The organism is Xanthomonas euvesicatoria pv. euvesicatoria (assembly GCF_020880415.1).
Classification (GTDB): domain Bacteria; phylum Pseudomonadota; class Gammaproteobacteria; order Xanthomonadales; family Xanthomonadaceae; genus Xanthomonas; species Xanthomonas euvesicatoria.
In genome coordinates this window covers 56,571-103,122 of record NZ_JAJIUJ010000068.1, presented here as the reverse complement: position 1 = coordinate 103,122, position 46,552 = coordinate 56,571, and the positions used below count along the sequence as shown (strand labels likewise).

General features: G+C 64.5%; 49 protein-coding genes, 1 tRNA gene and 2 pseudogenes (1 of these 52 running past the window's edge). 23 read left to right on the top strand and 29 right to left on the bottom strand.

Going from position 1 to position 46,552, the window contains the following annotated elements:
- The first annotated feature begins 127 nt into the window (after nt 1-127).
- Nucleotides 128-904: an SDR family oxidoreductase gene (locus LN450_RS11470; protein WP_011348791.1), complete on the top strand. Its 777-nt coding sequence runs from the start codon at nt 128-130 to the stop codon at nt 902-904.
- Between the two features lie 168 nt (nt 905-1,072).
- Here the strand turns inward: LN450_RS11470 and LN450_RS11465 are convergent, their stop codons facing one another.
- The 9 genes from LN450_RS11465 to LN450_RS11425 all read right to left on the bottom strand — a co-directional run bounded on the left by LN450_RS11465 (nt 1,073) and on the right by LN450_RS11425 (nt 10,950).
- Nucleotides 1,073-1,723, bottom strand: a complete 651-nt coding sequence (locus LN450_RS11465; RefSeq protein ID WP_005911401.1) for a DUF4124 domain-containing protein — start codon at nt 1,721-1,723, stop codon at nt 1,073-1,075.
- A gap of 23 nt (nt 1,724-1,746) precedes the next feature.
- A complete protein-coding gene (locus tag LN450_RS11460; RefSeq protein ID WP_039418756.1) occupies nt 1,747-2,523 on the bottom strand; it encodes a hypothetical protein in 777 nt (258 codons plus the stop codon).
- Between the two features lie 229 nt (nt 2,524-2,752).
- Nucleotides 2,753-3,316: an L-threonylcarbamoyladenylate synthase type 1 TsaC gene (gene tsaC / locus LN450_RS11455; protein WP_008572029.1), complete on the bottom strand. Its 564-nt coding sequence runs from the start codon at nt 3,314-3,316 to the stop codon at nt 2,753-2,755.
- Nucleotides 3,317-3,326: 10 nt separating this feature from the next.
- A complete protein-coding gene (locus LN450_RS11450; RefSeq protein WP_011348788.1) occupies nt 3,327-5,819 on the bottom strand; it encodes a DNA topoisomerase I in 2,493 nt (830 codons plus the stop codon).
- A gap of 182 nt (nt 5,820-6,001) precedes the next feature.
- Nucleotides 6,002-7,273, bottom strand: a complete 1,272-nt coding sequence (locus LN450_RS11445; protein WP_011348787.1) for an RDD family protein — start codon at nt 7,271-7,273, stop codon at nt 6,002-6,004.
- Between the two features lie 41 nt (nt 7,274-7,314).
- Nucleotides 7,315-8,040, bottom strand: a complete 726-nt coding sequence (locus LN450_RS11440; protein WP_011348786.1) for a pilin — start codon at nt 8,038-8,040, stop codon at nt 7,315-7,317.
- Between the two features lie 40 nt (nt 8,041-8,080).
- The gene (locus LN450_RS11435; protein ID WP_011348785.1) at nt 8,081-8,554 is read right to left on the bottom strand and encodes a DUF494 family protein; all 474 of its coding nucleotides are present in this window, start codon (nt 8,552-8,554) and stop codon (nt 8,081-8,083) included.
- 42 nt (nt 8,555-8,596) lie between these two features.
- Entirely contained in the window at nt 8,597-9,742 is a 1,146-nt protein-coding gene (gene dprA / locus LN450_RS11430; RefSeq protein WP_039418754.1) for a DNA-processing protein DprA, read from the bottom strand.
- 71 nt (nt 9,743-9,813) lie between these two features.
- The gene (locus tag LN450_RS11425; RefSeq protein WP_011348783.1) at nt 9,814-10,950 is read right to left on the bottom strand and encodes a LysM peptidoglycan-binding domain-containing protein; all 1,137 of its coding nucleotides are present in this window, start codon (nt 10,948-10,950) and stop codon (nt 9,814-9,816) included.
- A gap of 131 nt (nt 10,951-11,081) precedes the next feature.
- Between LN450_RS11425 and def the strand changes: the two genes are divergently transcribed.
- The 5 genes from def to LN450_RS11400 all read left to right on the top strand — a co-directional run bounded on the left by def (nt 11,082) and on the right by LN450_RS11400 (nt 17,421).
- On the top strand, nt 11,082-11,594 hold the full coding sequence (gene def / locus LN450_RS11420; protein ID WP_008572823.1) for a peptide deformylase: 513 nt from the start codon (nt 11,082-11,084) through the stop codon (nt 11,592-11,594).
- Nucleotides 11,595-11,974: 380 nt separating this feature from the next.
- Complete coding sequence (gene fmt, locus LN450_RS11415) at nt 11,975-12,898, top strand: methionyl-tRNA formyltransferase (protein WP_011348782.1); 924 nt, start codon at nt 11,975-11,977, stop codon at nt 12,896-12,898.
- Entirely contained in the window at nt 12,898-14,208 is a 1,311-nt protein-coding gene (rsmB, locus tag LN450_RS11410; RefSeq protein WP_011348781.1) for a 16S rRNA (cytosine(967)-C(5))-methyltransferase RsmB, read from the top strand. Before fmt ends, rsmB begins: the two co-directional genes overlap by 1 nt.
- A 48-nt stretch (nt 14,209-14,256) precedes the next feature.
- Nucleotides 14,257-15,978, top strand: coding sequence for an ArnT family glycosyltransferase (locus tag LN450_RS11405; RefSeq protein ID WP_011348780.1), 1,722 nt, complete (start codon nt 14,257-14,259; stop codon nt 15,976-15,978).
- A gap of 165 nt (nt 15,979-16,143) precedes the next feature.
- The gene (locus tag LN450_RS11400; protein ID WP_011348779.1) at nt 16,144-17,421 is read left to right on the top strand and encodes an O-antigen ligase family protein; all 1,278 of its coding nucleotides are present in this window, start codon (nt 16,144-16,146) and stop codon (nt 17,419-17,421) included.
- A 195-nt stretch (nt 17,422-17,616) separates the two neighbouring features.
- On the opposite strand, the gene LN450_RS11395 is transcribed toward LN450_RS11400, so the two are convergent.
- Nucleotides 17,617-18,441 carry a glycosyltransferase family 2 protein gene (locus LN450_RS11395; protein ID WP_011348778.1) on the bottom strand — a complete coding sequence of 275 codons (825 nt, stop codon included), beginning with the start codon at nt 18,439-18,441 and terminating at the stop codon, nt 17,617-17,619.
- On the opposite strand from LN450_RS11395, the gene LN450_RS11390 reads away from it, so the two are divergent.
- On the top strand, nt 18,442-19,500 hold the full coding sequence (locus tag LN450_RS11390; RefSeq protein ID WP_074038444.1) for a CDP-glycerol glycerophosphotransferase family protein: 1,059 nt from the start codon (nt 18,442-18,444) through the stop codon (nt 19,498-19,500).
- Between the two features lie 160 nt (nt 19,501-19,660).
- Here the strand turns inward: LN450_RS11390 and LN450_RS11385 are convergent, their stop codons facing one another.
- The 3 genes from LN450_RS11385 to ribA form a co-directional block, all read right to left on the bottom strand.
- Nucleotides 19,661-21,166 (bottom strand): PH domain-containing protein, encoded by a 1,506-nt coding sequence (locus LN450_RS11385; protein ID WP_011348775.1) that lies wholly within the window; start codon nt 21,164-21,166, stop codon nt 19,661-19,663.
- Nucleotides 21,163-21,639: a PH domain-containing protein gene (locus tag LN450_RS11380; RefSeq protein WP_011348774.1), complete on the bottom strand. Its 477-nt coding sequence runs from the start codon at nt 21,637-21,639 to the stop codon at nt 21,163-21,165. The genes LN450_RS11385 and LN450_RS11380 overlap by 4 nt, the downstream gene beginning before the upstream one ends.
- Before the next feature lie 138 nt (nt 21,640-21,777).
- Complete coding sequence (ribA, locus tag LN450_RS11375; protein WP_011348773.1) at nt 21,778-22,911, bottom strand: GTP cyclohydrolase II RibA; 1,134 nt, start codon at nt 22,909-22,911, stop codon at nt 21,778-21,780.
- A 245-nt stretch (nt 22,912-23,156) separates the two neighbouring features.
- On the opposite strand from ribA, the gene LN450_RS11370 reads away from it, so the two are divergent.
- Nucleotides 23,157-23,678, top strand: a complete 522-nt coding sequence (locus LN450_RS11370) for a GNAT family N-acetyltransferase (protein WP_011348772.1) — start codon at nt 23,157-23,159, stop codon at nt 23,676-23,678.
- Nucleotides 23,679-23,687: 9 nt separating this feature from the next.
- On the opposite strand, the gene LN450_RS11365 is transcribed toward LN450_RS11370, so the two are convergent.
- The gene (locus tag LN450_RS11365; protein WP_011348771.1) at nt 23,688-24,704 is read right to left on the bottom strand and encodes a lauroyl acyltransferase; all 1,017 of its coding nucleotides are present in this window, start codon (nt 24,702-24,704) and stop codon (nt 23,688-23,690) included.
- Here LN450_RS11365 and dtd point away from each other — a divergent pair.
- The 4 genes from dtd to LN450_RS11345 all read left to right on the top strand — a co-directional run bounded on the left by dtd (nt 24,703) and on the right by LN450_RS11345 (nt 27,991).
- Nucleotides 24,703-25,143 carry a D-aminoacyl-tRNA deacylase gene (gene dtd / locus LN450_RS11360; protein ID WP_011348770.1) on the top strand — a complete coding sequence of 147 codons (441 nt, stop codon included), beginning with the start codon at nt 24,703-24,705 and terminating at the stop codon, nt 25,141-25,143. The two genes, LN450_RS11365 and dtd, sit on opposite strands and share 2 nt — an antisense overlap.
- A 108-nt stretch (nt 25,144-25,251) precedes the next feature.
- Nucleotides 25,252-27,129, top strand: a complete 1,878-nt coding sequence (gene rpoD / locus LN450_RS11355) for an RNA polymerase sigma factor RpoD (RefSeq protein ID WP_008572798.1) — start codon at nt 25,252-25,254, stop codon at nt 27,127-27,129.
- A gap of 193 nt (nt 27,130-27,322) precedes the next feature.
- Entirely contained in the window at nt 27,323-27,643 is a 321-nt protein-coding gene (locus tag LN450_RS11350; RefSeq protein ID WP_011348769.1) for a hypothetical protein, read from the top strand.
- Between the two features lie 272 nt (nt 27,644-27,915).
- A tRNA-Ile gene (locus LN450_RS11345) sits at nt 27,916-27,991 on the top strand.
- A 65-nt stretch (nt 27,992-28,056) separates the two neighbouring features.
- On the opposite strand, the gene LN450_RS11340 is transcribed toward LN450_RS11345, so the two are convergent.
- From LN450_RS11340 to LN450_RS11310, 7 genes and pseudogenes are all read right to left on the bottom strand, one after another.
- On the bottom strand, nt 28,057-28,656 hold the full coding sequence (locus LN450_RS11340; protein WP_228735453.1) for a site-specific integrase: 600 nt from the start codon (nt 28,654-28,656) through the stop codon (nt 28,057-28,059).
- A 222-nt stretch (nt 28,657-28,878) separates the two neighbouring features.
- Nucleotides 28,879-29,067 carry a hypothetical protein gene (locus LN450_RS11335; protein WP_011348767.1) on the bottom strand — a complete coding sequence of 63 codons (189 nt, stop codon included), beginning with the start codon at nt 29,065-29,067 and terminating at the stop codon, nt 28,879-28,881.
- Nucleotides 29,068-29,730: 663 nt separating this feature from the next.
- A complete protein-coding gene (locus tag LN450_RS11330; RefSeq protein ID WP_011348766.1) occupies nt 29,731-30,555 on the bottom strand; it encodes a hypothetical protein in 825 nt (274 codons plus the stop codon).
- A 171-nt stretch (nt 30,556-30,726) separates the two neighbouring features.
- Nucleotides 30,727-31,182: a phage virion morphogenesis protein gene (locus LN450_RS11325; protein ID WP_011348765.1), complete on the bottom strand. Its 456-nt coding sequence runs from the start codon at nt 31,180-31,182 to the stop codon at nt 30,727-30,729.
- Nucleotides 31,170-31,337 (bottom strand): annotated as a pseudogene (locus LN450_RS11320) (phage tail protein); the annotation flags it as partial. The gene LN450_RS11325 and the pseudogene LN450_RS11320, both read right to left, overlap by 13 nt.
- Before the next feature lie 172 nt (nt 31,338-31,509).
- Nucleotides 31,510-31,885 (bottom strand): annotated as a pseudogene (locus LN450_RS11315) (Y-family DNA polymerase); the annotation flags it as partial.
- Nucleotides 31,885-32,364 (bottom strand): LexA family protein, encoded by a 480-nt coding sequence (locus tag LN450_RS11310; RefSeq protein WP_011348762.1) that lies wholly within the window; start codon nt 32,362-32,364, stop codon nt 31,885-31,887. The pseudogene LN450_RS11315 and the gene LN450_RS11310, both read right to left, overlap by 1 nt.
- Nucleotides 32,365-32,874: 510 nt before the next feature.
- On the opposite strand from LN450_RS11310, the gene LN450_RS11305 reads away from it, so the two are divergent.
- On the top strand, nt 32,875-33,123 hold the full coding sequence (locus tag LN450_RS11305; protein WP_228885076.1) for a hypothetical protein: 249 nt from the start codon (nt 32,875-32,877) through the stop codon (nt 33,121-33,123).
- 32 nt (nt 33,124-33,155) lie between these two features.
- Nucleotides 33,156-33,317: a hypothetical protein gene (locus LN450_RS11300; protein ID WP_011348760.1), complete on the top strand. Its 162-nt coding sequence runs from the start codon at nt 33,156-33,158 to the stop codon at nt 33,315-33,317.
- 446 nt (nt 33,318-33,763) lie between these two features.
- On the opposite strand, the gene LN450_RS23275 is transcribed toward LN450_RS11300, so the two are convergent.
- From LN450_RS23275 to LN450_RS11280, 4 genes are all read right to left on the bottom strand, one after another.
- Nucleotides 33,764-34,291, bottom strand: coding sequence for an FAD-dependent oxidoreductase (locus LN450_RS23275; RefSeq protein WP_269466019.1), 528 nt, complete (start codon nt 34,289-34,291; stop codon nt 33,764-33,766).
- The gene (locus LN450_RS11290) at nt 34,291-34,926 is read right to left on the bottom strand and encodes an FAD-dependent oxidoreductase (RefSeq protein ID WP_011348757.1); all 636 of its coding nucleotides are present in this window, start codon (nt 34,924-34,926) and stop codon (nt 34,291-34,293) included. Before LN450_RS11290 ends, LN450_RS23275 begins: the two co-directional genes overlap by 1 nt.
- Nucleotides 34,927-35,172: 246 nt before the next feature.
- On the bottom strand, nt 35,173-35,580 hold the full coding sequence (locus tag LN450_RS11285; protein ID WP_008577626.1) for a nuclear transport factor 2 family protein: 408 nt from the start codon (nt 35,578-35,580) through the stop codon (nt 35,173-35,175).
- A gap of 56 nt (nt 35,581-35,636) precedes the next feature.
- Nucleotides 35,637-36,419, bottom strand: coding sequence for an SDR family oxidoreductase (locus tag LN450_RS11280; RefSeq protein ID WP_011348755.1), 783 nt, complete (start codon nt 36,417-36,419; stop codon nt 35,637-35,639).
- A 130-nt stretch (nt 36,420-36,549) separates the two neighbouring features.
- Between LN450_RS11280 and LN450_RS11275 the strand changes: the two genes are divergently transcribed.
- From LN450_RS11275 to map, 3 genes are all read left to right on the top strand, one after another.
- Nucleotides 36,550-37,473 (top strand): LysR family transcriptional regulator, encoded by a 924-nt coding sequence (locus LN450_RS11275; protein WP_011348754.1) that lies wholly within the window; start codon nt 36,550-36,552, stop codon nt 37,471-37,473.
- 248 nt (nt 37,474-37,721) lie between these two features.
- Nucleotides 37,722-37,934: a ParD-like family protein gene (locus LN450_RS11270; protein WP_014091192.1), complete on the top strand. Its 213-nt coding sequence runs from the start codon at nt 37,722-37,724 to the stop codon at nt 37,932-37,934.
- Nucleotides 37,931-38,707, top strand: coding sequence for a type I methionyl aminopeptidase (gene map, locus LN450_RS11265; protein WP_039416838.1), 777 nt, complete (start codon nt 37,931-37,933; stop codon nt 38,705-38,707). Before LN450_RS11270 ends, map begins: the two co-directional genes overlap by 4 nt.
- Before the next feature lie 30 nt (nt 38,708-38,737).
- Here map and LN450_RS11260 read toward each other — a convergent pair whose 3' ends face one another.
- Nucleotides 38,738-39,283, bottom strand: a complete 546-nt coding sequence (locus LN450_RS11260; RefSeq protein WP_011348751.1) for a hypothetical protein — start codon at nt 39,281-39,283, stop codon at nt 38,738-38,740.
- Nucleotides 39,284-39,542: 259 nt separating this feature from the next.
- On the opposite strand from LN450_RS11260, the gene LN450_RS11255 reads away from it, so the two are divergent.
- Entirely contained in the window at nt 39,543-41,300 is a 1,758-nt protein-coding gene (locus tag LN450_RS11255; protein ID WP_031425045.1) for a chloride channel protein, read from the top strand.
- A gap of 262 nt (nt 41,301-41,562) precedes the next feature.
- Nucleotides 41,563-43,041: a SulP family inorganic anion transporter gene (locus tag LN450_RS11250; protein WP_011348749.1), complete on the top strand. Its 1,479-nt coding sequence runs from the start codon at nt 41,563-41,565 to the stop codon at nt 43,039-43,041.
- On the opposite strand, the gene LN450_RS11245 is transcribed toward LN450_RS11250, so the two are convergent.
- A complete protein-coding gene (locus LN450_RS11245; protein ID WP_011348748.1) occupies nt 42,994-43,239 on the bottom strand; it encodes a hypothetical protein in 246 nt (81 codons plus the stop codon). The genes LN450_RS11250 and LN450_RS11245 overlap by 48 nt on opposite strands.
- Before the next feature lie 197 nt (nt 43,240-43,436).
- On the opposite strand from LN450_RS11245, the gene LN450_RS11240 reads away from it, so the two are divergent.
- The 3 genes from LN450_RS11240 to LN450_RS11230 all read left to right on the top strand — a co-directional run bounded on the left by LN450_RS11240 (nt 43,437) and on the right by LN450_RS11230 (nt 44,558).
- A complete protein-coding gene (locus LN450_RS11240; protein ID WP_039416841.1) occupies nt 43,437-43,619 on the top strand; it encodes a hypothetical protein in 183 nt (60 codons plus the stop codon).
- 282 nt (nt 43,620-43,901) lie between these two features.
- Nucleotides 43,902-44,132, top strand: a complete 231-nt coding sequence (locus LN450_RS11235) for a DUF1653 domain-containing protein (RefSeq protein ID WP_008577645.1) — start codon at nt 43,902-43,904, stop codon at nt 44,130-44,132.
- 54 nt (nt 44,133-44,186) lie between these two features.
- Nucleotides 44,187-44,558, top strand: a complete 372-nt coding sequence (locus LN450_RS11230) for a hypothetical protein (RefSeq protein ID WP_011348746.1) — start codon at nt 44,187-44,189, stop codon at nt 44,556-44,558.
- A 67-nt stretch (nt 44,559-44,625) separates the two neighbouring features.
- Here LN450_RS11230 and LN450_RS11225 read toward each other — a convergent pair whose 3' ends face one another.
- Together LN450_RS11225 and LN450_RS11220 are read right to left on the bottom strand one after the other, a co-directional pair.
- Nucleotides 44,626-44,910, bottom strand: coding sequence for a YciI family protein (locus LN450_RS11225; RefSeq protein ID WP_011348745.1), 285 nt, complete (start codon nt 44,908-44,910; stop codon nt 44,626-44,628).
- 3 nt (nt 44,911-44,913) lie between these two features.
- On the bottom strand, nt 44,914-45,564 hold the full coding sequence (locus tag LN450_RS11220; protein ID WP_029820407.1) for an FMN-dependent NADH-azoreductase: 651 nt from the start codon (nt 45,562-45,564) through the stop codon (nt 44,914-44,916).
- A gap of 132 nt (nt 45,565-45,696) precedes the next feature.
- Between LN450_RS11220 and LN450_RS11215 the strand changes: the two genes are divergently transcribed.
- On the top strand, nt 45,697-46,552 hold the 5' portion of the coding sequence (locus tag LN450_RS11215; protein WP_011348743.1) for a LysR family transcriptional regulator. 71 nt of this gene lie beyond the right edge of the window; only the first 856 of its 927 coding nucleotides appear in the window; its start codon is at nt 45,697-45,699; its stop codon lies beyond the right edge, outside the window.

Genomic DNA, 46,552 nt, shown 5'->3' with positions numbered 1-46,552 from the left:
CGCTCCGCACCGCTGGCGGCCAACGCATCTCATCTCAACGTGCATACCACGCTCTAACGCCCGGGCCACGCATGCGCGTCAACTGCGTTGCAGCGGCCGTTTCCTGCGCTTTGAAGAGGATTACCACGTGACAACGCACCGTTGGCGGCTGGATGGACAGACCGCCCTCATCACCGGCGCCAGTGCCGGGATTGGTCTTGCCATCGCGCGCGAGCTGCTCGGCTTCGGTGCCGACCTGCTGATGGTGGCGCGCGATGCCGATGCCCTGGCGCAGGCGCGCGATGAGCTTGCCGACGAGTTTCCCGAGCGCGAACTGCACGGGCTGGCCGCCGATGTCTCCGACGATGAAGAGCGCCGCGCGATCCTGGATTGGGTGGAAGACCACGCCGACGGTCTGCATCTGCTGATCAACAACGCCGGCGGCAACGTGACCCGCGCCGCGATCGATTACACCGAAGACGAGTGGCGCGGCATCTTCGAAACCAACGTGTTTTCCGCATTCGAACTGTCGCGTTATGCGCACCCGTTGCTGACGCAACACGCAGCCTCGGCCATCGTCAACGTCGGCAGCGTCTCGGGCATCACCCATGTGCGCAGCGGCGCGCCGTACGGCATGACCAAGGCGGCGTTGCAGCAAATGACGCGCAACCTGGCGGTGGAGTGGGCCGAAGACGGCATCCGCGTCAACGCGGTGGCGCCGTGGTACATCCGTACCCGCCGCACCTCCGGTCCGTTGTCGGATCCGGACTACTACGAACAGGTCATCGAACGCACGCCGATGCGCCGCATTGGCGAACCGGAAGAAGTTGCCGCGGCGGTGGGTTTTTTATGTCTGCCGGCTGCCAGTTACATCACCGGCGAATGCATCGCCGTGGACGGCGGCTTCTTGCGCTACGGGTTCTAGCGCAGGCGACACATACTGCCTGGTTCCGAGTGGATGCGCATGGACGCAGAGCCGGCATGTTCATGCACCATGTTCATGCACCCGCCCATGCTGCGCGTCGTCTTTCAGCCAAATGGCGATTGCCCGCCGACCGTCCAGACCCGTTGGCTCATCGCGCGACAGGCGTGCTCAGGGCGTGGCGGCCGGATTGGCGCAACGGCTCTCGTCGAGAACCCGGCGCATCTGCTCATAGCGTTGTTTGCGTTCGGCCGACTGCGCGTCATCGGAGAAGCGCCAGGTGGATTCGGCCTGCTCGGCGCGTTTGCGCCAGGCCTCGCACAGGCTCTGGTCCGGCACCGGCGCGCAGCGGTCGGTGACCACCTCGCAGGCGCTGCCGCCCCCGGTGGCCGGGCCGCCGGCCAGATTGGTGGTCTGCATCGGCAGGCAGCGCGTGGCCGGTTCGCGGTCTTCGGTAAAGTAACGCCCGTTGTCGTGTGCGGTGCACTCGAACAGCGGCGGCGGTGGCAGGGTCGATGTCGAGGTAACCGTCGGTGCTGGCGGTGCGGCGGGCGTGGCCGGTGCGGCGGGTGCCGATGCAGCCGCCTGCGCAGCAGCCCTTGGTTGCGCCGCTGGCATCGCAGGTGCAGGCGCTGGGTTGGTAGCGCCGCCGGGCGCGAATGGCACCGCCGCCGGTGCGGTCATCAGCTTCTTCTGTTGTTGCATGCCCTTCGGGCACGGCATGTTCTGCACCGTCAGTGCGCCAGTCGGATCGGTACAGCGATAGATGGCCACTTCCTGCGCGCCGGCCAGCGAACCGAGCGCCATCATGCTGAGCGTCATTGCGCCCAATAACGGCCAGCGCCTCATGCGCCGCCGCAGTCGCGTTGCTGGCGTGCCTCGATGCCGCGCTGTTCGCGGCTGAGATCCTCGCGCTCGCTCTGCAGCGCGCTGTTGTAGCGGCGGATCAGCTCCCAACGGCGGTCGGCCAGCCGCGCGCAGACTTCCTGTGCGGGCAGGGCGTGGCATTCGTCGCGGATCTGCACGTTGCCGTACGGCACGATGACCGTGCCGCCGTATCCGCCGCCGTTGTAACCGCCCTGATAGCCGCTTTGGTAGCTATCTACGCCGAAGCTTGCGCTGCCGCGGACGCTTCCTCGTCCGGAGCCACCCTGCACCGAGATCGCCGGACGCGGGCTCACCGAGATCGGTGGACGCTGGATGCCGCCACCGCCGCGGACCGGGGGAGCAATGGTGTTGCCCACATAGGCGGGCCCCCAGGTCGGCACCCAGCGCGGATTGCCTTCCGGGCTGTCGCTTGTGTAGCGGTTGCCGTCTTCGGTGGTGCACTCGTACATCGGCTGTGGCGGTTGCACGGTAACGATGCGGACCTCATGCGTGGGCGCTGCGGCGACCGGTGCCGGCGGCTCCACGCGCGCTGGACGCGGCGGCGGGTCTTGCGGCCGTTGCAGATCCAGCACCTGCTGGCGACCGCTGCTGCAGGGTGCATCCTGCAGGGCGACGGTGCCGGTGCTGCTCACGCAGCGATAGACCCGCACATTCGGGTCGGGTTTGCTCGCGGTGGTGGCGGCCGACGCCGGCAGCGCCGCGGCGAGCAGCAGAAGAGTCAGGACGGTACGCATGGCTGCAGTGTGCGCGTCCGTGCGGCCGCCGCAAAGGGGGTGCGGCTGAACGAACGCTGTGCAGGGGCGAGGCGACAACGCGCCGGATGGCTGCGGCCTGCTTCCGGAATGCCAGCAGTGGCCGGGTAGGCCGCCAAGGGCGACGGCCCGGAACATTCGGCGTGGGGATAGACGACCAATGGACCCGCCGCGCGCGCCTCATGGCTGCGCGGCCGTTTCTCGGCCGCACTCAGTCGCGCAGGATCTGCCCGCTGCGTGCGTCGCGGATCTGGGTCGGCTGCGCCAGGGCGCCGGTTTCGCCATCCACCACGCCGTCGATTGTCGCCAGCAATGCCGGATCCAGGGCGGCACGGCTGCGCGCTGGCGGCTCGCCGGCCAGGTTGGCGCTGGTCGACACCAGCGGCGCCCCCCAGGCCGCGCACAGCGCTGCCACCACGGGATGCGCGCTGATGCGTACCGCCAGCCCATCATGCTCGCCGGTGACCCATCGCGGCGCCCGAGCGGTGACCGGCAGGATCCAGGTGTGCGGGCCGGGCCAGCTGGCCAGCACGTCCTGCCGGCGTGCCGGCTCCAGTGCGTCGATGTCGACCCAGTCGCGCAGCAGGTCCACGCTCGACGCCACCACGATCACGCCTTTCTCCACCGGGCGCCGCTTGATCTCCAGCAGCCGCAGTACGGCCGCCTCCTGGCGCGGGTCGCATCCCAGTCCCCACACCGCTTCGGTCGGGTAGGCGATCACGCCGCCCTGCGTCAGTGTGGCGACGGCGCGATCCAGGTCGAGTGTGTCGGTCATGCTGCGCCTCTCAGCCTGCGGCCTTGCTCACGGTTTTCTTGACCACGCGCTTGGCGGCCGTTTTGGCAGCGGTCTTCTTGGCCGGCGCCTTCTTGACGGCGGTCTTGCTGGCTGCGGTCTTGGTCGCGGTCTTCTTGACGGCAGGCTTCTTCGGCGCCGAATCCTTGACCGTATTCTTCTTCAGGGTGGCCTTCTTGGCGCCAAAGCCCTTGCGCACCGGCTTGCCGGTGTCGGCCAGCAGCTGCTGCACTTCTTCGAACGTCAACGACGCCGGCTCACGATCCTTGGGGATCTTGCCATTGAGCTTGCCGTCGCTGATATACGGGCCGAAGCGTCCGTTGAGCACCTGGATGTCGCTGCCGTCGAATTCCTTGATCACCCGGTTGCGTGCGATCTCTTCCTTCTCTTCGATCAGGAAGACCGCGCGCGCCAGGTCGATGGTGTAGGGGTCGTCTTCCTTCTTCAGCGAGGCATAGGTGCTGCCGCGGCGCGCGAACGGGCCGAAACGGCCGATGCCCACGCTGACGTCCTGGTCCTGGTCCTGGCCGAGCAGGCGCGGCATCTTGAACAGTTCCAGCGCGTCTTCCAGCGAGATCGAATAGATGCTCTGGCCAGGACGCAGCGACGCGAAGGTGGGCTTGTCCTCGTCTTCGACCGTGCCGATCTGCACCATCGGGCCGAAGCGGCCGATGCGCGCGCTGACTTCCTTGCCGCTTTTCGGGTCGGTGCCGAGCACGCGCACGCTGCCGGCATCGGTCTTGTCCAGCGAGTCTTTCTTATCTTCGACCAATTCCTTGAACGGGCCCCAGAACTTCTCCATCAACGGGATCCACTCGGCTTCGCCGCGCGACACCGCATCCAGATCGTCTTCCAGATTGGCGGTGAAGTCGTAATCGACATAGCGGGTGAAATGCCCGGACAGGAACTTGGACACCGCGCGGCCGACGTCGGTGGGGCGGAAGCTGCGGCCTTCCATCTCGACGTATTTGCGGAACTGCAGGGTCTGGATGATCGAGGCATAGGTGGAAGGACGGCCGATGCCGTATTCCTCCAGCGCCTTGACCAGCGCCGCTTCGGTGAAGCGCGGCGGCGGCTGGGTGAAGTGCTGATCGGTGACGATGCGGTCCAGCGGGACGTTGTCGCCGGCCTTCATCAGCGGCAGCTTGCGGCCCTCATCTTCGTCCTCGCTGCTCTTGGTGTCCTTGCCTTCTTCGTACACGGCCAGAAAGCCCGGGACCACCACGGTGGTGCCGCTGGCGCGGAACACGTGCTCGCTGCCGGCCGACAGGTCCACGCTGACCGTATTGAGCGTGGCCGGAATCATCTGGCAGGCCACTGCGCGGCGCCAGATCAGCTCGTACAGGCGGCGCTCGTCCTCGGACAGGAAGCGCGCCACTTGCGCAGGCGTGCGCAGCGCGGAGGTCGGGCGCACCGCTTCGTGGGCTTCCTGCGCGTTCTTGGACTTGGTGGTGTAGGCGTTGGGCTGGTCGGGCAGCGAAGCGGTGCCGAAATCGCGCGCGATCACATCGCGGATTTCCGCCAGCGCGTCCTGCGACAGGTTCACCGAGTCGGTACGCATGTAGCTGATCAGACCGACCGAGCCTTCGTCGCCGAGTGCCACGCCTTCGTACAACTTCTGCGCCACCTGCATGGTCTTGCGGGTGGTGAAGCCGAGCTTGCGCGAGGCTTCCTGCTGCAGCGTGGAGGTGGTGAACGGCGGGGCGGGGCGGCGCTTACGCTCCTTGCTGGCCACGTCGGTGACATGCAGCACGCCTTGCGCGGCCTGCTGGATGCGCAGGCGCGCCGCCTCGGCGGTGTCGCCGTCGGTCACGGTGAACTGCTCGAACTTCTGCCCGTCCAGCTTGATCAGCCGCGCATTGAACGCCTGCGAGGGATGCCGACAGTGCGCGTCGATGGACCAGTATTCGCGCGGGATAAAGGCTTCGATCTCTTCTTCGCGCTCGACGATCATGCGCAGCGCCGGCGATTGCACGCGGCCAGCGGACAGTCCGCGCTGCACCTTGCGCCACAGCACCGGCGAGAGGTTGAAGCCGACCAGGTAATCGAGCGCGCGGCGCGCCTGCTGCGCATCCACCAGGTCGCCGGCGATCATGCGTGGCTTTGCCATCGCCTCCTTGATCGCGCGCGGGGTGATCTCGGTGAACACCACCCGCTGCATCGGCTTGTCCTTGAGCAGGCCGCGCTCTTTCAGGATCTCGGCGATGTGCCAGCTGATCGCCTCGCCCTCGCGGTCCGGGTCGGTCGCCAGAAAGATGTCGTCGGCACTCTTGGCGGCACGCGCAATGGCTTCGACGTGCTTCTCGTTCTTCTCGATCAGGTCGTAACGCATCGCAAAGCCGTTGTCCGGATCAACCGCGCCTTCCTTGGGGACCAGGTCGCGCACGTGCCCATACGAGGCCAGGACGGTGAAGTCCTTGCCGAGGTATTTATTGATCGTCTTGGCCTTGGCGGGCGATTCGACGATGAGCAGGTGCTTGGGCATGGTGGCAACTTCTTGGGGCGGAGCCCGGGGGGCGGGTAGCGTGGCCTAATTGGCCGGTCGAGGGAAGCAGATCGACCGTTTCCCACGCGTTAACGCCCGGGAAGGACTCCCGGGCGTTCAGTTCTCTTATTAGAAAGATCACGGCGGACGCCGCCGTGTCAAGCGGCCGGCGCCGCGAATTGCTAGCGCTGGCTCATTCCGATCGCCGCCAGCATGAAGGCGACGGCCACCACCGAGAGCACCAGGATCACCGCGTAAATGGCCAGAACCACGATGGACACGGTATCCAGACCCCTGGATTGGCGCTCCGGATGCTCAGTGAATGCCCAACGGTCCACCACCAGGGTGTCGCAGACCTTGTCGTGCGGAGCCTGCTTGCGCGCGGTCATGCCGGCCATGAAGGCCGCCACGATCACGCCGATGCCCAGGGTGAGCACGCTGATCAGCATGTAGGCCAGATAGCGCAGCACATTGCGCCAGAATCCGACCCGCCCGCCGTTGCTGTCGGCGCGCACCAGCTTGATGCCGCAGGCGAGCTTGCCCAGGCTGGCCTGATGCCGGCTGGACTGCATCCAGGCGAAATACAGCGTCGGGATGGCCAGGCCGATGCCGTAGGACATCACCACGATGGCGATGCCGAGCGCACTGCCGTCGTCCAGCGCCGAACCCGAATCGCCGCGCGTGGTGACCAGCGCCACCACGAACACCAGCGGAATCACGATCAGGTACACCGCAAAGGTGGTGATCAGGCTATCGAGAATGCTGGCGGCCACGCGCCGCCAGAGCCCGGCGTAGACCACTGGCGCATCCTGCAGCGCCGTGTCTGCGGCGGGCGCGGCGAGGGCCGGGGCATCCCAGGCCCCTGGAGGTGGCGTGGTCGCCGCTGCCGCGGTGTAACCCGGTGGCCACGTGGTGCCCGAGGGCGCGGTCGGGCTTGGATCTGACGCCAGCGGCGTGGTGGACCATGCCGACGTGTCTGATGAAGGGGATTGATCGTGTGGCCGGTGTAATGGGGCGATTGCCGGGCGGTGATCGGCACCGGCAGCCGCGCCGGTATCGCTGGCGCTGGTGCCTGCACCCGCACCCTCAATGCCGCCATCGGCAGCTGCCGGTTGCCAGTGCGATGTCCCCCTGGCGTGGTCATCGATCGGCAGGGTCGCGGTGGGCGAACCTGTCGCCGGCGCGTCGTGGCCGGGATGCGCAGCCGACAATGGTGCATGGCTTGCCGCATCCGCCGGCATCTGCCCGCCGGCTTCCGGGGCCGCGGCCGCCGCCGCGCTGTCCAAGCCCAGCTCGCCCTCGATCTCGTGCAGTGCCACCCACTGCGCCAGACCTTCGCGCCAGACCAGGCTGGAACGGTCGATGATGCCCTGCGACAGGCGCGCGCGAAGCGTGTCCGTGTCCACCGGCCCCTGGCGCTGCCGCTGTGCGTCGGCGTAGTACCACTGCGTCATGTTGTCCCCTTAACGTGTAGCGATCGGCATGCAGCAGGCAGTCAGCCGCGGCAATCCGGTGGAAGTTGGGTGTCGTCGATTTCGGAACTGCAGTGCCAGCTGCCGGCATCCGCATCCAGCTCCAGCCACACGGCCTTGCCGTCGATTCTGGCCGACTTGGGCGCATGGAGCACGGCTTCGATGCCGCATTCGCTGCCCTCGAAACGGCCGATGCGCACGCTGCTCAGCCGCTCGCTCGCGTACTGCTCGGGTGGCTTGAACCCCGCGTCGTCATTGACCGGGCAGCGGCCCTCACTGGCCAGGAATCCGGTGATCTGCGGCTTCAATGCGGCCAGTTCGCCGACCGCCTCGGCGACCTTGGCGCGGCTCAGGTAATCGTTGTAGGCCGGGAACGCGATCGCAGCGAGGATGCCGATGACGCCCACCATCACGAAAACACCGGCCAGCGCACCCAGCACTGCAACCAGCGGCCAGCCGGGGCCATTGCGACGTGGCTGCACTGGTGGCGCGACAGACGACTGGGCAGGCGGAATGTGCGCCGCGGCAGGCGGCAACGGCGGCGGAACCGCGCCCGCACGCACATCCGTGGAGACTGGCGGGCCCAGGGTGTCGGCGCACGCTGACAGCGGCAACCAGTTGTCCAGGCCTTCGCGCCAGACCAGCGTATCCAGGGCGATCACGCGATCGCGATACAGGCCCAGCAAGACGTCGTCGGCCACCGGACCATGCCGATGGCGGTGGCCATCGGCGTAATACCAACTGCGCATCCCCGTTCCCCTGCACGCACATCCGTGGCGGCTTCAACGCTCAGTGTACGGATTCAGGCTCGTCCAGGAACATCTGGGTTTCCATCCAGGCATAGGCCGCTTCCGCCCCGGGCTGGTTGAACAACACCATCAGCACCACCCACTTGAGGTCGTCCAGATCCAGTTCGTCCTGATCCAGCGCCATGGCGCGGTCCAGCACCAACTCGCGCTGGTCGGCGTCGAGAATGCGGTGTTGCTCGAGGAACAGCAGAAACCCGCGGCAGTCGACATCGAGCTTGTCCAGCTCCGGCCCGTGATAGATACGCACCGGTCCATCGACATGCGGCCGCGCGACGCTGGGCCGCTGCTCGGAAAGCGCGTCCAGCCAATCGAAGGCCTTGCTGATTTCTGCGGGACTGAAACCGGCCTGGATCAGGCCATTTTGAAGCGAGTCACGGTCACGGACCAGGTCCGCGTCTTCGCTGAAGTAATGTTCAAACAGGTACAGCAGTACATCGAGAATGCTCTCTTTCATTGCCCTCGGCCTGCGTCGCGCGACGCTGTGGAGGTGAAGAAACTAAGGATTGCGGGTATAGCGACCGTGCTCGGTGACCACGTCTCCCTCCAGTTCCATGATGAGCAGCATGGAGGACAGCGCGGCGACCGTCAATCCGGTGCGCTGCACCAATGAATCCATAGGGGTTGGGTCGTGGCCCAGCGCTTGCCACAAGCGCTGGTAGTCGGGATCGGAGCGGGCGGGACCGGCGCCAGCACTGGTGGTTGCCTTGCTGGGCAATTCAGTGGGGGCTGCCAGGCGCTTGCGCAAGGCGGTGGCCAATTCGCCGGACAGCTGGCCCAGTCCCTCAATGACCTGTGCGGGCTCCTGCGCCAGCGTGGCGCCCTGCCGGATCAGGTGATGGCAGCCGCGCGCGAGCGGATTGTGCAGCGAGCCGGGGAGGGCGAACACCTCGCGCCCTGCTTCGGCCGCCAGCCGGGCGGTAATCAGTGCGCCCGAACGCATCGCCGCTTCGACCACCAGCGTCCCCAGTGCCAGCCCGGCAATGATCCGGTTGCGGGCCGGAAAGTGCGCCGCGACCGGAGCAGTGCCAGGCAGATATTCGCTGACCACCGCGCCGCGTTCGGCGATGCGATCGCGCAAGCCTTGGTGCCGCTCGGGATAGGCGACATCGACACCTGTGCCGACCACCGCCACGGTGATGCCGTCGTGCTGGGCCAATGCGGCCTCGTGTGCGATCGCATCCACGCCGGCGGCCATGCCGCTGACGATGCTCAGCCCGGCGCAGGCCAGGCTGGAGGCGAATGCGCGGGTATGGTCGCGGCCGCCGGCAGTGGCCGAGCGGCTGCCGACCACCGCCACGCCCGGGTGCCAGAGGACATTGGGGTCGCCGTCCACGAACAAGGCCATCGGCGGATTGGCGATATGCCGCAACAGGGCCGGGTAATCCGGATCGCACCAGCCGATCAGGTGGTGGCCGGGCTGTTCGCACCAGCGCAGCCCGGCCTCCAGCGCCTGTGGATCGGGGCCCTGCAGCAGCGCAGCCTGCACCTCATCGCAACCAGCGGCGCGCCACGCCCCAGGCCCGGCTGCCAGCATTTCGGACGCTGACCCGTACGAGGTCAGCAATTTTCGGCGCGGCGGGCTGCGGCCGCCTGCCAGCAGCAGGATGAGCAGTGCGCGCAGGTCGGGAGCGGTTTGGGCCATACACCCAGGCTAGGCCGCAAACGACGACGGCGCCCTCGGGCGCCGTCGCGTTGGTGCATCGGATCTTTCGCTTATTGCGCGTCAGGATGCTTGACGAAATAGCCCAGGCCGGTCGGCTTGACGCTTTCCATCACCAGCGCATAGCTGACCTTGTCGAAGGTGCGGAACACCATCGCATGCGAGGCGTACTCGTCGGGCAGGCCGACGGTGGAGCCGGACGGGCCGCTGAAATCGTCGTCGGTCCGCGAGAAGCGCGAGTGCTTGACGCGGTCGCTGACCGTGCGGCCCTTGCGCCAGATCGAGAACACCGTGCCGTTGTTGATGCCTTCGCGGGCGCCGCCGGAGATGGCGATCACATCGCGCGTGCCGCCGACGGTGAAGGCATCGGAGATGGCCAGCACGCGCAGTTCGGTCTGCAGCGCCTGTTCCGACGGCGGATGCGGGATGAACTGCAGATCGTACGGCTGCGCTTCGACCGCAACGATGCGATCGCCGGCGCGCACTTCGCGGCCGCTGTCCTGCAACAGCAGGGTCGCCGCCTTGGAGTTGCCGCCTGCCGCGCTGCGGGTGATGGTGCCGACATTGACCTGCGCCATCTCGTAGCCGAGGAACTCGCAGCGCGTGCTCGGCGCGATGAAGTTCTTCCAGATGTTGCCCGAGCCGGCGGTGATGTTGCCGGCCATGTCCAGATCTTCGTTGTGCTTGGGCAGGCTGAACTTCACGGTCGGGCGAACCACCGCAAAGCGCTGGCCCGGCTGCGCGTTTTCCAGGCCGACCACATAGGCGACCTGGCCGGTGGTGGCACGCGTGCGTCCGCCTTCCAGACCCACCACATACGGCAACTGGTCGAAATCGTCGACCACGCGCAGGTTCTTCAGGAACGGCTCGACGTCGGCCAGCGGAATGGCGTTGATCGGCGCTTCCTGGCGCGGGCCGGGCTGGATCGTGCCTTTGCCGACCCGGTCCAGATAGGCCAGGCTGATCACGTCACCCGGATAGATCAGGTGCGGATTCTGAATCTGCGGATTGGCTTGCCAGATTTCCGGCCACAGCCATGGTTTTTGCAGGAGACGCCCAGCGATGTCCCACAAGGTATCGCCCTTGCGGACCACATAGGTGTCTGGATGCTCGCCCACCGCTTGCGCGGCAGCGTAGGTCGCGACGGTCAGCATCGCCGCAGCGACGACCGTACGAAGTCGGTTCAACATAGGTGCCTTCTTGCCTGATTCCCCAACAGGTCTGCGCACTATAGTCTAGAAACCGGGGCGTCACGCAAGCATTGCGCTAGAATGACAGCGTCTTGCCGGCGCCGCGCCGGTGTTTCCAGACGGGTAACCCCATGGCTTTGCTCCCAATTCTTGAGTTTCCCGACCCGCGGCTGCGCACCAAGGCGGTGCCGGTCGATGCTGCCGAGGTCACCAGCCAGGCGTTCCAGACGCTGCTGGACGACATGTTCCAGACCATGTACGAGGCGCCAGGCATTGGCCTGGCCGCCAGTCAGGTGGACGTGCACAAGCGATTCATGGTGATCGACATCAGCGACGAGAAAAACCTGCCGCAGGTGTTCGTCAACCCCGAGATCGTGAGCAAACAGGGCGAGCAGCTGTATCAGGAAGGCTGCCTGTCGGTGCCCGGCATCTATGCCGATGTCAGCCGCGCCGACGCGATCACCGTGCGTTATCTCGACCGCCAGGGCCAGGCGCAGGAACTGCAGGCCGACGGGCTGCTGGCCGTGTGCATCCAGCACGAGATGGACCACCTGGACGGCAAGCTGTTCGTGGATTATCTCTCGCCGCTCAAGCGCGAAATGGTGCGCAAGAAACTGGCCAAACAGCGCAAGCATGTGGCTTGAGGGCCGGGATTGGGGATTGGGGATTGGCAAAAGCGGGTTTTTGCAGTGTTTTGAATCTGCTGGTGTCGAATCCTCGAATGCGAAGTCTGCTGCGATCTGGCTCATGGGCTTTGCCCGCGCATCGCGATACCGGCCAGTCTGCAGACGGATGCTCTTAAAGATCGGGATTCGGGATTGGATAAGGCACTGCCGTAGCAGGCATCGAATTGCCGGCTGCGATTTCCGCCTTGCGCTCGATGGTGACGGGCAACGCGGTTCTGGCGCCAGGTTTCCAAATCCCCCACAAATCTGCTCCTACCTCTCAGCTCCACGCCATTCGCGCCCCGGCCAGCACACCTGCCGTTGCCCATCCCGAATCCCAAATCCCGAATCCCAGCCTTATGAGAATCATCTTCGCCGGTACGCCGGATTTTGCCGTTCCGTCGCTACGTGCCGCTGCGCAGCGGCATGAGGTGGTGGCGGTGTACACGCAGCCGGATCGCCCCGCCGGGCGTGGCCGCGGGTTGACGCCCTCGCCGGTCAAGCTGGAGGCAGTCGCGCGCGGCATTCCCGTGTTCCAGCCGCAGACGCTGCGTTCGCCCGAAGCATTGGCGACGGTGCGCAAGCTGGATGCGGACCTGATGGTGGTGGTGGCTTACGGGTTGATCCTGCCCAAGGCAGTGCTGGCCGCGCCGACGCACGGCTGCTGGAATGTGCATGCCTCGTTGCTGCCGCGCTGGCGTGGCGCCGCGCCGATCCAGCGTGCGATCGAGGCCGGCGACACCGAGACCGGGGTGTGCCTGATGCAGATGGAAGCCGGGTTGGACACCGGCCCGGTGCTGCTGTCGCAGCGCATCGAAATTGGCGAGCAGGAAACCGGCGGGCAGCTGCACGACCGGCTGGCCGCGCTGGGCGCGCAGGTGCTGTCCGATGGCCTGGGCCTGTTGCGCGCCGGCATCCGTCCGGTGGCGCAACCGCAGCCGGACGACGGGGTGACCTATGCGCACAAGCTGGACAAGGCGCAGGCGCGGCTGGATTGGGCGCAGCCGGCGCAGGAACTGGCGCGGCGCGTGCGGGCGTTCAACCCATGGCCGGTGGCCGAGGCAATCCTGGCGGGCGAGCGCGTGCGCCTGCATGGCGCGGTGGCGCTTGAACTGGCCCATCAACACCCCCCGGGCACCCTGCTGGCGGCCAGCAAGCAGGGCATCGATATCGCCTGCGGTGAGGGTGCGCTGCGGGTGCGCGTGCTCCAGCGCGAGGGCGGCAAGGCGATCACCGCCGCCGATTACCTCAACGCGCGACGCGACCTGCCGGCGCTGCGCTGATGTCGGCCGATACCGCAACCGCCGGCGTTGCCTCGCGCCTGGCCGCCGCACGCGTGCTGACGGCGGTGTTCGATCAGGGCCGGTCGTTGAAGGCCGAACTTGCCGCCACCTTGCCCGGCATCGGCGATCCGCGCGATCGTGCGCTGGTGGAGGCGATCTGCTTTGCGGTCATTCGCCGGCGTCCGGCCTATGACGTCGCGTTGCGGCAATGGCTGGAACGTGCGTTGCCGCCCCGCGATGCCGAACTCAAGGCGCTGCTGATGGTCGGTTTCGCCCAACTCGACGTGCTGCAGCTGCCCGCGCACGCCGCGTTGTCGGCCACGGTGGATGCGTGCCGCGCATTGGGCCGGCCCCGTCAGGCCGGCATGGTCAACGCGATCTTGCGGCGCGCCCAGCGCGAAGGATTTCCGGCGGTGGCCGACGATGCCGGTTGGCCGTCGTGGCTGCGCAAGCAGCTGCGCGCGGACTGGGGCGATCGTGCCGAAGCCATTTTTACCGCCAGTGCGCAGATGGCGCCGATGTGGCTGCGCGTGCAGCGTTCGCGCACCGACCCTGCGAGGTATGTCGCGCGACTGGCCGAACTGGATATCGTCGCGCACACCGACGCGGTACTGCCGGATGCGGTGCGCCTGCACAACGCCGTGCCGGTGAGCCAGTTGCCGGGCTTTGCCGAAGGCGATGTTTCGGTGCAGGACGGCTCTGCCCAGCAGGTGGCCGATGCGTTGACCCTGGCGCCGTCGGCACGCGTGCTCGATGCCTGCGCGGCGCCGGGCGGCAAGGCGGCGCATCTGCTGGAGCGCCACCCCGGCTTGCAGCTCACTGCGCTGGATGTGGATGCGCGCCGCCTGGAGCGCGTGCAGCAGACCTTGCAGCGCACAGTCCCCGATGCGCAGGTTGCATTGCAGGCGGCCGACGCCGCCGATCCGGACGCGTGGTGGGACGGCCGGCCGTTCGATGCGGTGCTGCTGGACGCGCCATGTTCGGCCACCGGCGTGGTGCGTCGTCAACCGGATGTGCTGCTGCACCGGCGCGCCGACGATATCGATGCGCTGTGCGCGCTGCAGGCGCGGCTACTGGATGCGACCTGGCGCACGCTGCGCCCAGGTGGACAATTGCTGTACACCACCTGTTCGCTGTTGGCGCGCGAGAACCAGGCGCAGGTCGAGGCATTCCTGCAGCGCACTCCCGATGCACAGGCGCAGCCTTTGGGTGCGCAGTTCGGGCATGCCGCCGGCGCCGGACGTCAGCGGTTTCCAGGCGAGGCGCACTGCGACGGATTTTTCTACGCGCTTTTGCTAAAAGCCTCCTGATCGCGCGAAGTCCAGCGCTCCACCCTCTGCGTCCGACTGCCGCCCGAGATGTTCAAGAATCGCGCTTCCACCGATGTCTGGTTGCTGGCCATGACCGCCGTGCTGGTAATTGGAGCCGGCCTGGGGTTGCGTGACCCATGGCCGGCGGACGAGCCGCGCTTTGCGCTGGTGGCCAAGCAGATGGTGTTGAGCGGCGACTGGTTGTTCCCGCATCGCGGCAACGAGCTGTATTCGGACAAGCCACCGATGCTGATGTGGCTGCAGGCGCTGTTCTACACGCTGCTGGGCAATTGGCGGGTGGCGTTCCTGCTGCCGTCGTTGCTGGCCGCGTTGGGCACACTGGCCTGCGTCTACGATCTGGGCCGGCGGCTGTGGACCCGGCGCGTGGGCGTGTATGCGGCCTGGATGCTGCTGTTTACGCTGCACTTCACCTTTCAGGCCAAGAAGGCGCAGATCGACCCGCTGGTGGTGTTCTGGATCACCCTGGCCAATTACGGCTTGCTGCGGCATCTGCTGATGGGTCCTGCCTGGCGCTGGTGGACGCTGGGCTGGTTCGCCGCCGGGTTGGGCGTGATCACCAAGGGCGTTGGCATCATCGCGCTGCTGCTGCTGATCCCGGCCGGGATTGCAGCGGCGCGTGGCTGGCCGGGCGTGCGCGTGCACGTGCGCGACCGGCGCTTCTGGCTGGGGCCGCTGTTCTTCTTCGTGGCAATCGCGCTGTGGTTCGTGCCGATGATGGTGACCGCGCTGACCGCCGGCCAGCCCGAATACCGCGTGTATCTCAACGACATCCTGCTGCGCCAGACCGCCAAGCGCTACGCCAACTCCTGGGATCATGCGCAGCCGGTCTGGTACCACCTGCAAAGCATGGCCACGATGTGGCTGCCGACCATCCTGCTGCTGCCGTGGGCGATTCCGGCGTGGCGGCGCCGGCTGAAGCGACGCGATCCGCGCTATCTGCTGCTGCTGGCCTGGTGGCTGCTGGTGCTGGTGTTCTTCACCATTCCCAGCGGCAAGCGCGATGTGTACATCCTGCCGGCGCTGCCGATGTTCTGCCTGGCGCTGGCGCCGCTGGTGCCGGGCCTGCTGCGCCGGGCTGGCGTGCAGCGGCTGCTGTTCGGGTTCGGCCTGCTGTTGGCAGTGGCGTTCAGCACGGGCGGCGTGGCGATGCTGATCGGCCACCCGGGCTTCGAGCAGAAGATCATGGACAGCCGCGGGGTCGGCAGCGAAGCCACCGACCCGCTGGGCTGGCTGCTGCTGGCGGTGGGTAGCTGGGGCATCGCCAGCCTGCTGCTGGTGCGCGTGCGCCGCTCCGCGTTCGCGGTGGTTTCGCTGCTTGGCGCGTGGTGGGTGGCGTTCGGGCTGGTGTGTTACCCGATCTTCAACGATTCCAGTTCGGCCGGTGCGGTGATGCGCGAGGCCGGGCGCCGCATCGGCCCGGATGCGCAACTCGGGCTGGTGGCGTGGAAGGAGCAGAACCTGCTGATGGCCGACCGGCCTGCGCAGACCTTCGGCTTCAAGGTGCCGTGGGAAGCCCAATTGCAGCGCGGCGTGGCCTGGCAGGCAGAGCAACCCGGCCAGCGCTGGCTGATGGCACAGGAGACCGCATTGCTGGCCTGCGTGGATCGCAGCCGCAGCCAGTTGGTGGGCGTGGCCAATCGCCGGCGCTGGTGGTTGGTGCCGTCCGATGCCGTGCGTGGCCCCTGCGTGGCCAGCTCCAGCGAGCGTGCGGTGGAAGCAAAGGAGCAGGGCAACCTGGATACCGAATGAGCCGGCCGACTCCACCGGCACACGCGCGTACCAGGTGCCATTGGCACCGCGTCAATGCAGCGGCCGGTCGCCGTCTAGCAGGGATTCATGCGTCGCATCGTTAGCTTGGCCGGCGCTGCCGAAGCCCGCGCACTGCGTCGCCTCCCTTTTCCCACCGATTTGTAGATGAATTCCTTGCGTCCCCAACCCGCGTCACTGTCGCCCTCTGCCCCGACCACCTCGCGGGCAGGCGTGCGCATTGCCGAGCTGGGCGCGTTCGCATTGACTGCGCTGGTGGTGAGCATGCCGAGCGGGTTGCTGCCGTTCGGCCTGTGCCTGCTGCTTAGTTCGTTGATGGGCTGGCGCAGCTTGCGTGAGGCCATTGCCGCGCGCGAGTGGTCGTTGCGCGTGGTGGGCTGGCTGACGGTGGCGGTGATTGCGATGTCGCTGCTGTCGATCGCGTTGTTCGAGCACGGGCTGCGCGATGTGGGCAATCGCTCGCGCTTCCTGGTGCTGCCTTGGGCGGCGCTGTGGGCCTATGCGTTGCAGCCGCGCCAGCTGTGGTTGTGGCGCGGTGCCTTGGTCGGCGTGTTTGCGGCCATGCTGATCGCGCTGCTGCAGGTGATGAACGGTGCCGACCGCGCCGAAGGCTTCACCAACGCCATTGTGTTTGCCGACATCGTGCTGATGTTGCTGGTGGTGGCGGTGTTCTGCCGCCCGCTCGGCAGCGTGCGCTGGCTGGTGGGCGCTGGGGTCGCCAGCGTGGTGGTGATCGTGCTCAGCGGCAGCCGCGGGGTGTGGCTGGCGATGCTGGCCACGCTGGGCGTGCTGATCTGGGGTGCGCCCTGGCACAGCACGCGCGTGCGCCTGCTGACCTTCATCGGCGGCGCGGTGCTGGCGGTGGGCGTCGCGCTCAGCGTGCCGGCGCTGACCGATCAGATGCGCCTGGGCGAATTGCAGCGCGACCTGCAGCGTTACGAAGTGGGCGACACCGATTCGTCGGCCGGTGCCCGTATCGAACGCCTGCATGTGGCTTGGGACACGGTGACGGCGCATCCGCTGACCGGTGTGGGCGTTGGGCGTTTCGACGATGCGATGCACGACCTGCCGGCCTGTGCCGCCGACCCGTCGTTGTTCCGTTGCCAGTTGGGGCATGCGCACAACGATCTGGCCGAATGGAGTGCCACCCAGGGCGTGCCCGGGCTGTTGCTGCTGCTTGCCGTCTACGGCGTGCCGCTGTGGATGTTCGTGCGACTGCATCGGCGCAGCGGGCAGCAGCAGTTCCGCGGCCCGGCGGCGGCCGGGGTGATGCTCGTGATCAGTTATGCCTTGTGCGGCCTGACCCAATCGATGTTCGCGCACCAGGTGGCGGCGAGCTTCTACACGGCCATGGTCGGCGTGCTGGTGGGTCTGTCGGCGCGGCAGGCGCAACAGGTGCAGTCGGACGTGGCACGCGCTCGATAGCGGCGGATGATCCACCGGCTGCATGTGGCGCATGCCCCGGCAGCGCGCTTTCGGTGCCTGGGCACACGCCCGTGCACAAACAGAAGGGGGGCGATCGTTGCCGGAGTCGGCATGCGTTGGCTTGCACAGACCGATTCCACTTACCGTTGGCGGCGTCGCAGCAGCGTGCCTGCAGCTCGGAGTTTTTACCGGTTCTTATTCGCTGCGCCGATCCGGCGCCCGTGGCGGGTCCTGCACCGGCTGATTGTTTTGCAGCAGCCACAACATGATGGTCTTCTGGCGGACGTAGTTGGCGCGCACATAGGCGTAGATCAGCCCATGCCAGCCATCGCGAAAGCCGCCGCGCAACAGGTAGCCGCGCCAGAAGCGCCAGGCCGGCGCCAGCACTAGCTTGCTCCAGGTGGCGCGTTTGCCGCGTGCATGTTCGTGCTCGGCCATCATCTGCGCGTAGCGCTGGGTCTTGGCCAGCTGCTGCATCAGCGAGCGGTACGGGTAATGGATCAGATCGCCCGCCAAGGTCTCCACGGGGCCATCCACGCTGGCCGCCTCGTGGATCTCGCGCTTGCCGCGCCAGCCGCCGCGACGGCGATCGAACAAGCGCAGCACCCGGTCCGGATACGCATTGCCGTGGCGCAGGAAGCGACCGAAGTAGTCGGACAGGCGTGCGAAGCGGTAGCCGGCCGCCGTGGCGAAACCGGCGTCGCGCGCAGCGATGATCGAGGCGCGCAGGGCATCGCTGACGCGTTCGTCGGCGTCCAGGCACAACACCCAGTCGTGGCTGGCCTGCGCAACGCAGAATGCCTTCTGGCTGCGGTAGCCATCGAAGGTGCGTTGCAGCACGCGCGCGCCGTGTGCGCTGGCGATGGCGGTGGTGGCATCGGTGGAGCCGGAGTCCACCACCACGATCTCGTCGCAGAACGCCAGCGAGGCCAGACAGTCGCGTAGGCGATCGGCCTCGTTGAACGCGATAATGCAGGCGCTGATGCGCGGCCGTTCGTCGGGTGCGGTCGAAGAGGACATGTGATGGCCGATTACCTGCTGTTCGCAACGGAGCGTTACGCGTTGCCTATTCTGGCGCCATTGGCGCAGGCGTTACAGGGCTGCGGGCACGTGGTGTCGGCCTGGTTCGAAAGTGGCGCGCGCGGGCTGGCGCTGCCGGGCGTGCGTGAGGTTGGCCTGCGCGAGGCGCTGGCGCTGCGCCCGCGTGCGGTATTCAGTGCCGCCAACTGGGTGCCACCGTTTGTGTCGGGCGCGAAAGTGCAGCTGTTTCACGGTTTCAATGTGCAAAAGCGCGAGGACAACCGCGGCCATTTCCGGGTGCGTGGCCTGTTCGATCTGTACTGCACGCAAGGCCCCGCCACCACCGCGCCGTTCCGCGCGCTGGCGCAGCGCGAGGGCCATTTTGCCGTGGTGGAGACCGGCTGGCCCAAGCTCGACCCGGTCTTTCGCGACGATGGCGGCCGTAGCGCGGCCTTGCGTGCACCGGCCGCCGGCCGCCCGGTGATCCTGTTCGGTTCCACCTTTACCGAGCGCCTGAGCGCGGCGCCCGCACTCTACGACGAGATCGCCGCCGACATCGCGCGCGGCGCGCATTACTGGTTGCTGACCTTGCACCCGAAGTGCGCGCAGGAATTGTTCGATCGCTATCGCGCACTGGCAGGCGCCAACGCACGCTTCATCGAACCCGAAGAGGTCATGGCCGCGCAACGTGCGGCCGATGTGCTGGTTTCCGATACCTCGTCGATCGTGTCCGAGTTCGTGGTGCAGCACAAACCGGTGGTGACCTTTCGCAACCGTGTGCCGCAGCCGCACATGCTCGACTTCCGGCAGGCAGAGCACTTGCCGCAGCAGCTGGCGCGCGCGCTGGCGCCGGATGCGGCATTGCGTAGCGCGCTTGCCAGTTACGCCGATGCGATTCACCCGTATCGCGACGGGCATTCTTCCGAACGAGTGATTGCCGCCACTGAAGACTTCATTGCCGGCAAGCTCGGCGGGCTGCGTCGCAAACCGCTGGGTGCAGTGTGGCGCGGGTTGCAGATCCGTCGCGAGTTGGGCTACTGGGGGCCGGCGCAGCGCTGAGCGCGATCAGCGGCAACGAGCGGGTGGTGATGATCGGCGACGTTTTGCCGAACTTACGTCCTTGTCATTGATCAGATCACTGACCCGGATTGCGACTGACGAGCAGCACCAAGGCTGATCGCGGATGTTGATCAGTGTAACTACTGAGCGCTAACGCTGATCACCAGCGCAGCTTGCGCCGTGCCAGCGCGGCACCGAGTTGCGCCTGCAGCGCCTGCGCCTGGGCAAGCGGCACAAAGCGCAGCCGCAATGCCGGGCCGGTGGCACTGGCGCCGACTGTATCCAGCCATAGCGTGGCGGTGCCGGATAGGCGATCCAGCGGCGAGCGCTGCAGTTGCAGCGCCTGCAACTTGTCCAGCTCGGCCAGCCGCCACCAGCGCTTCCACCAGCCGCCGCGCACCGCAACGTAACGCGCATCCACCGCATAGGCCATGCGCTGCACCTGGCGCTGCGCCTTGAACGCGCTCCACGGCAGCCACACCAGCAACCACAAGGCCTGGCTGCCGAGCTGCCACGCCAAGCCCGCCGTCAGCGGCAGCAGCATCAGCGCGGCAGGCAGACTCAATCGCCACCAGCAATGCGTGGCGATCGTCTGCCATTGCGTCGGCGGCCAAGCGATACCAGGCAGCAGGCGTTGCAGCAAGGCGTCGCACTGTTGCGGGTCGGCAATGGGCGCAAGTTCCTTCAACGCGCTGCCGTGAGTGTCGCCAGTGCCGGCCACTGCGGTGTCCACCCGCAACTGGCGACGACCGAACAGGCGATGCAGCAGGCCCTCGTACAACGTCCACGACTGGATCCGCCGCAACGCCACGCTGCTGCGGATCCGCGTCAGCAGCCCGCGCTCCACGGTGAGGCGGCGCTCGGATTCGCTCAGGTGGAAGCCGTGGTACTGGGTCACCGCCAGGGCGACCGACAGCGCGCGCATCGCCAGCAACAGGGCGAGCGTGGCGAGGATCGCCAGCGTTGCGGTGACCGCAACGCCGGGATGGATCTGGCTGACGTAGCGATAGGCCAGCTCGCCGTTATGCTCGACGAAGTTGGACACCGTGCGGCGCGGAATCATCTGGTAGATCACGCCAAAGCCGGCCGCCACCACCACCATGCCGCGATTAGAGATCAGGCCCAGCCGGATGACCTCGGCCATCGGCAGGCGCAGCAGGCTGCCGCTGTCTTCCTCGATCTGCGGCGCCGGCACGCCTGCCTCGGTTGCACGGCGCCGTATCAGATCTTCCAGCGCAAGCGCCTGATCCAGCCGCAGCACGCGCATTTCCGCTTCCGGCTTGTGCCCACCGGCCGATTCCAGCCGCACCTCGGCCACGCCGGCCAGACGGTGCAGCAGCGATTGATGCACCACCACGTTGTGGATGCGCGCAAACGGAATATCGCGCCGGCTGCGTTCCAGCAGGCCACTGCGAATGGCCACGCTATCGCTGCCGATCCGGTAGCGGTAGGTGAAGTAGCGCAGCACCGAAATCGCCACCAGCACCGCAATCACTACCCCGGTGGCGATCTGGTCGGCAACATCGCGATTGCCGTCGCGGCTGCCGAACAGGATCAGTGCAGCCAGCGGAATCAGGAACTGACAGATCTGCTGCAGCAACACGAACACCCACGACAACGGATGCAGGCGCTGCTCGTCGTTGCCGGGATGTGCAACGGCGCTCATAGCGCGTCGTCGTCGTGATCGAGCTGCCGGGCCAGGCGGTCGCGCAGGCGCTCGGCATCGTGTTGATCCAGCCCCGACAACGCCACCGCGTTGAGCCGGCTGCCGGCGGTGTGCACCACCAACGTGGTCAGGCCGGTCGCGCGTTCGATCGGCCCGCGGCGCAGGTCCACATGCTGCACGCGCGAAATCGGAACGCGCGTATCGCTTTGCCATAGATGGCCGCGCTGTAGCGCCAGGCCGTGCTGATCGAGTTTCCAATGTGTCAGCCGATGCCGTTTGACCGCCAGCCATGCGCCGAGCAGGGCAATGACCGCGGTCACGCCCAGCGCCATCGGCCAGTAACGCCAGGCGTGCAGCCAGACAATCGTGACGCCGGCTGCGATCAGGCCTGCACATCCGCCGCCGAGTGCGCCATTGATCGCCGCCACATACGCACCGCGCCGCGGCAGCGACTGCCACTGGCCGTGCGTCACGGCTGGGGTTTGTGCCGGAGCGGGCTGGACCATGACGTCGGGGTGCGGCGGTGGAGCGTCGTGCACGTGGCTGGCCTGCAGAAGCGGTGCGCAAGCATAGCCGGCTGCCCAGTGCAGGCGCACCCGGCGCCGGGCGCGTTATTGCGCGGCCAGGATCAACGCATCCACATCTAGCGCGTGGCCGGCGCGTGCGGCCTTGGTGCGCAGGTACTGCTCGTTTTCGGCGGTGATGTCGCCGGTGATCGCGATGCGGTCTTCGACCACGATGCCGGCCGCGCGCAGGCGCTCGGCCTTGGCCGGGTTATTGGTCAGCAGCCGGATCCGGCTGATGCCCAGCCCGCGCAGCATCGCCACCGCACTGCCATAGCGGCGCTCGTCCGGACCAAAGCCCAATTGCGCGTCGGCATCGATGGTGTCCAGGCCTGCATGCTGATAGCCGTAGGCGCGCATCTTGGCGGCGATGCCGGTGCCGCGACCTTCCTGGTCCAGATACAGCAGTACGCCGCCACCGAGGTCCTTCAGCTTGGCCAGGCCGTGCCGCAGCTGGTCGCCGCAATCGCATTTGAGCGAGCCGAACAGGTCGCCGGTGAGGCACGACGAATGCACGCGCACGGGCACTGCAGTGCCCAGGTCAGGCTGGCCGACCACGATCGCCACCTGATCGCGTTGCGCCACGCCGCCGCGAAACACCACGAACTCGCTCATGCCCAGGCCGCGCAGCGGCACCGGAGTGCGGGTCACCAACTCGTAGCCGGCAGCCGCGGAGGTGGCACAGCCGCGGCTCAGATCGTCCAGCGCCAGCGACTGGCTGCCGGCGAACGCGGCATGGTCGTGTACATCGCGCAGCTCCACCGCCAGCAGCGCCGGCAGCAGCAGGCCAAGCCGCGCGATCTCCACGCCGCCGGCATCCAGCGCATCGCCGGCCGTCCACTGCGCGGGCACCGGGGTGTCGCGCAGGTAGGCCAGCGCGGCGAGCTGGTCGTAGCTGTGATCGAGCAAGCCCACGCGCGCGCCCTGCGGCGCACTCAGCCCCAGCACCTGAGCGCGGGTGGGCGTCACGAAGAGATAGTGGCGGCCCCGCGCGGCGCGGGCGAAAGCCGCATACGACTGCGCCGTGCTGCTATCCAGCGCCAGCACCGCACGCGCCTGCCCATCCGCCGCCGTCAGCAGGACCGGGCGCCCGGCGCGCAGTTCGGAGGCGGCGCGCTCACAGCGAATGGCCGCCGGATCGCCGAAGGCCTGTGCGCTGGGGGAGGGGAGGGGGCTGCTCATGCACGACTCCAGATGGGGATTGCCACGGCCGCTTCAAGGCGGACGCCGCCGCGGTCACTGCCTGATCGCATCTGCCCATTGTCGCGCGCCTGGCAACAGGCAGTCGCCACAACCGGGTAGAACGCTGCATCCAGCCGCTGCCGATTGAGTGGGCGGGCCTGCGCCGCTTGGTTGCCCTGCGGCCCGCGTTGTTCAGGGTGCGGCAATGCTTTCTAATCGGGCCACCTCCATGTTCGTCGGGCCCCATGCACATTGTCGATTGCAGCCACGCGCGCCATGCCAGTGCCATCCTGGACATCTTCAACGAAGCCATCGCCAATTCCACCGCGCTGTACGACTACCGTCCCCGGCCACCGGAGAGCATGGTCGGCTGGTTCGCCACCAAGCAGGCGGGCGGCTTTCCGGTGATCGGCGTGGAGCACGACGACGGCACCCTGATGGGCTTTGCCAGCTACGGCACCTTTCGCGCCTGGCCCGCCTTCAAGTACAGCGTCGAGCATTCGATCTACGTGCATCGCGACCATCGCGGCAAGGGCCTGGGACGTCTGCTGCTGCAGGCCCTGATCGCAGCGGCGCAAGCGCGCGGCGTGCACGTGCTGGTGGGCGGCATCGATGCCAGCAACCAGGCCAGCATCGCGTTGCACGAACAGTTCGGTTTCACCCACGCCGGCACCGTGCGCGAGGCCGGTTTCAAGTTCGGGCGCTGGCTGGACCTGGCGTTCTACCAACGCATCCTGGACACACCTGCCGATCCGCACGACGACTGAGCTCGGTCGCTAGTGCGGATGCCGCTCGGTCGCATACGGATTGGCCTCGCCGCTGCCCGGCGGACGCAGGGTGTAGCGCTTGTAGGTCCACTGATATTGCGCCGGGTCGCGCCGTGCGATCTGTTCGATGCCGGCGTTGAGCGCGCTGGCCGCACGCACCGGGTCCGCATCGGCCACTGCCGGGTCGGCCGGTTGCACATGCAGCGCGAACTCCAGATCGTTGCCGGCGCGCTCGCACCAGCCGTACAACACGATCGCCCCGGTCCGCTCGGCCAGCCGGTTGACCAAGGTCATGGTCAAGGCCGGAATGCCGAAGAATGGCGCGAACACGCCATCGCCCATCTTCGGTTGCTGGTCGGGCAGGATGCCGACCGCGCCGCCGTCCTTGAGCACCTTGAACAACTGCCGCACCGCCGGGCCTTCGGCGCGCACCTGGCGCACGTTGTCGCCGCCACGTGCCAACTGCAGGAAGCCATCCACCGCCTCGGACTCCGGCGGCCGGTAGACAATCGCGATTGGCCCGCGTTCGGACAGCCACTGGTTGAGCAGTTCCCAGTTGCCGAAATGCGGCGCCGCCACGATGACCCCGCGCCCGGAGGCCAGCGCGGCGTCGTAGAGTTCCTGGCCGTTGCGCTGCAGGCGCGCCAGGTTCTCCGCCGGCGGGCGGGTCCAGGTGCGCAGCACTTCCAGCGTCTGCCGCGCGGTCGATTGCAGGATCTGCGCATGCAAGCGCGCGCGCTGCTCGGCGCTCAGTTCCGGATACGCCAGCTCCAGATTGCGGCGCGCCACGCGTGATTCGCGTGCATTGAGCTTGCGCCAGCTCCAGGCCAGCGTGTCGGCCACGCGCTTGAGCAGCGGCCACGGCAAGCGGCCCACGGTGGCGGCGGTGGCATACAACAGGCGAGCGCGAACATCAGGTGTCATCGGCGCAATTCTAAACAGCGCAGACCACGAAGGCCCGCGCGTGACAGTGCCGGCAGCGCTGGGCATGCTGCGCGGCACAGTTTGCCGCCCGAGAATGCCCATGCTTGCACTGATCCAGCGCGTCACCCGCGCCGCCGTCACGGTCGATGACCAGATCGTCGGGCAGATCGGCCCCGGGCTGCTGGCGCTGATCGGCGTGGAGCCCGGCGACAGCGACGCGCAGATCCGGCGCCTGGCCGAGCGGCTGCTGAGCTACCGGGTATTCGGCGACGACGCCGGCAAGATGAACCGCTCACTCACCGATACCGGCGGCGGCCTGCTGCTGGTCAGCCAGTTCACCCTGGCTGCGGACACCAGTTCCGGCAACCGCCCAGGCTTCAGCACCGCCGCGCCACCACTGGAGGCTGAACCGGCGTTCAATCAATTGGTGGCGATCTGCCGCGAAAAACATCGCGGTGGGGTGGAAGCCGGGCGTTTTGGTGCCCATATGGTTGTCGACCTGGTCAACGATGGCCCGGTGACCTTCCTTCTCAGACCCTAGATACACCACGTCCACCAGCGGTCCCGTCTTGAATCCGGCAGACCGGGCTTCACGCTGGTATAATGCTAGGTTCTCTTTCCAATCTCAAAGCCGGTGGCGCGAGCACTCATGGCCAACGAACGTCCTGCCCAGCAATCCGACATCAAGCTACTGATCAGCAAGGGCCTGGAACAGGGCTATCTGACCTACGCCGAAGTCAATGACCATCTGCCCGACGACCTCGTCGACCCGGAGCAGATCGAAGACATCATCAGCATGATCAACGGCATGGGCATCGATGTCCATGAAGTTGCACCCGATGCCGAAACCCTGTTGCTCAACGATGGCAACACCGGCAACCGCGAGGTTGACGACACCGCCGCCGAAGAAGCTGCCGCCGCGCTGACCGCGCTGGACACCGAAGGTGGCCGCACCACCGACCCGGTGCGCATGTACATGCGCGAAATGGGCACGGTCGAGCTGCTGACCCGCGAAGGCGAAATCGCCATCGCCAAGCGCATCGAAGAAGGCCTCAGCCAGGTCCAGGCCGCATTGGGCGTGTTCCCGCTGTCGACCGAAATGCTGCTGGCCGATTACGAAGCGCACAAGGAAGGCAAGAAGCGTCTGGCCGAGATCGTGGTTGGCTTCAACGACCTGATCGAAGAAGCCGATGCAGCCGCTGCTGCGCTCGCCGCGGCCGGCCCGGTCGCCGTGTCCGACGATGAAGCGGTCGACGAAGACGACGACGAAGACGGCGATGACGAGGCCGCCGAAGAAGAGGCCGGCCCGACCGGTCCGGATCCGGTGGAAGTGGCCACGCGCATGGAGAACCTGGCCAACGAATACGCCAAGTTCAAGAAGGCCTATGCCAAGAACGGCGCCGAGCACAAGCTGGTGGTCAAGGCCCGCGAAGACATGGCCGCCATCTTCACCACGCTCAAGCTGCCGCTGCCGCTGACCGACGCGCTGGTCACCCAGCTGCGTGGCGTGGTCAATGGCATCAAGGATCACGAGCGCAAGGTGCTGCACCTGGCCACCACGGTGGCACGCATGCCGCGCAAGGACTTCATCCGCTCCTGGGAAGGCAATCAGACCAACCTGGAATGGGTGGAAGACGCACTCAAGCGCAAGCAGAAGTGGTCGTCGGCGCTGCGCGACGTCAAGGACCAGATCATCTCCGAGCAGCAGGGCTCGATCGAGATGGAAAAGGCCAACTACCTGACCCTGGGCGAGATCAAGGAAATCAGCCGTGCGATGGCCTATGGCGAAGCCAAGGCGCGCAAGGCCAAGAAGGAAATGGTCGAGGCCAACCTGCGCCTGGTGATCTCCATCGCCAAGAAGTACACCAACCGCGGCCTGCAGTTCCTGGACCTGATCCAGGAAGGCAACATCGGCCTGATGAAGGCCGTGGACAAGTTCGAATACCGTCGCGGTTACAAGTTCTCGACGTATGCCACGTGGTGGATCCGTCAGGCCATCACCCGTTCGATCGCCGATCAGGCGCGCACCATCCGTATCCCGGTGCACATGATCGAAACGATCAACAAGTTGAACCGCATTTCCCGTCAGATGCTCCAGCAGTTCGGCCGCGAGGCCACGCCGGAGGAACTGGCCAAGGAAATGGACATGCCCGAGGACAAGATCCGCAAGGTGATGAAAATCGCCAAGGAGCCGATCTCGATGGAAACCCCGATCGGCGACGACGAGGATTCGCATCTGGGCGACTTCATCGAGGACACCAATGTGGAGTCCCCGATCGACAACACCACCAACATCAATCTCTCCGAAACGGTGCGTGACGTGTTGGCCGGTCTCACCCCGCGCGAGGCGAAGGTGCTGCGCATGCGCTTCGGTATCGACATGAACACCGATCACACGCTGGAAGAGGTCGGTAAGCAGTTCGACGTCACCCGTGAGCGGATTCGTCAGATAGAGGCCAAGGCGTTGCGCAAGCTGCGTCACCCGAGCCGTTCGGAACAGCTGCGCTCGTTTCTGGATATCGACTGATGCCGCGGTCGTAACCGTGCAGTGATCACACAGCAGCCCCGCTCATGCGGGGCTGCTGCGTTATGGCGCAGGCAGTTGGCTATGCTTGGTAGCGGGCAGCGGTTGGTCGCATGCAAGGTATGCGTCAGTGAGGTAGCGCCGCGATGTTTCACGTACCGCCGACGAAGCTACACGGCCACGCAACATTAAGCCGATGTTTCTGCAAACCTCACGTGGCGTTCTGACCGCGACTTCTAAGTTGGCCGACGAATGGAGACGAGATTGCTTTATGAGCAGGCAAAGCCGCTTTGAAACCACCACGTACCGCGAACACGAGATCCGCGTACGCGCCGAGCAGGCTTCCCCTGATGCCAAGTGGACGCTCTGGGTGGACGTGTACGCGCTCGGCGGCAAGCGCCAGCCGCGTATCGGCTGCAATGGGCTGGCCTATGCGACGTACCAGGAGGCCATTGCGCATGGCTTCCGCGCGGGTCGGCAGCTGATTGATGGGCAGTTTGAGACGGCTGATGCGTGAGGGGCGGGGATTCGGATTGGTGATTCGGGATGGGTAGGTTTGCTGGGTGCGTCTAGATGACGCGATCGCGTGCATCACGCTAGGAAATCTGATGCCAAAGCCCAGCCGTCGCTGGGCTCTCCGTTGTGGGCAGCCGATACGTGATCTCGCGGCAGTGAGCGCTGTATCGCTGCAGGCAGAGGGCGCATAGCAGACACGGCAACGCCCACACAGGTAAACTTTCGCGTCCGCTGCACGGCCCGACATGCTCGCCATCTCGCCGCCAGACACTCGGGCCTATAGCTCAACGGTTAGAGCAGAGGACTCATAATCCTTTGGTTGAAGGTTCGAATCCTTCTGGGCCCACCATAAAATCAAGCTTAGCTCCTGCCAAGCGCCTTGAGCTGGGCCTGCCTGGAAAATCGCCGGGAAAATTAGCTGCGCCTTGGCGGTTTTACCACCGGCAGCGCGTGGTCATAGCGGCCGGTCATTTCCGGTGTCACGTGCCCTGCGGCGTCTTGTTTGTCGCCCCGGTTACCCACGGTATTGGTAATGCCGCGATGCTTAAGGCCGTGCAGCGAAAAGCGCTCCTGGTTCGAAATGATCCCTTCTCTCATCGCGAGCTTGATGAATCGCTGCCAGGCGCTATCCAGCGATGACTTAGCCATCGGATTACCAGTCTGTTCAACGAGTAGGCGCCGATCCTCAGCTTTGATTGGGACTGCAAAATTTCGGCCGTTTTTAGTCCAGATGGCGGTGCGTCGTTCTACGAGTAGATCCCACGCTTCGATCATTTCTGGATCCCATTCGATAAGCGTGTCGCGTGATCCCTTGCGTCGTTGAGCATGGATGCCTGTCGGTTGCTTATGTGTGTCGTTGAGCGTGCAGACCTCGATCCCGCGTAGGCGTGCGCTATACGCCAGCACCATGACCGGTGCCAGATAGCTCGGGCAGCTGCCTTTTGCATGCGGCATGAGGGAGGCGCGTTCTCGAGCGAAGGTCAGTACCTTGTCGAACGCGGCTGGCGTTGGCATCCGGTGTTTCTTTGCTTCGCGCGCTTGCCTCACGCCGATGGCTGGATTGGATCTGCACAAGCCGACACGCACGCGCCACGCGAGTGCGCGACGTAGATAGCGGTGAAGGTGATTCGCTTTACTGGGCGTCGCTGGAAGTGCGGGTTGGTAACGGTTGGCTGGCCGCCCCATTGCGAAGACTTCTACGAGCCGCTGGACCACAGGCGTGGTGATCCGATCAACCTACACTGAACTCAACTTCGACCAGTCTTTGCGAAGATAGTTGGCAATGGAGTCGGCATAACGCCGATAGTCACCCTGCGTGTCGATAGCCAGTTCTTTGAACTCCAACGACTCGTGGAAGCGATCAAAGATATAGCGCAACGTGCCGCGCGTGCCCTTGCCGGCACGTTCCTCGACGATTCCATGCAATTCCGATCAGCGGCGCCTAAAGCGGACATCAAGGAAAAAAAATGACGCTGTTGGCACGACTGCAACAAAAAAATCCAGCTGAGGGTCAGGATTAATCAGGTAAAGCTTCGGCAAAAAAACCGCACTTGCGACGTGCGGTCATAAAAAGGTTTAATAATCCAATCGTTGTATATGTCTTACGGCTCTTGCGTTGGTGGGCCGACAACCACGACACCGCCCCAACTACCGCCGCCGCCGCCGCCGCCGCTGCCACCACTACTACCACCGCCACCACCACCGCCGCCGTTACTGATCAGAGTGCCATCGTCCCGTCTCTGAGTTCCCGGAACTGGAATGACGCATACGGTCGCTCCTATGCATGCAACCGTAGCTTTCTCACTTGATCCGTCAGAATATACAACGTCGAAGGTAGAGCCTCTTGGCAAGGCGGTAAGGCCATTCACTGTTCTATACATTCCCCAAAGACCATACATTGCCGCCACCCTCAAAACAGAGTCGTCAAGAACCGTGATTCCTTGAGCTGGTGCGACTTGATTATAGGGTGCGTAACCCGCACGAATGGTAACGGCTGAAGCTATGAATGGCAGGCTTGAAATTACAAGCGCAAAAATGCCAGGTAGCGCTTAAAAACCACTCTCTCTTTGGCTTTCATTTAAATCCCTTTTATTTTTCCGTTTTAATGATTGATTGGATTTTTTCAACCTGCTTATTAAGTAAATTCAATTGTCCAGGTGGTACAATTTTGGTTCTTACAGCATCTTCATAACGTGAGCCACAGATTCCGTAGTTAAGGCAAATCATGTCTGACCGATAAGATCCCGGTCCACATGCAGCGCCAGCTTCACAGGCCGCCAATGCCCATGCGAATTCAGTGTAATTTCCTGAGTTATCCGGCGCATAAGATCCAAGCTCTATTGAGGCATTTGGATTATTCAGCATTTCGTCAACCGCAAAAATTGCTTCTGGATCTTTGCTCTTAATTGCCTTTGTAACTAGGTTTTGATACTCCTCCGAACTCATTGTTTTTCCGGAGGCAAGCTTCAATTGCGCGATTAGATCCCCGCGTCTCGCAGCCTCCTTATACCAAAGCTCAATTGCCTCCAGAGGAATTACTTCTCCTCCATCAACCTCGCTGCAATAGTGAGAAAATCGACCCTTTATTTGCTCGTATCGAGATGAGTTTTCTTTCTTAATTTTAGAATATGAGTCCAGCATGCTCGCGAAATTTTTTGGCGAGACGCTGTACATGGCACATTGTTCGTAAATTTCCGCTAGCTGGCGTTGTGCACCAGCGTCGCCCGCTTCTGCGCGGCTTTTAGTGTCATGAAAATTTCGATACAGCTCATCTGAAGGCTTTGATGCCCAGTCCGATACCCGCTGGTTAATAACACTACTGCCGCTTCCAGGAATCGATACTTCGTCGGCTCTACGGGCTTCAGCTTGATGTGATGAGTCACGCGATGCGTCCGCTGGTGGCGAGGGCTTCATAGCAAAAAAGTAGCTAAGCCAGCTGCAACCAACCCTGCTGCAGTAAAAATATGAGTTTTTTTCACTAGCCCTCCATGACTTTGTTTATTAATGTAATGTGAATGTAAATTATTAACGTACTATTAGCATTTAGTGGCTAAATGTCAATAGGAAGCTAAATGAATTCTAGAGTCACAACTCTCCAGCCAAGTACAAACTAAGCAAGTCATGGATCGCCTCTCTTTCTGATTTAGTAATGCCGAGTATTACTCTATTGGAATAGTGCACCTCGGGGCCGCCTGGTCGAACACGATCTTTGAGCCCCTCTTGATGCACACGCGCAATGCGCGACACGCGACCTAGCAACCCCACGCTTACTGCATTGGGACTTGCACTGACATTGAAGTACTTGGCCTGCCGCAGCTTGACAAACATCTTCTTGCGTTTGATGCGTCCTGACTTCTGCCGCAGCTGCTGCTTGCGCGGCGCGTACGGCGATCCATCCGGTGCTTGCTGCTTACCGATGCGCTGGCTCTGCGAGCGCCGCAACTCCGTTCCGATCTTGCGGGCCAGCGTGCGGCGCTCGCCCGGCTGCAGGCGGGCCAGCAACGGCGCGGCCCAGTTCTCCAGCGCGGTCAGCTCATCCATGTGGGATCGATCACCGGCTCGGGCGCATGGGTCATGTCGTACCCGCCTCTATCCTTCGCTGTCACCACGACGCGCTCGGTCAGCGGTAACTTGATCGACAGATCCACGGCATCGTTGGCGAGGATGTCGGCCTCGAAGACGATCTCGCCGCGACGTGGCCCTCAGCACTGCATCGAGCTCACTGCCGCTGAGCGCGGCCAAGTCACAGACGCCGGCCAAGCCGGCCGGGTAGCTGCCCAGCTTACGCGCCGCATCTTTGGCGACCCGGTTGGCCAGCTTGGCCAGGGTCTTCGTCGGCGCGATGCCGATGCAGTTCGGGATGCCAGTCCATTGGTGGACGCGCTCGCTTAGGTCGACCGAGAGCTGCCGGCGATCGCGGATCCCGGCCAGGTCAAGGAAAGACTCGTCAATGGAGTACACCTCCACACGCGGCGCGGCTTGGCCAAGGCACGCCGATGCGCGAGGCGATGTCGCCGTACAGACCGAAGTTTGCAGATCGCAGCGTCAGCCGCCGGCGGATCTGCGAAGGCACCTTGTGGATCGGCTGGCCCATCGTCACCCCCAGCGCCTTCGCCTCGTCCGATCGAGCAATAGCGCAGCCATCGTTGTTGCTCAGCACGACCAACGGCCTGTCGCGCAGGTCGGGCTGGAACACCAGCTCGCAGCTGGCGTAGAAGTTGCTGCCATCGATCAACGCGAACATCAGCGGCCAGCGCGGGAATGAGCGCGCGTGACCTGGCGGACCACGCCCACGACCGCGAATACCTCGACCTCTGTGCCTGGCGCCAGGACGATCGGCGCGCAGTGTGGGCTGCGGCTGTGGAGCTCGATGTGGTCGACCGCGACCTGAAGGATCTTGCAGACTGGCTGATTGCCTTCCCAAATGGCCAGCACCATGTCGCCATTGATCGGACTGACTGAACGATCCACCACAAGGATGTCCCCGTCACAGACGCCGGCCAAGATCATGCTCCAGCCCTCGGCCCGATACAGAAAGGTAGCCGGCGGATTCCGGATCAGTACCCGGTTTAGATCGAGCTCGTCGTCCTGAAAGTCTTCAGCGGGCGAGGGGAACCCCAGCTGGATCCGGAGTGCGCTGACCGGCAGGCTCAGCGGCGCTGGCTCAAGGCAGGCAGGCCCGAGCAGGCGGGCGTAGGTACGGGGCGGTGGCAGGGACAACATGGCGCGAACTTTGGCGAGCTGGTGTCTCAATGGGCGAGACGTTAAAACGTTCCTGGAGACGGCACAGTTCAACTCTGCATAGCCTGGATAAGTTCAGCTTATGTTCAGTCTCATTCGGGTGTGAAACTATGTGCTTTGCGCATTTCGGGCTAAAGGTTTCGCCCAGCAAGCCGAAGAACTCAACAAGACGTTTACATTTCCAATCCATTTAGCCTTGCAAGGCATTGAAAAATAACGGGAATTTTCTTTGCGCAGATTATTCGAGGATGTTTGGGAGCAATTGTGAGAACCAGTACTAGCAAACAACTAGCAAGTGCTTCAACATCCGCCAACGCATCGCCAGCGAGTTCGAAGCTCTAAGTAAAGTGGTTGCTCTTGACAAGGAAGGCTTTTGATGGTTGATGAAGGTAGATTTAGCGAAGATGCGTTGCCTGAGCTGTTAGCTCGCATCTGGTTTCGCGTTATGGCCCAGGTGAACAGGCTGATCAAGGCGCATGAGACTTTGAGTATGTGACGTTTGCCGAGAATCTGAACCCCAGCATCGAGGATGTGTTGAAGGGTTTTGAGTTTGCTGACTTTGCCCTCACTAAGTTCTTGGATAGTGGTCAGCTAGCGCACGACGAAACGAGAAACGCTCTCAACGCCAAACAGTGCATCTTGAGCATGAAATTACTGGCTGCGGCGCTGAACAGCGACGACAAAGACCAGGACGAGTACGAAAGGATCATGCGTGACCTGAGAAATCAGGCACAGATCTAACCCCACAATCCGTAGCACATTGGAGAATTATCATGAACGTCGCTTCCCTGAACTTTGATCTGTACGCTCTTGCGCAACCGAAGAACAGGAACGATCTCATCGCTCTGGCTGGCGAGGTGCTCGCTGAGCTGGACGCCATCGATCAGCATCTCGACACCGCGTTTGCTCGATGCGAAGCGTTAAGCGCGGCTTGAGACAGTTGCTTGTGTGAAAAAACCCCGCTAAGCGGGGTTTTTTTTTTGAGTGCAATCTTGGCGGATCCATGGATGCTTGTCCCCGCAGTGATCTGTGTCTGCCAGTAGGGGGAGGTGTCATGCAGTGGCGCTGCGCAGGCGCTAGTACTCTGTTTCATTTGCAGCGGTAGCGGGAAAAAAACGGGCAAGCCGCGTATTTCCGAAGGCCTCAAAGGTTACGATCAGGAAAATAATACCGTCTAAGTATTTGATACATAAGCTAAAAATTCCTGACTCATAATCCTTTGGTTCCAGGTTCGAATCCTGGTGGGCCACCAATTGCGCATGCGTAGCGCTCTCCTGTTCCTGTAAGCATAGTTGGCTTGAGGATCCCCGCTAAGCTCGTTTCCGCGCCGACGCAAGACCACCGCGGTTAGCGCGTCGCGCTTGAACGCCACCTACTTCCCTTACACCTGGTGGGCAGAAAACAAGTTCACCACGCTGGCAGGCGAATTGAAGCCGAAGAACTGTGCATGATTGCTCGCACTCTGCTCCGCGAGAACGGTGCTACGTGGGAACAGCGCATTTTCATAGGCACTCAGTGCCGCCTCGATCTGTCCCGGGTTCTCAATGAGCGAACGTGCGAGCTCGGCCCCGTCGTAGATGGCGAGGTTTGCACCTTCTCCCGCAAACGGTGACATCAGGTGCGCAGCGTCGCCGACGAGCGTTACGCCCGGAGTGCGTGCCCAAGCATGTTCGATCGGCAGTGCATAAATCGGGCGAATGATGGGTGCGCTGTCAGTGTGGGTAATCATGGCCAACAGAGCTGGAGCCCAATCTTCGAACTCTTTGGCAATGCGGCGCATCGCGGCTGTAGGCCGGCCAAAGTCGAGCTCGCGAAACCATGCTTCGGGCTTGGTCAACGCAATGTAGCTGCGTAGCGCGCCGTCTGCGTATCTGTGGGTAAAGATGCCTTGGCCGGGGGCTAAAGCCATCAATGTGCCGCGCCCGACCATCTTGGCGCTAGCCGGACATTTGGTGCTGGCATCGGTGAGAGATGTCTCGATAAAAGTGGTGCCCACGTATGCGGGGGTGCGGTCGACAGCAACGGCCGAACCTTCGACCATGCGCCGTCCGCTCCGACAACCAGGCCCGCCGTGATCGATGAACCGTCGGCAAAAGTGAGGGCAAGCGCTCCGTCCGCATTGCGTGCTGCCCGTATGAGCTTGCGACCCCAATGAATGGCATCGGAGGGCAGGGAGTCAATCAACAGCCGGCGGAGTGCGCTGCGGTCCACCTCCGGTCTGAGAGAGCCGACAGAGCGTTGTCTGTCGAACAGAATCGTGCCGTGCTTGTCACTCACGCGCTTGGCGTCCTCGCCCGGGAGGACGAGGGCCAGGAAGGCGTCGTAGAGGCCTGCCGCGGTTAAGCCTAGCTGCCCGTTCCATTCGTGTATGTCTAGCAGGCCGCCTTGTGATCTGGCGTTGCGTGAAGCCTCGGCCTCATAGATGGTGGCGGAGATGCCGTTGATGTGGAGGACACGTGCGAGTGTCAAACCGCCCAGACCAGCACCGACGATAGCGATCTGATCAGTTGAAGATAGACGTGGGTTGGTGTTGTTGGCTGTCATGAGCGCTCCAAATACAACGAGCGTTCGCACAGGCGGCAGCTCGAAGAAAGGCCGGGTGATCTCGGCGAGGGGCGCTGGCCAACCTAGCAAGCATGCTGGATGGCGTGTATTCGATCTCTTGGTGCCGACGGCACACAGGCGAACGTTTTTCGCGTCGCGCGCATTCTTGCATTGATCCGCTTCCTCGAACAATCCCTTGGAAGAGAAGGTTCGTAACGCGTCAGCCGCACTCCGAACATGGGCGGATCAGCGCCGCGCCGCGGCAGCTACCGCAAAGCTGTCTTCAAGCATCAGGAAGTGCGAGATCTCGTTCCCCGTGATGGTGAGCACGATCGTAAACGGCGTCTCGATGAGCTTTCCGCTGGCGGTGATGCGGCTGGCGAGCTCGCCCACGATGACAGCGCGGTCGTTGCTGGCCAGTAGGTCATGCACCTCGAACCGGATGCGCTCCATCAGGGTGCCGGAATCACGCACGAACGCTTCTACCGCGCCGCGCCCGCTGCGTCGCCCAATCCACGGCAGTGCGGATGGATCGCCTGGGATATGCCATTGCAGATCCGCACTGAACATCGCCGCAATCGCCTCAGGCGATGCACCGGAGCCGATCTTTTCAAGGAAGTTTTGCGCAATCGCCAAATTGTTTTGCATGCTCATCTTGTTTGTCTCTGGTGGGCTGGAAGTGCACTCACGGTAGCGCGCTGCACGTATGGTCAGATCTGGGTCAGGCCGCCGTCCACTGTCAGCTCGATGCCGGTGATGTAGGAGGCATCGTCCGATGCCAGGAAGGACATCGCCTTGGCCATCTCATCCGGGCTCGCTGCGCGGCCCAGCGGGGCCTTCAGTTGGATCTCGGCCAGGTAGGCGTCGATGTCTTCGTCGCTCATGCCCAATTCGGATTTATAGGCGGGTGTGACCACGACGCCGGGCGCGATCAGGTTGACGCGAATGTCGCGACCTTTCAGTTCGGATGCCCATGTCCTGACGAAAGAGCGCAGTGCCGCCTTCGTTGCGGCATACACGCCGAAATTGGCGACGCCTTGATTGGCCGCGATGGAGCCCGTCACCACGATGGCGCTGCCGGCGCGCATCAGTGGCAGCGCCTTCTGCACGGTCAGCAGGGTGCCCTTGACGTTGATGTTGAAGTACTTGTCGAAGCCTGCTTCGGTAATGGATTCGATTGGTGCAAATTCGCCGCCGCCTGCGTTGGCAAGCAGCAGATCCAGTCGTCCATGCACGGTGGTGATGACGTCCATGACGGCGTCAAGCTCTGTACCAACGGAAATGTCGGCGCGTACCGCCGTGGCGCCGTGGCCGATCTCGGCGACCGCCCGGTCCAGTTCCTGCTGCCGGCGGCCGCTGATGACCACCGTTGCGCCCTCCAGCGCCAGCCGCTTTGCGGCGGCCAGGCCGATGCCCGAGCTGCCGCCGGTGACCAGGGCAATCTTCCCGGCGTGTTTGGTGGGGTGGATGTTGGCCAGATCCTGGACGTGCATGGTGTTTGCCTCTTGAGCGGAGTTCCCGCGTTGCAGGCAGTCTATTAACCTCGCTGCGGCGATAAATCGGCTTATCGTTGATTCTTTATTTCCCTGAGGGAATAATCCGGCGCTCTAGACGGAGCGATCAATGGATCACCTGCAGGCAATCCGTGCCTTTGCGCGCGTTGTGGAAACCGGTGGGTTCAACCGTGCGGCGGAATCGCTGCAGATGCCCAATGCCACGCTGAGCAAGTCGATCAGCGCGCTGGAAAAACATCTGGGAGTCAAATTGCTTGAACGCAGCACGCGCCGCGTGCGTGTCAGCAACGACGGCGCTGCGTATTACGCGCGCGTGCGGCACCTGCTCACGGAGCTGGACGACGTGGAAGCCACGTTGGGGCGTGCCCAGGGCAGCCCCAAGGGCCGGCTTCGTGTAGATACGGGCGGCTCGACGGCGTGCGGATTGTTGATACCCGCATTGCCGGAGTTCTGTGCGCGCTATCCGGATATCCAGCTGCAGCTCGGCGTCACCGATCGCACGGTGGATGTCATCGGCGAAAACATCGACTGCGCGATCCGCAGCACGGCGGACGACGGCGCGCTGATATCGCGCAAGATCGGCAGCCTTGCCTGGACCACCTGCGCGAGTCCTGACTATCTCGTACGCTACGGTGTCCCGACCCACCCGGAACAGCTGAAAAGCCTGGCGTTTCCCGTGGTGGGCTACTTCTCCGCGCATAGCGGCAAAGCGCCGCCGCTGCATTTCCTGGACGATGGCGCGCCGCTGGAGATCGTTCCCAACTGCAGCGTGATGGTCAACGAGAGCAACGCGCATCTGGCGACCGGATTGGCCGGGCTCGGGCTGATCCACACGCTCGATTTCATGGTGCGGCCGGCCATCGAACGCGGCGCGCTGGTGCCGGTCCTGCAGGACTGGCGCCCGGCGCCATTGGATGTCTTCATCGCCTATGCGCCCAGCCGACAGTTGAGCACCAAGGTGCGTGTGTTTATCGAGTGGGTGAGCGAAATCTATGCCCGGATCGGGCGGACACATTCGGTGGTCGAGCGCTGACGAACGCAACCTGTGGCGTTCACGCGATGTGCGGCGTTTGCTTCCGGGCGTTGTGGCATCGCATCGGCCCGGGGCCGGTTCGCTTTTGCGCCGTGCTCACCGTACTGCGAGGTTGCCGGGCCTGTCCGACAAGGCACGCAGCACACGCCGGACAGGCATCGCCCTCGACGGCGCCCCGCCCCGGAGAGATTGCGTGCAAATATACGTTTCATATACGATTCGTATATCGACGCAAAACGGGAGCCATCATGGGCATCGTCAATATCGACGACGACCTGCACGATCAACTGCGCCGTGCGTGCACGGTGAGTAGCCGTTCGATCAATGCGCAGGCCAATTTCTGGATCAAGGTCGGCATGCTGTGCGAGATGCATCCGGACACGACGTTTCAGCAGATCGTGGCCGAACAATTGCGCGCGGCGGGCGTACGGCCGCAAGCCTTGAAACCGGGCCGGGCGTGATCAAGTCGCCCGACGAGATCGCGCTGATGGCGGTGTCTGGCCAGCTCCTGGCGCAGGTATTCGATGCGCTGGATCGCTTGCCGCTGGAAGGTCGCAGCACGCTGGAACTCAACGGGTTTGTCGAGCGCATGATTGTCGATGAGCTCGACGCACGGCCTGCGAGCAAGGGGCAGTACGGTTTCGAGTTCGTACTCAACGCATCCATCGACGATGTGGTCTGCCATGGCGTGCCATCGGCCGACGACGTGTTGCGCAGCGGGCAGATCGTCAACCTGGACATTACGCTGGAAAAGAACGGCTATATCGCCGATTCCAGTACCACGTACCTGGTGGGCGAGGTCGCTTACCCGGCACGTCGCCTGGTGCAGGCCACGTATCAGGCGATGTGGAAAGGGATTGCAGCGGTGCGCCCGGGCGCGCGCTTGGGCGATATCGGCCATGCCATTGCGCGGCACGCGCGTGCGCACGGCTATAGCGTGGTCAAGGAATACTGCGGGCACGGCATCGGCCGTGAGATGCATGAAGACCCGCAAATTCTGCATTACGGCCACGCGGGCACTGGCTTGGAACTGCAGGAAGGCATGGTGTTCACCATCGAGCCGATGATCAACCAGGGCCGTGCGGCGATCCGTTCGCAACCGGATCAGTGGCCGGTGCATACGCGCGATGGCAGGTTGTCGGCGCAGTTCGAACATACCGTGGCGGTGACGCGCACTGGCGTACGTGTGTTGACCTTGCGGCCCGCCGAAGTGCCGCTGTGCGTGGTGGAGTGACGCACCGCAACGCATGGCGTCAGGCGGCTGTCAGTCGGCCGGGACGCGCGGCGTCGCCTCTGGCCGGCGCGGAATCAGCGGGGTGGTGTTGGTGTGCAGAAGCATGCGCACGGCCGCTTCGACACTGATGAAACGGCTGCGTTGCAGCAGATAGGACAGCATGAGAAGTCCCGCGAACATCAGCGTGGCCCCTGGCCTGACGACGGCTGCCGGAACCAGGAACCCAACCACCATCATCACTACGGTCCAGTTGCAGAAACCGCTCACGATGATCTCGCGTTGCCGACGGTCGATCACGATGCGCCCGCGCATGATCATCGGATAGACACCGCCGACGAACAGGAAGGTTTCGCGAAACGCATACACGTCTTCGGACAGGCGATGGAACCGCAAGTCGGGCCAGCGCGATGGCTCGACCGCATTTTCCACCTGCGCCAGCGAAAAGCAGGCCAACGCATCGCGGGTCACCGCAATACGCCGTGTAAACACCGGCAGGCCCCAGCTGAAGTAGGGGCGGTTCCAGGTGATCAGCAAGAGGCCTTCGGTGGCAATCAAGCCCAGCAGCAGGTAGAGCATCGTGCATCCCTGTTCGAGTGGCTCAACGATCGCACGCGCATGGTGCGCCGCGTGCCGGCTCCGATTCTGGCGCCTGAATGCCTGGCCCTGCAATCACGCCTGCGGCGCGGCGCGCGTTTCATCGCCGCGCCAGATTGGCTCAGGTCAGCGGCGCTCATGCACACTAGAGCCCACAGCGGACGCCGGCTCTGCCGGTGCCGACCCCGCAATCACTGGTCCCATGCAGCCACTTTCCCACACCTTGCCGGCCGTGCACGCCATGGCGGCGCAACTCCGCCGGCCGCTGGACGGCTTGCGCAGGCAGCTGCGCGCCAACGATCTCTGGTTCATCGCCCTGGCCGCGCTGGTGGGGCTGATCGCGGCTGGATTGATGGTGCTGCAGGCCGGTATCGCGCATGGCCTGCAGAGCTGGCTGTACGCGCTCGCGCCCGAGCAGCGGCTCAGCACGGCCACCTCGATGACGGCAACGCAGTTGCTGGTGTTGCCGCTGGGCGGCTTGCTGGTTGGTCTGGTGACGCTGATGGCGCGGCGGCGCAAGCGGCCCCTCGTGGATGCGGTGGAAGCCAATGCCTTGCATGGCGGGCGCATGTCGATGCGCGACAACCTGATCGTTGCGGTGCAGACCTTGTTGTCCAACGGCTTCGGTGCGTCGGTGGGACTGGAGGCGACCTACACGCAAATGGGGTCGGGTGCCGGCTCGCAGCTGGGGCGCGTGTTGCGGGTGCGGCGTGCAGACATGCGCACGCTGGTGGGCGCCGGCGCGGCCGGTGCGATTGCCGGCGCCTTCGGCGCGCCGCTGGCCGGTGCGTTCTATGCGTTCGAGATCGTCATCGGTGCCTACACGCCATCGGCGTTGGCACCGGTGGCCGCCGCCGCATTGGCTGGCGCGTTCATGGCCAATGCCCTGGGCGCAGCGCCGTACTCGTTGCCTGCTGCGGTGGCCTACCAATTGCAGCCGCGCGACTATGCGGTCTACATCGCGCTGGGCCTGGCGTGCGCGTTGATCGGCATTGCGGTGATGCGCCTGGTCGCCGGCATCGAACGCGGCGTGGGCCGCATCAATCTGCCGGTGTGGGGGCGCCCGGTCATCGGTGGGTTGCTGCTGATTCCGTTGGCGCTGTATTCGCCGCAGGTGCTGTCCTCGGGGCATGGCGCATTGCATCTGGACCTGACCAGCAGCAGTACCTTGCAGGTGCTCGCCATCCTGTTGGTGCTCAAGTGCATTGCGTCGGGAATTTCGCTGGGTTTCGGCTTCCGCGGCGGTCTGTTCTTCGCCTCGTTGTTCATGGGCTCGCTGGTGGGCAGCCTGTTCGCGGTGAGCCTGAACCTGTTGCTGGGCGCTGCAGTGGTGGACACCACCAGTGCATCGCTGGTGGGCATGGCTGCATTGGCGGCGGCCATCGTTGGCGCGCCGATGACCATGGCCATGTTGATCCTGGAAGGCACGCACGATTTCGTGCTGGCCAGCGCAGTGATGGCGGCGGTGCTGGTGGCCAATACCGTGGTGCGGCAGGTGTTCGGTTATTCGTTCTCCACCTGGCGGCTGCATCTGCGCGGCGAAAACATCCGCAGTGCGCGCGATGTGGGCTGGGTGCGCAATCTGTCGGCTGGCAAGATGATGCGCAAGGATGCCAACCACACCGCGCACGACATCAGCGTGGCCGAATTCCGGCGGCGGTTCCCGTTGGGCTCCACGCAACGCGTGGTGCTGGAAGATGCAGACGGACACTACGCCGGCGTGGTGCCGCTGGCCGTGCTGTACGCCGACAATGTGCAGCTGGACGCGCCGGTCGGCGACTATGCCAAGCACCGCGATGCGGCGCTGCTGGCCGACACCGACATCGTGGCGATCATGAAGGTCTTCGATACGACACAGGCCGACGAGTTGGCCGTGATCGACAGCGATCGCAAGGTACTGGGCGTGCTGTCGGAGGGATTCGTGCGCAAGCGCTACGCCGAAGAACTGGAAAAGCGCGAGCGTGAACTGATGGGCGAACGCGTGGCTAGCGACGACTGAGCCGCGCGCTGCCAGCAACGGCTACGCGCATGCGTGCGCATCGTTGATCTGTGTCTGATGTTCGATGCGCAGACACAGGCGCAGCGTCGGGTTGTTCGGGCTAGCCTGAGCGCGTTAGTATCGCCACTGCTCAAGAACGATCTCCTTGGACACATGACACCACCCTGACCTCAGGCCTTACGCGCTCGCAGTTGCTGCGAAGGTCCAGGTGTTTGACGTGCATGTAATGCGCCGTGTGGTTGCCGGCGCACGGAGTCGTTCAATGTCCAGAAGTTTCCCGTTGCGCCAGCAATGGCTCGGCAACGTGCGTGGCGATGTGCTCGCCGGCATCGTGGTCGCGCTTGCGCTGATTCCCGAAGCCATCGCGTTTTCGATCATTGCCGGCGTCGATCCCAAGGTTGGGCTCTACGCGGCGTTCTGTCTTGCAGTGGTGACTTCGATCGCCGGTGGTCGGCCAGGCATGATTTCTGCCGCCACCGGTGCCATGGCGTTGTTGATGGTGAATGTGGTCAAGGACCATGGGGTGCAGTACCTGCTGGCGGCGACCGTGCTGGCGGGCGTGCTGCAGCTGATTGCAGCCGCATTGCGTCTGGGCGCATTGATGCGTTTTGTCTCGCGCTCGGTGATCACTGGCTTCGTCAACGCATTGGCAATTCTGATCTTCCTGGCACAGCTGCCGGAGTTGGTCGGCATGCCATGGCCGGTGTATGCGGTGTGTGCAGCGGCATTGGTCATCATCTATCTGCTCCCGCGCGTCACCACGGCGATTCCTTCGCCGCTGGTCGCGATTGTGGTGTTGACGGCGGCATGCGCGTACTGGCATCTCGATCTCCGGCACGTGGGCGACATGGGCCACCTGCCTGAGAGCCTGCCGGTATTTTTGCTGCCGGACGTGCCGCTGACATGGGACAGCCTGCGCATCCTGCTGCCGGTATCGACGACGCTGGCGGTGGTCGGCTTGCTGGAGTCGTTGATGACGGCGCAGATTGTCGAAGACCTGACCGATACCCCATCGCAGCGCAACCGCGAATGCGCAGGTCAAGGACTGGCGAACATGGTGGCGGGCTGCTTCGGTGGCATGGCTGGCTGCGCGATGATCGGGCAGTCGGTCATCAATGTGCGCTCGGGCGGACGTGGGCGCTTGTCGTGCCTGGTGGCCGGCGTCGTCCTGCTGCTGATGGTGGTCTATGGCGCGGCCTGGGTGCGCCAGATTCCGATGGCGGCATTGGTGGCGGTGATGATCATGGTCAGCATCGGCACCTTTAACTGGGGGTCGCTGCGCGATCTGCGCAGGCACCCGGCAAGTTCGTCGGTGGTGATGCTGGGCACCGTCGTGGTCACGGTCTGGACGCACGATCTGGCGCGCGGCGTGTTGGCCGGCGTCCTGCTGTCGGCACTGTTCTTCGCGCGCAAGGTCGGGCGCATGCTGCAGGTGCAGGCCAGCGATGGTGACGATGGGGTACGCGTGTATGCGGTGCGCGGCCAGGTATTCTTCGCATCGGCCGGGCAATTCGTCGCCAGCTTCGATTTCCTCGGCACGCCGCCGAAGGTGCTGATCGATCTGCGCCACGCGCATTTCTGGGACATCAGTGCGGTAGCGGCGCTGGATCGGGTGGTGTTCAAATTGCGCGCGCACGGCGCCGAGGTCGAGGTAGCTGGCGCGAATCAGGCCAGCAACGCGCTGATCGACACCCTAGGAACCCATCGGCGCGATGGCGCGCGGCTGCAGCTCGGTCACTGAGCTGGGCTGCTCATGCCCAACCAGCGCGGCTGTCGGCGAGGCCGATTGGCGTGCATGCGCGTCCAGCAACGCGGACAGGCGACGATGGCAATCGCGGAAGGCCAGTGCAGAGGCCGGCATGTCGCAGGCGTCGAAGGTGCGTGCTTCGGCCTTCCAGGAGGCGAGCAGGTCTTCCAAATCGCAGATCAAGCTCGGCATGGTGTTTCCTCGGTAGGCGTCCTGCTGTCTACGGGGAGAGGCGATACGCGGATGCAGGCCGGCGCGGGGCGACCCTGCGCCGAGCCACAATGGTTCAGATACTGCGATGAACGGCGCATTTTTTGGGTGCGGCACACGTGCGCATCACAGGGCCGGGAGGAGGGTGGGCAGGCGGTCTTCTGCCGCGGGAGCTGACCATGAACAACAACCAGAATGCCAACCGGGGTATCGACGACCCGACGCCACCCAACGGCGTCAAGGCGCCGGGCAAGAATGAGGATCTGCTGCAGGACGGGCCTGCGCAGGACAGCGAAATCGATGACGACGACAGCATCGAGGACGAACTGGATGAGGACGAAGAGGACGAAGAGGACACCTGAGGTTGCTTCTGCGGGACGCACGCGATTGCGGCGAGCCCCGACGGCGCACGACAGGCCCCGATGCTGTCGACGGCGCGAGGTGCCATGGCCGCCGCTGCAGTGGCGGCCGGTCCTCCTCTTTCAAGGCAGGCGCCAGCGACACGGCGGACCCGGCCTGCCGAGAATGCAAGGCGTGTGGATGTCCGTCATCGACCGCCGGCGGGCAGCGTCAACACAAGCCGGCTCGCCACACATTGCGTGCGGTCCTAAACTCCAGGGCCTTTCGATCGCGTTGATACCGCCATGGACACCCTGCCGCCGTTACCTTCCATCGCACTGGGCGAGTACCGTCATTTCAAAGGCGGCCGCTATGAGGTGCTCGGTGTGGTGCGCAGCAGCGAAACCCTGGAGCCGCTGGTGCTGTATCGGCCACTGGAGCGCGATATCGGGTTGTGGGTGCGCCCGTATGCGATGTTCGTCGAGCAGGTCGAGGTGGACGGTGTTGCCCGCGCTCGCTTCGAACGCGTGGAGTGAGCGCCGCACGCACTGCCGCGATGCGGCAACCGTACGCCTGGCCTTGAGCGCGCGATGACTGCCGCGACCACGCCCCTCACGACGCCCGACGGCCGTTACCTCATCGTGCGAGAGCGCCTGTGGCGCGCCAGCAACCCGCACCTGAGCGAAGAGGTGCGTGCCGCGTTGGTCAGTGCACTCATGGATGCGCGACGCGCGGTCAAGGCCGCCAAGCGCGACGACGATGCACAACGCCTGTTGGCCGCGCGCGGTGCGGCCGATGCAGCCAAGGTCGCCTTGGGTGAACGCGGCGCGGTGTGGTGGACCGATGGTGCCAAGGATTTCAACCGGCATCTGGTCAAGAACACCCCGTACGCTGCGTGGTTTGCGGCAAGCGGCCATGCGCCCCGGCCTGCAAGCGTCGACACGCCTGCAGGTCTCAATTGACAGCGACGCCTGTGTCGCTACGACGAATGACCTGCCGTGGCGTCGCATTCCACCGGTATGGTCTCGTTCAACCGGGCAAAAACCCTTTGGCGCGCAGTGCTGGCTCGAAGCGGCGTATGCCGACATCCACCAACTGATGCAGCACGAACGGGTCTTGCGCCACAACCCGATCCAGTGCCGACGCATCGGTGTGGTGGGCTAGCACGATGCCGCCAAGACCATCGGCCGATGGGCCGGCCGCGAGGAATAGCCCAGTATCGATGTGCTCCCGCAAGCACTGCTTGTGGGCGTCCAGATGTGCGGCCAGTGCCGGCGGGGCGACGCGATAGGTGAGGGTGATGAGATGCAACATGGCTCAGGCCTCCACGCGCGCGTGCGCGACCCCGCGCCCGACACTGCGCACGACATCGGCAATGGAGGCCTGCGCACTGATCAATGCGGCCGCGGCCGGCTCCGGACCACGCGACTGATTTTCCGCGCGCACGAAGTGCACGTCGCGCACGCCCAGAAAGCCGAACGTTGCGGTCAGATACGCCTCCTGAAAATCCAGTGAGGCCATCGGCCCTTGCGTGTACATGCCCCCGCGCGAGGACGCCACGATCAGCTGCTTGCCGCCGGCCAGGCCTTCGGGCCCGTTAGCGGTATAACGAAACGTACGGCCGGGCTGGGCGATGCGATCGATCCAGGCCTTGAGTTGGGTCGGCACCGAAAAGTTGTACATCGGCGCGCCGATCACCACGATGTCGCTGGCGAGGAATTCGTCCACCAGTTGCTCGGACAATGCATGTTCGGCCACCAATGCCGCGTCGCTGGCTGGTTGCGGCAGCGGGCGGAAGCCGGCAGCAATCGCGCCGGAAAGGTGCGCGATGGGAACCGCGGCAAGGTCGCGATAGGTGGCGTGTAGATCGTCAATCGCTGCGTGCAGGTCCTGCACCACCTGGGCGGTGAGCTGGCGGGAGACCGACGTGTCGGTCAGGATGCTGGAATCGAGATGGAGCAAGCGCATGGTGGGCTCGTGTGCTGTGGTCGGTGGCGGCACTCTACGAAGCGCCCTCGGGCGCAGGTAGGCCGCTGGCGGATGACAAACTGTCCTGCCTGGCAGGACAATGACGGCCTCCTTGCGTGGGGTTGGATTCAGATGGAAGACCTCAACGACTTCGCGCTGCTGGTGGCAGTGGTCGACCACGGCAGCTTCTCGGCGGCCGGTCGCGCGTTGGGGTTTCCCCGCTCCAAGGTCAGTCGGCGGGTGGCAGATCTGGAGCAACGCCTGGGCGTGCGGCTGTTGCAGCGTTCAACCCGTGCGGTCAGCCTCACCGAGGTCGGTGCCGAGTTCTATACGCACTGCAAATCCATCACCCGCTCGGCGCAATGGGCGCTGGATGTGGCCGAGCGCGCCACGCAGCATCCCTCCGGCCGGATCCGCGTGAGCTGCCCGACCGGTGTGGCGCATCTGTTTCTGGCCAAGCTCTTGCCGCGGTTTTTGTTGGCGCATCCGGATGTGCAGGTCGATCTGGAGCTGACCAGTCGACGGGTGGAACTGATTGCCGAAGGCATCGACGTGGCGATACGGGTGCGTTCGAGCCTGGACGATTCCGGCTTGATCCTGCGCTCGTTCGGCGTCAGCCGGCAGGCGTTGGTGGCAAGCCCCGGGTTCGTGCACGCGCATGGGCCGTTCGCCTCTGCCGCGGCACTGCATGAGGTACTGGGAATGGGCCCGCGTGGCGTCAATGGCGAGCCGCCCCGGTGGCGGCTCACCAGCCCGCAAGGCACCAGCGAACTGGTGGACTACCGTTCGCGCCTGTTCACCGAGGATGTCGAGCTGCTGCACCAAGCGGCGCTGGCCGGCATGGGCGTGGCGCAGTTGCCGCTGGCCCTGTGCAGGGGCAGCATCGCCCGTGGCGAACTGGTGGTGCTATTGGGCGACCACACGTTGCCGGTGCATCAACTACACGCCGTGTATCCCTCGCGTCGCGGACTGGCGCCAGGCGTGCGCG

Excerpts from the sequence above, each read along its gene's own strand:
- LN450_RS11220 (WP_029820407.1), bottom strand. The coding sequence starts at position 45,564 with ATGCGCTTGCTCCATCTCGATTCCAGCATCCTGACCGACACGTCGGTC.
- LN450_RS11290 (WP_011348757.1), bottom strand. The coding sequence starts at position 34,926 with ATGACAGCCAACAACACCAACCCACGTCTATCTTCAACTGATCAGATC.
- LN450_RS11310 (WP_011348762.1), bottom strand. The coding sequence starts at position 32,364 with ATGTTGTCCCTGCCACCGCCCCGTACCTACGCCCGCCTGCTCGGGCCT.
- LN450_RS11395 (WP_011348778.1), bottom strand. The coding sequence starts at position 18,441 with ATGTCCTCTTCGACCGCACCCGACGAACGGCCGCGCATCAGCGCCTGC.
- rpoD (WP_008572798.1), top strand. The coding sequence starts at position 25,252 with ATGGCCAACGAACGTCCTGCCCAGCAATCCGACATCAAGCTACTGATC.
- LN450_RS11330 (WP_011348766.1), bottom strand. The coding sequence starts at position 30,555 with ATGAAGCCCTCGCCACCAGCGGACGCATCGCGTGACTCATCACATCAA.
- LN450_RS11300 (WP_011348760.1), top strand. The coding sequence starts at position 33,156 with ATGAACGTCGCTTCCCTGAACTTTGATCTGTACGCTCTTGCGCAACCG.
- LN450_RS11240 (WP_039416841.1), top strand. The coding sequence starts at position 43,437 with ATGAACAACAACCAGAATGCCAACCGGGGTATCGACGACCCGACGCCA.
- LN450_RS11425 (WP_011348783.1), bottom strand. The coding sequence starts at position 10,950 with ATGTTGAACCGACTTCGTACGGTCGTCGCTGCGGCGATGCTGACCGTC.
- LN450_RS23275 (WP_269466019.1), bottom strand. The coding sequence starts at position 34,291 with ATGGCTTTAGCCCCCGGCCAAGGCATCTTTACCCACAGATACGCAGAC.
- LN450_RS11285 (WP_008577626.1), bottom strand. The coding sequence starts at position 35,580 with ATGAGCATGCAAAACAATTTGGCGATTGCGCAAAACTTCCTTGAAAAG.
- LN450_RS11325 (WP_011348765.1), bottom strand. The coding sequence starts at position 31,182 with ATGGATGAGCTGACCGCGCTGGAGAACTGGGCCGCGCCGTTGCTGGCC.
- def (WP_008572823.1), top strand. The coding sequence starts at position 11,082 with ATGGCTTTGCTCCCAATTCTTGAGTTTCCCGACCCGCGGCTGCGCACC.
- LN450_RS11255 (WP_031425045.1), top strand. The coding sequence starts at position 39,543 with ATGGCGGCGCAACTCCGCCGGCCGCTGGACGGCTTGCGCAGGCAGCTG.
- LN450_RS11460 (WP_039418756.1), bottom strand. The coding sequence starts at position 2,523 with ATGCGTACCGTCCTGACTCTTCTGCTGCTCGCCGCGGCGCTGCCGGCG.
- LN450_RS11275 (WP_011348754.1), top strand. The coding sequence starts at position 36,550 with ATGGATCACCTGCAGGCAATCCGTGCCTTTGCGCGCGTTGTGGAAACC.
- ribA (WP_011348773.1), bottom strand. The coding sequence starts at position 22,911 with ATGAGCAGCCCCCTCCCCTCCCCCAGCGCACAGGCCTTCGGCGATCCG.
- LN450_RS11270 (WP_014091192.1), top strand. The coding sequence starts at position 37,722 with ATGGGCATCGTCAATATCGACGACGACCTGCACGATCAACTGCGCCGT.
- LN450_RS11230 (WP_011348746.1), top strand. The coding sequence starts at position 44,187 with ATGACTGCCGCGACCACGCCCCTCACGACGCCCGACGGCCGTTACCTC.
- LN450_RS11445 (WP_011348787.1), bottom strand. The coding sequence starts at position 7,273 with ATGACGCAGTGGTACTACGCCGACGCACAGCGGCAGCGCCAGGGGCCG.
- LN450_RS11245 (WP_011348748.1), bottom strand. The coding sequence starts at position 43,239 with ATGCCGAGCTTGATCTGCGATTTGGAAGACCTGCTCGCCTCCTGGAAG.
- dprA (WP_039418754.1), bottom strand. The coding sequence starts at position 9,742 with ATGGCCCAAACCGCTCCCGACCTGCGCGCACTGCTCATCCTGCTGCTG.
- LN450_RS11365 (WP_011348771.1), bottom strand. The coding sequence starts at position 24,704 with ATGGGCATTCTCGGGCGGCAAACTGTGCCGCGCAGCATGCCCAGCGCT.
- LN450_RS11385 (WP_011348775.1), bottom strand. The coding sequence starts at position 21,166 with ATGAGCGCCGTTGCACATCCCGGCAACGACGAGCAGCGCCTGCATCCG.
- LN450_RS11370 (WP_011348772.1), top strand. The coding sequence starts at position 23,157 with ATGCACATTGTCGATTGCAGCCACGCGCGCCATGCCAGTGCCATCCTG.
- LN450_RS11225 (WP_011348745.1), bottom strand. The coding sequence starts at position 44,910 with ATGTTGCATCTCATCACCCTCACCTATCGCGTCGCCCCGCCGGCACTG.
- dtd (WP_011348770.1), top strand. The coding sequence starts at position 24,703 with ATGCTTGCACTGATCCAGCGCGTCACCCGCGCCGCCGTCACGGTCGAT.
- LN450_RS11400 (WP_011348779.1), top strand. The coding sequence starts at position 16,144 with ATGAATTCCTTGCGTCCCCAACCCGCGTCACTGTCGCCCTCTGCCCCG.
- LN450_RS11435 (WP_011348785.1), bottom strand. The coding sequence starts at position 8,554 with ATGAAAGAGAGCATTCTCGATGTACTGCTGTACCTGTTTGAACATTAC.
- LN450_RS11260 (WP_011348751.1), bottom strand. The coding sequence starts at position 39,283 with ATGCTCTACCTGCTGCTGGGCTTGATTGCCACCGAAGGCCTCTTGCTG.
- rsmB (WP_011348781.1), top strand. The coding sequence starts at position 12,898 with ATGTCGGCCGATACCGCAACCGCCGGCGTTGCCTCGCGCCTGGCCGCC.
- LN450_RS11235 (WP_008577645.1), top strand. The coding sequence starts at position 43,902 with ATGGACACCCTGCCGCCGTTACCTTCCATCGCACTGGGCGAGTACCGT.
- tsaC (WP_008572029.1), bottom strand. The coding sequence starts at position 3,316 with ATGACCGACACACTCGACCTGGATCGCGCCGTCGCCACACTGACGCAG.
- LN450_RS11440 (WP_011348786.1), bottom strand. The coding sequence starts at position 8,040 with ATGCGCAGTTGGTATTACGCCGATGGCCACCGCCATCGGCATGGTCCG.
- LN450_RS11465 (WP_005911401.1), bottom strand. The coding sequence starts at position 1,723 with ATGACGCTCAGCATGATGGCGCTCGGTTCGCTGGCCGGCGCGCAGGAA.
- LN450_RS11405 (WP_011348780.1), top strand. The coding sequence starts at position 14,257 with ATGTTCAAGAATCGCGCTTCCACCGATGTCTGGTTGCTGGCCATGACC.
- LN450_RS11350 (WP_011348769.1), top strand. The coding sequence starts at position 27,323 with ATGTTTCTGCAAACCTCACGTGGCGTTCTGACCGCGACTTCTAAGTTG.
- LN450_RS11250 (WP_011348749.1), top strand. The coding sequence starts at position 41,563 with ATGTCCAGAAGTTTCCCGTTGCGCCAGCAATGGCTCGGCAACGTGCGT.
- LN450_RS11340 (WP_228735453.1), bottom strand. The coding sequence starts at position 28,656 with ATGCCAACGCCAGCCGCGTTCGACAAGGTACTGACCTTCGCTCGAGAA.
- fmt (WP_011348782.1), top strand. The coding sequence starts at position 11,975 with ATGAGAATCATCTTCGCCGGTACGCCGGATTTTGCCGTTCCGTCGCTA.
- LN450_RS11280 (WP_011348755.1), bottom strand. The coding sequence starts at position 36,419 with ATGCACGTCCAGGATCTGGCCAACATCCACCCCACCAAACACGCCGGG.
- LN450_RS11450 (WP_011348788.1), bottom strand. The coding sequence starts at position 5,819 with ATGCCCAAGCACCTGCTCATCGTCGAATCGCCCGCCAAGGCCAAGACG.